This is a genomic window from Bacillus cereus (assembly GCF_025917685.1).
In the GTDB taxonomy this organism is placed as follows: domain Bacteria; phylum Bacillota; class Bacilli; order Bacillales; family Bacillaceae_G; genus Bacillus_A; species Bacillus_A cereus_AT.
Map to the genome: position 1 here is coordinate 802672 of NZ_CP089518.1, position 57671 is coordinate 860342.

Here is a 57671-nt window from a genome sequence, read left to right on the forward strand (position 1 = left end):
AATTTATCAATTCATATTGCAATTGCGTTAAAGAGATGTAGGGATAGTCATTACATTCAAGCACTGCATGTGGAGGAATCTGAACTTATAATAAAGAAAGAATATAAAATTGCGAAACAGATTTTAGGGGATTTAGAGGAAGAGCTGGAATTTCAATTTCCAGAAGAAGAAGTTTTATATGTGACGATGCATTTATTAAGTACTGCTGTTACAGCGAAAGATCGCTATGAAAATGTAGAAGAGCTATTAGGAAAAGAGATATATGCATTCATGCAACATATTCTTTTTAAAGTAGCGGAAGAACGGAATCTTATTTTTTATTATGATGAAGAATTATTATTTGGATTTGGTGTTCATTTAAAAACGTTATTAAACCGTTTGAAATATAAATTAAATACGAGAAATCCTCTTTTGGCAGAAGTGAAAAAGAATTATCCATATGCATTTGAAATTGCAGTTCTCGTTGGAGATATAATTGGTGAATATACAGGTGACTCGATTCCAGAAAGTGAAATTGGTTATATTGCTATTCACTTCGGTGGAGCGATGAGCCGTTTGCAAGAAAAGAATCAAAAGAAAAGATGCTTATTAGTTTGTGCGACTGGCCAAGGGAGTGCACAGCTATTAAAATATAAAATTCTATCACAGTTCCGAGATAAATTAGAGATTGTAGGGATTACAGGCTATTATCAATTGAAGGTAGAAGAACTTTACAAAGATAAAATAGATTGTATTATTAGTACGATTCATATACCGAGTGGTTTGCCTGTGCCAGTTATAAAAGTGAATTCAATATTTGATGATAAAGAGATTAAATCGATTGGTCAGCAGTTATTTACGCATGTGAATACTAGTGTGCAGCAATATATTAAGGAAGATTTAATTTTCTTAAATCGTAGTGCCTCTACAAAAGAAGAGGTTATTCAGTTTTTATGTGAGAAAGCTGTTTTGAAAGGTTATGTACCTGCAAACTTTTATGATTCTGTTATGGAAAGAGAGAATACATCTCCGACAGCGGTTGGAAATTTAGTTGCGATTCCGCATCCGATGCAGTTATTAAGTGAAAAAACATTTTTGATGTTTTGTACACTTAATAAAGCAGTTGACTGGGGAGATAAGAAAGTACAAGTTATTATTTTATTTAGTGTAAAGCGTAATAATAATGAAGATTTACAAAAGCTTTATGATTTTTTATACGATATTATGTCTAGTCAAAATACGATAGAGAAATTAACTCAGGCTGAAATAATTGCAGAATTCCAAGAGATATTATTATCTTTATAAGAAAAGTATATAAAAACTTCCGTTACACAACGGAAGTTTTTTATGTTTAATTGTATGCGTTTTCATAATAAGATAAAAATATAGAAAAAACATAGCTTGGGGGAATTTTAAATGACTGATATGCAAACTCCATTTGCGTTAATTTTACATGGTGGCAACGCGAGAAGCGCGGCACTTGAAGCAATCGCTTTTGCAAGACAAGGAGATTTTGAGAATGCGAATGAAAAGATGGAACTTGCTAGTGAGGAAATATCATCAGCTCATCGTATTCAAACGGATTTAATTCAAGAAGAAGCAAGAGGCAATCATGCAGAAATAAGTTTATTATTAGTGCATGCACAAGATCATTTAATGAATGCAATTACAGTAAAAGAACTTGCTGAGGAATTTATTACTCTTCATAAACGAGTGGAAGAGAAAGTGACAGTATAATATGTACATTTTATTATGTTGTGCAGCAGGTATGTCAACGAGTATGGTTGTAAGGAAAATGCAAGAAGAGGCAAAGAAACAAGGGAAGGATTATAAAATTAAAGCAGTTGATTCGGAACTTGTGAAATTGGAAATTAAAAATGCTGATGTTGTTTTAATTGGGCCACAGGTGAAGTATTTGTTTCCAGCAGTAGAGTTTCTTGCGAAGTCATACAATATACCAGTTGCAATTATAGAACAACGAGATTATGGCATGTGTGATGGTTTGAAAGTACTTAAGCAAGCAGAACAATTAGTTTTAGCGTAATTATATTTTTTTAAATATAAACATTATAATGTTATAACTTTTTAATTTCGCCACATTGAACATAGGGAGGGTTATCGATGAATGGTTTTATGAGTTTTATGGAACAGAAGATTATGCCGACAACGCAAAAGATTGCGGGGCAACGACATTTATTAGCAATTCGAAACGGAGTTATTTCTACGTTACCGTTAACGATTGTCGGATCATTTTTCGTTATCTTTTTAAATTTACCAATTGATGCATATATGGAATGGATTGCACCGTTTCGTCATATTTTAGATATTCCATTCCGATTTACAGTAGGCTTAATGGCGTTATACGCAGCGTTTGGGGTAGGGGCTTCACTCGCGAACTTTTATCAGCTCAATCAATTAAGTGCAGGATTATTATCTGTACTCGCCTTTTTACTAGCATCAGTTGAACCAATTCAAATAACAAAAGCTGTACCAGGTGTTATTGATGCAGGTAGATATATTTCAGTAGGAACATTAAGTGCAACTTCTTTATTCGGAGCAATTGTTACAGCATTAATTGCAGTGGAAATTTATCACTTTATGATTAAGCACAATATCTCGATTAAATTACCAGATAGTGTACCACCAGCAGTTGCAAACTCGTTTGCAGCATTAATTCCAACTCTAGTAGTTATTCTTTTATTCTGGGGTATTCGTTACGGTTTGAAATTTGATGTAAACACAACAATCACATATTTAATCGCACCATTAAAATCAGTATTAGTAGGAAATAATTTATTCGGCGGTTTATTAACAGTATTCTTAATCGTGTTCTTCTGGTCGTTCGGTATACATGGCCCAGCGATTTTAGGACCAATCATTCGTCCGATGTGGGATTCAGCAATTCTTGAAAATATGGAAGTATTCACGGCTACAGGAAATGCACATCAGTTACCAAACTTATTTACAGAGCAATTTATTCAATGGTTCGTATGGATCGGTGGATCAGGCTCAACGTTAGCTTTAGTAATTATGTTTATGTTCTCTAAATCTAAGTTCTTAAAAGAGTTAGGTAGATTATCATTCGTACCAGGATTATTCAATATTAACGAACCAATTATTTTCGGGGCACCAATTGTAATGAACCCGATCTTAATTATTCCATTCGTTATTACACCGTTAGTTACAACGACGGTATCATACTTCGCAGTTGTTTCAGGTATGATTCCGATGATGATGGCGAAGCTGCCGTTTACAATGTTAGCACCAATTGCAGCTATTATTAGTACGGACTGGACAATTATGGCTGGTGTACTTGTACTTGTTAACTTTGTTATCTCATTCGTTATTTACTATCCATTCTTCAAAATGTATGAGAAGCAACAATTAGCAGGAGAGGAGAAAACAGAATGCTCGGAGCAATTATCATCTTAATTACATTCGTGGTCGGACAATGCATTGCACATTATTCAAAATGGGTACAAAGTAAATCGCTATTAGTTTTACTACTTGTGTCGATATTATTTATCGGATGTTCAATGGGAGCTTATGTGGCATTTAGTTTAGAATCACCGTACTTTATCATCGTACCAACGATTTTATGTGCGACATGTTTATCTGCAAAATATAGATTTACAAGCATGGCATTAATACAACGTGTGAAGGAGATGCAAAAGCATGGAGCGTAAATTAGGAATTTCTCTTTATCCAGAGCATTCAACGAAAGAAAAAGATATGGCATATATTTCAGCAGCGGCACGTCACGGTTTTTCAAGAATATTCACTTGTTTACTGTCTGTGAATCGTCCGAAAGAGGAAATTGTAGCAGAATTTAAAGAAATTATTAATCATGCAAAAGAGTACAATATGGAAGTCATTTTAGATGTAGCACCAGCTGTGTTTGATCAGCTTGGTATTAGCTATAGTGATCTATCATTCTTTGCAGAGTTAGGTGCAGATGGTATTCGTTTAGATGTAGGATTTGACGGATTAACAGAAGCGAAAATGACGAACAACCCGTACGGTTTAAAAATTGAGCTAAACGTAAGTAATGATATTGCCTATTTAGAAAATATCCTTTCGCATCAAGCGAATAAAGCGGCTTTAATTGGTTGCCATAATTTTTATCCGCAAAAATTCACTGGTCTTCCGTATGATTATTTCATTCGCTGTAGTGAACGTTTTAAAAAGCATGGTATTCGCAGTGCAGCATTTATTACATCACATGCTGCTAACATTGGTCCATGGGATATTAATGACGGATTATGTACGCTTGAACAACATCGTAATTTACCAATTGAAGTACAAGCGAAACATTTATGGGCGACAGGGCTTATTGATGATGTCATTATCGGAAATGCTTATGCGAGTGAAGAAGAGTTAGAGAAACTAGGAAACTTAAATCGTTACATGTTACAGCTAAAGGTACAATTTGTAGACGAAGCGACTGAAGTAGAGAAGAGAGCGACACTACAAGAATTGCACGTAAGACGCGGCGACATAACGGAGTATATGGTACGTTCTACAGAAGTACGTAAAAAGTATAAAGAAGACGATTTCCCAATTCGAGAAAGTGTACTACAGGAAAGAGGTCAAGTTGTAATTGGTAACAACTCATTCGGTAAGTATAAAGGTGAACTACAAATCATCTTGAAAGAAATGCCGATAGATGAACGGAAAAATATTGTCGGTATAATTGCTGAAGAGGAGTTGTTCTTACTAGATTATGTAGGGGCTTGGACGCAGTTTACTTGTGTGGAATAGGGAAGATAGGAGGGGATGCTAGGGCATCCTCTTTTTTCTGTTAAAATAGTAGTCTATCGTATATAGAATGCAAAGAGATAGATTTAATTTGGACGGGAGAGAAGGAGATGGAAGAGTATATAGATGATTTATTAAGACGGATGGGTGATGAAGAAACAGAGATATGGCATCGTGCGTATGATGAGGCGAAAGAACTAAATGATTTATTAACTTTCCCTTATTTACAGGAGAAGATAATAAAAGTAAAAAAAGTATCTATGAAGAAAGATATTTATTATTTAATGATGAAACTCGCTATCAATACGAAAGAAATCTGTATTGCTGATTATCTTGTAGATCGTTTAGAATGTGAAGAGAGTCCGACGCTATTAAGTGAATTACTTAGTAATATTTATAGATTGCCAGAAGTAAGTAGTACAAATAAAATCATTCCGTATATTTATCATAAAAACGATAGTGTTCGTTTTTGGGCAGTTTCTTCCTTAAAGTTATATAAATCGTTAGAAGCAGAAAGTGCTTTATTAAAGTTGCTGGATACTCAAGAAAATAAAGATGAGATTACAAATATTTGTTATACCTTGCTTGAGATTGGAACAAATCAATCGATTCTTCCGTTAACAAGGCTTTTATATAGGGATAGTGCTTATGTTCGTTCAACCGTTATTGAGGTTTTAGCGAAAATAGGGGGAGCGGATTTACAGATAGTTTATATGGAAGCTTTACAGGATAGAAACGTTATGGTGAAATATGAAGCTGTTCGAGCTATTTATGCGTATGGGGACGAGATGGCGATTAAGCCAATTTGCGAACGTGTAACGAAAGTTGTTTCTAGAAGACGTAAAAATGAAGTAGAGCCTACTGATGAATCAGAGATCGTCATTGCTCTGCGTTTCTTACATAAGTTTGCTGATCATGAAGAAGTTTTAAAGACGTTTGGTAAAGTATATAAAAAACGAGGAAACTTGTTTATGTCAGAGAAAAAATGGATTCGGGATAATATTAGTTACTTTCAAGAGAAAGAAAGAATGCAAGAATCATAAAAAGAGTTAGCCTCAACAATGAGACTAACTCTTTTTTTAATAATTAGTTTAAAATTTTCACTGTAACTGTTTGGCGTCCCCAGTTACTTGATGTACCTTTATCTGGCATTAAAACATCAATTTTATTACCTTTAATAGCTCCACCAGTATCACCAGCGATTGCTACTCCATAACCTTCAACCCATACTTTTGAACCTAATGGAATTACACTTGGATCAACTGCAATTAGTTTCATGTTTGGATTAGCTGTTAAGTTATGACCCATAGCTGATTTCACTTGGTCTCCTGCTTTGTAACCATTTTCAAGTGGATCTGCTGTGTAAGCTGTTGCTACAACGCGTAACTCACGAGAAGAAGATTGTGTGTTTTTCTCAGTTTCTTTTGCAACAGGTTGTTGTGTAGCTGGTTTTTGAGCGTTAGCTGTTTCACGAGCTTTAGCTGCCTCCTGAGCTTCAGCCGCTTCACGAGCCTTAGCCGCTTCACGAGCTTTAGCTGCTGCTTGAGCTTCAGCTGCTTCACGAGCTTCAGCCGCTGCCTGAGCTTCAGCTGCTTCACGAGCTTTAGCCGCTTCTTGAGCTTTAGCTGCTGCTTGAGCTTCAGCCGCTTCTTGAGCTTTAGCTGCTTCACGAGCTTTAGCCACTTCTTGAGCTTTAGCTGCTGCTTGAGCCTCAGCCGCTTCTTGAGCTTTAGCTGCCTCTTGAGCTTTAGCTACTTCCCCGGCTTTAGTTGCTGCTTGAGCTTCAGCTGCCTCTTGAGCTTTAGCTACTTCCCCGGCTTTAGTTGCTGCTTGAGCTTCAGCTGCCTCTTGAGCTTTAACTGCTTCACGAGCTTTAGCCGCTTCTTGAGCTTTAGTTTTTGCTTGAGCTTCAGCTGCCTCTTGAGCTTTAACTGCTTCACGAACTTTAGCAGTATCTTGAACGTTAGTTACTTTTTCAGCTTTAACTACTGGCTGAACTTTAACTGGCGCTTTCCCTGTTAAGTAAGGAACGTGTACATAAGCTGTTTGGCCGTTATATTCAAATTGAATCCAATCATTTTGTACTTGGTGTGTTGTTTCGATTACATCATCTTTTTTCAATTTACCAAGAATCGCTGAATCTGTATTTGCTCCAGCACGTACGTTTAATACGTTTGCTGTTACGTAGTAAGTATCTTTAGTGTAGTCAGCGCTTATGAAAGCTTCTTTACCACTATTTAATTGAACTTTTGACCATCCGTTTTCTGTATGTAAAACGTTAACTTTATATCCATCTAATAACTTTCCGACAACTTTTGATTCAGTAGTTGGGTTTTCTCGTACATTTAGTACATCAGTTGTTACAATCGTTTCTGCTTTAGCAGATGTTGTGAAAATCCCAAGACCAAAAACCGCTGCTGTTGCTATACCCATAAATTTTTTCATAATAGCCTCCATTGCATTTGTTTTTCGTTGACCTCATTATAGCAACCATTATTTTCTTATTTGCGGAAAACACAAAACTACAAAGCATTCGTAATGAGGCGTTAATATTCTGTAATAATTCCATTAATATCCTGATAGCGTTTTCTTTGCGGTTTTCGGGGAGTTATAACATATGATTCATAAAATCAACACTATTTTAATTACTGATAGATTAATAATGTATCATGGATATTACCTAAATGTTTCAGTGGTATTACAAAACAGAGGTATTTAACTGTTTGAATCGCAACATGATTATAAAAATATAATGTTTTTGCGTGTGAAGTCATATATATAGGATGAAATTTAATAAAATAGAGATATAATTGTTACAAAATAAGTTGTAGTATGGAAAAAATTACGCCTTGAATTTGTGTTATTACATATTATTTTTGCAATAATATGATTGCAGGATAGTTGTGATGTGAAATGAAAGTTGCAAGGATAAAAAGGTAATCGCAACATGAAACATATATAATAGAAGAAACATGATTTAAAGGGACGATATTGTTATGAATTAGTTCGCGAATTGCTTCAGAGTTATATAGTAGAAGTTAGAGACGCAGATTTTTAATAAAACAGCGATAAAATTGAATTTGCCTTCAATAAAATAAAAAAACGTAGGAGTGTAAGCTCCTACGTTTTTTATTTACTCATATCGTAAACATTCAATTGGATCAAGTTTTGCAGCTTTGTTAGCTGGTAGTAAACCGAATGCAATACCGATTAGCATTGAAATACCTACTGAAAGAAGTCCAAGTTCTTTTGAGATAACAAGTGGCCATCCAGCAAAGATTGAGACGATCCAAGCGAAGAAAATACCGAGCATGAATCCGATGAAACCACCGAGTCCTGTTAAAATACAAGATTCGATTAAGAATTGCGTTAATACTTTACCGCGTGTTGCACCAAGTGCTTTACGAATACCAATCTCACGTGTACGTTCTGTTACAGATACAAGCATGATGTTCATTACACCGATACCACCAACAAGTAAGGAAATAGCAGCGATACCACCGAATACCATTTTCATCATACCGATTGATTCGTCTAGTTGCTTCGTAAAGTCACCCATATCTTGCGCTTCAAATTTATGCTCAAATTTAGGAGCTTTCATTTCGTTTAAAACAGAAGCAGCTTGTTTTTCTACACTTTTACGTTCTGCTGGCGAAGTTAATATTAATCTTACAGAATCATACTCAGTTACTCCTGAGATTACAGGAGCGTTTTCAAGTGATGTATAACCTTCTGACATAGCCATTCCAAAATCATTTTTCGTTTCATAAACACCGACTACTTTATACGGTTTTCCTTTTATGTCTGTATATAAATTTGATTCCCAACCGTTAAATAATTTGTTGAAAGCTTCTTCATTTAAAATAACAGCAGGGATTGCTTGCTTTAATTCGCTATCGTTTAATTCGCGACCGTGAACTAATTTTATTTTCGCATCCGTCATGAAGGCGCCTGTTCCACCTTTTAAATCAAGAGAGGCATCTTTTGAACCAGAAGATGCTTTTACTTTCATACTCACATCTGGATAAACATCTTTAACACCTGGTACAGTTTGAAGACGTTTTAGCATATCGGCTGTAATTTTGGCGTTGTCTGGTCCATAATCAGGATTTTTGTAGTAAATCGTTACTTCATTATCTTTTCCTTGGCCTAATTCTTCTTTAAACTTTGCATTTGTACCATCACCCATTGAAATGATAGTAATAATGGCACTAATACCGATAATAATTCCTAGCATCGTTAAGATAGAACGCATTTTATGAGCAAAGATAGAGGAAAGGGCCATGCGTATATTTTCACTCGTGTTCAAAATTAACCTCTCCAATCTTGGACGATATTTCCGTCACGAATTACAATTTGACGTGCTGCAGCTTCCCCGATTTCACGGTCATGGGTAATCATAATGATTGTGGAGCCTTGTTTGTTTAATTCGTAAAAGAGGTCCATAATTTGTGTACTCGTTTTCGTATCAAGTGCCCCCGTCGGTTCATCGGCTAAAATGAACTTTGGATTATTTACGATTGCACGTGCGACTGCGACACGCTGTTTTTGTCCACCTGATAATTCGTTCGGTAAGTGAGTAGCACGATCAGCTAAACCTACTTTTGTTAAAGCAGCTAATGAGCGCTCGCGTCTTTCTTTTTTATCAACTCCAGCGTAAATAAGAGGCAATTCAACATTTTGAAGTGCTGTAAGTCTCGGTAATAACATAAAGTTTTGGAATACGAACCCGATCTCTTTATTACGAACGCGTGCAAGTTCTGTCTCAGACATGTTTGAAATATTTTGACCAGCTAGTTCATACGCACCTGTCGTTGGTTTATCTAAGCAACCGATAATGTTCATTAATGTTGATTTACCAGAACCAGATGGTCCCATAATAGAAGTGAATTCTCCTTGGTTCAGTGTTACGTCAATTCCGTGTAAAATTTGAACGGATTCTGCACCATTTTGGAAGGATTTCGTGATGCCTTTTAAGTTAATCATTCCACGACAACCTCCATACCATCTTTTAAGTCTTTTTCAGGTTTAGAGATAATTTGCTCTCCGTTTTTCACTCCAGAAACTTTTGCTTCGCTATCTGTTTCAAATTCAACAGTAACCGCTTGTTCTTTCGCTTTACCATCTTTTACAACGAAGACAACATTTTTGTCACCTTTTTTCACGATGCTGCTTTTCGGAACAATCGTACCAGTTGCTTCGCCTGATTTACTTGTTACGTAAACGTGGAAGCCGTTTTGTAATTCTTCACTATTATCCAATGTGACAGTGAATTGGTAATTAGAAACTGTTTTATTTTCATCCATGCTCTTTAATGGTGTAGAACCGATTTCCGTTACTTTTCCTGTCCAAGTCTTACCAGCGACAGTTTTTGATGAAACAGTTACTTCTTGCCCAACTTTCATACTAGCAAGCTCATATTCAGAAAGTTGACCTTTTACTTTAAATTGACCAGCGTGACGAAGAGTAATTCCGCTCATACCTGTTTTTTCGTCAGCAGTTTTTACGATATCATCAATTACGCCATCAGCAGGACTTGTTACAGAAAGATTGTTTACTTTCTCTTTTGCTGCTTTAATCATTTCATCAGCTTTTTCAACTTCAAACTTTTTCATTTCAATTTGTGATTCTAATTGCCCAACTTCAACTTCTGATGCTTTTAATGCTTCAGCAGGAAGGCCTGCATTTTTATCTTTTTGTAATTTTTGTTTCGCTGCATCAATTTGTTTTTGGAACAATGTTACTTCTTTTTGTGCGATTTTCTTTTGCATTTCTGCTTCTGTTACACCTTGTTTAGCAGTAGGGTCATTGTATTTAAACAGAAGCTGACCTTTTTTCACTTCATCGCCTTTTTTAACAGCTAATTCATATGTTCCTTTTGTTGGATCGAATGAAATAGTTTCAATTCCGTTTGGAATAACTTCGCCACCAAATTTTTGTGCGTTTTCAATTTGTTTTTCCGTAACTTTATAACCGCTATATGCCATTGCTACTTCTGAACTGCCTCCAGCAAATGCAAAGTATGATCCAGCTGCAATTCCAATTGCTACTACACTAGTAATTAACACTTTATTTTTCTTCTTCATCTATTTATCACCTTTTCGTTCGTTTTAGTATCTACATTAAGTATAAAAGAGGTGAAGAATCTGACAAATCGTTTTAGCTTACAATAACCTTACAGTTTTGTAAGGTATGAATATCTAAATGTAAGGTAGAGGTTGTCCTAGTTTAAGCAAATGAATTGACTCGTTGTTTCTTTCTTACAATAATATTATATGAAGGAGAGGAGGAGAGAAGATGGAAGCTTATTTTAGTGCGCAACCATTAAAGCCATTTATTCCGTACTCAAGGCAACATGCCATTATATTATTTATTATGTTGGTAGGGATATTCTTTCTATATCAATATCAAGATTCATTACGTCAAAGTGAGTGGAATATAACGGTTCGATATGCAATTGCATTTCTATTTATAGGAAGTGAGATTGGACTTCATATGTGGGAATGGAAAGCCGGGATTTTTGAGCTAGGCACCTCATTACCATTTGAGTTATGTACGATTAGTTTATTGTTAGCATCGATTATGATTGTAACGAAAAGTTACCGATTATATGAGATTGTGTTTTTTACAGGAATTATTGGTGCATCACAAGCCATTTTAACGCCAAACGTGCAATATGCTTTTCCACATTTTCGCTTTATAGAATTCTTCATTGCACATGTATTACTCATTTGGGCACCACTCTTTATGACATGGGTGGAAGGATATCGTCCGACATTACAATCTATTAAACGCACGATGATATTTTTAAACATATTGATTCCAATTGTTTCGTTTGTGAATTACAAAACGGGCGGTAATTATATGTTTTTAGCTCGTAAGCCAGAAACAGCTTCATTGCTCGATATGTTAGGGCCGCATCCTTACTATATTATTTCATTAGAAATTGCAGCGCTTATGGGATGTTTTATTTTGTATATGCCGTTTGCGAAAAGAGAAGGGCATGCGCATAAAGAATCACTAGGATCATAACCTAGTGATTTTTTATTTTATGAATATTTACAATTCGGAAAATTAAGAATAAAATTAGAGGGTAAATTACATATAGAGAGAAGGGAAAACGTGGTCAAAAAAGTTTTTCTGAATGGGATGGAAGTGACGATTCAATTTATTATTTCGATTTTGGGTATTATTTGTTTAGGGGCACTGCCGAAGTTATTTTATGGATTTGAGCTGCGTGCATCAACGTACATAAAGAGTTTAAAAGAAATATTTGTGAATTTAATGGACATCTCCAATTTTAAATATGTGGGAGATAAATTTTTATTTCCACAGTTGTTTGTCCATTATAAAGAAACGATTGTTATATTTTTAGCTGCTTTTTTCATTTCATTATTTGTAGCATTTTGTATTGTTTATGTGATTATGAGTAGTTCACCGCGTATACAACATCGCATTAAATCATTTCTCATCTTCCTAGAATCCATTCCAGACATTCTTCTTATTTTAGGATCACAAATTTTAGTTATATGGTTTTTTAAACAAACAGGTTTTTTACCTTTTCAAATTGCGGCAATTGGGGGCGAGTCGATTAGAGGATTACCAATATTTTGTTTGAGTATACCGACTACGATTCTGTTTGTAAAAATGTTAGTGCTTCGTTTTGAAAATGAGCTAGAAAAAGATTATGTACTATTTGCTAAGGCGAAAGGGCTGAATCGCTTTCATATTTTAAATCGTCATGTATTACGAAATGTGTTGCTTAGTACACTTTTCTTTGCGAAAACGAATATCTTTTTTATGTTATCTAATTTATATATTATAGAATGGATTTTTAATACGGGTGGTATTTTTATGTTTTTGAAATCGTATGAGGGTATTAGGGTTGAGGTTTTCATCGTTAGTGTACTGCTTATTTATATTCCAATTTTTATTTTATTTAAATTGTTTCATTATCTCATTCCAGCTGCGATGAAGGAGAGGCTATAATATGTGGACGTATATAAAACGTGATAAAAGATTTTGGATAAGCATTGGGTTTCTTCTCATATTAGTTCTTTTGAGCATCGGAAATACGATATGGAATGATGGACAGATTAAAAAAGTTACATTGCAATATGATGCGGCTGGAAATCCAGAAGTACCACCGTTTTCACCTTCATTACAATTTTTACTCGGGACAGATCGGAAAGGATATGACCTTTTACATTTAGTCATTGAAGGCGCGAAGTGGACGATTGGTATATCTATTTTAATTGCAGCACTTAGAATGGTAATAGGTGTGTTTTTCGGTGTTGTACTCGGAACGTATGTAAAAAGAGGGTTTTCTAAGATTGAGGCTTTTTTTGATAGTTTCACAGTTATTCCGACAGTTATGATTGCGTATTTCTTTCTTCAATCTGTGAATCTATTTGGAAGTGGAGAGGAAACAACAACTTTTTTTGAAAGGGCTTCGTTTCAAGTTGTATTACTTGTAATGCTTGTGATGCCAGTTATTGCACTGTATGTTGCGAAGGAAGTTCGTAAATTACAGACGGAAGAATTTATTGATGCTGCCCGCATATTAGGCGGATCAAGAAGACACATAGTTATAAAACATATTTTTCCGCATCTCTATATGACGTTTATACTCGTATTTCTTCAACAATTTACTCAAACTCTTACAATTTTACTTCATTTAGGGCTACTTGAGGTGTTTTTTGGTGGGACGGTCCAGTTTGGTGGACCGATAGGGATAAAAGAAATAGATTCTTACACGCATGAATGGTCCGGTTTAATAGGAGTGTACTTTAGATCCTTAACAGTGCATCCATGGATTCCTCTTGTTCCAATTACATTTTTCGGACTTACCATTTTTTCAGGGAATATGATTGTGAAAAGTATAGAAGAAGCGATGATGAAAGTAAGGTTAGGTGGAGAGATCAAGAAGACAAATGTAGAAGAGGAACAATTTGCTGTGCAGTCAAAAGAAGAGTTGTTTACGTTTAAACATACGATGTGAAAATAGAAAAGAAGCAAGCATAATCAATGCTTGCTTCTTCTTTATTTTGTAGAAACTTCACCTTCAGTTTCTGTTTGCGGAATAAAGTATCCGACTATACCACCAATTATTGCTGGAACAATCCAACCAATACCTAATTCATAAAAAGGAATTGCGTGTACGATATTAGCGATAAAACGTGGTATCATTCCCACATTATCAAGTGCATGAATACAGCTAATAAGGAATGCCGCAATCATCGCTCCGATATAGACAGAAGGTTTACGTTTCGTATATTTATCAATAAAGGATACGAAAATTAAAATGATTGTAATTGGATATAAAATAATTAATACGGGTAATGTAATTTTGATTAATAAACTTAATCCTAAGTTTGAAATAACGAAGCTAAATAAACAAACATATAAAACAAGTTTTTTGTACGATACATTTGTTAGGACTGTTGTGAAATAGTTTGCGAATGCACTTACAACACCGATTGCTGTTGTTAAACAAGCAGCTATAATCGCGATGCTTAATAAAATGTTACCGCTTGTCCCAAAGAATTGATACATAACAGTAGCTAATAGCTGACCACCGTTTTCGAATTGTCCTAAGTTTCCGTTTGAAGCACCGATATAACCGAGTAAGAAGTAAACGATCGTTAAGAATAGGGCTGCAATGCTTCCGCAAATAATTGTATATTTCGCAATCGATTTTTTCTCTTGTATACCGTTTTGGCGAATTGCATTTACAACAATTGTTGATAATACGAGAGCTCCGATTGCATCTAATGTTAAAAAGCCTTCAAGAAATCCTTTGAAAAATGGAATTTCTTTATAGTCACCGATAGGTTCTGTGAATGATCCTGGTGAAAGAATTGCTTTTGTTGCCATAATTGCAATAATTCCAAGTAAAATTGGCGTTAATATTTTTCCGATATGATCTACTAATTTGGATGGATTTAATGATAAGAAGTAGACGACTGTAAAGAAAATAGCACTAAAGACTAACATAGAATACCATTGGTCCGGGAAGAGTGGTGCGATTCCAATTTCGTAAGATACAGTTCCAGTTCGTGGAATAACAAATAGTGGGCCGATTGAAAGATAAATAATGATAGCGAATACTGCTGCGAATTTTGGATGAACACGGCTTGCTAAAGTATTAAAACTACCACCGGCAAGGGCAACAGCGACGATAGCAAGTAAAGATAAACCGACGTCTGTAATAATAAATCCTGTAATGGAAATCCACATATTTTCTCCGGAAGAAAGACCAAGAAGGGGCGGGAAAATCATATTACCAGCACCGAAGAAAACTGCGAATAGTAATAAACTAATCGAAAGTATTTGCGCTGGTTTTAAAGTTGTACGCATATAAAGAAAATCCTCCTAATGAGTATTTTTGTCGAAAATTCAAATAATTTGTCGAGTAACTGTTATTATTTTAAAGGTCTGATGACTAGAAAGCAATAGGGAATTTTAAAAATATTAAAAAATAATGCATTAAATTGAATAAATATACTATTTATATGTTAATTAGGAAGGATTTAACTTATAACGTAAAAAAACACATATCGCTAGGATACGTGTATTAAAAATAAATCTTTCGATCGCGTTCTTCTTTTAAAATTTCAACGGCTTCGCGGAAACGTTGTGAATGGACAATTTCTCGTTCGCGTAAAAAGCGTAAGCTATCATTTATATCGGGATCGTCTGATAAATCAATTAGCCATTGATAAGTCGCTCGGGCTTTTTCTTCAGCTGCAATATCCTCATATAAATCTGCAATAGGGTCTCCTTTTGCTTGAATGTAAGTAGCAGTAAAGGGAACACCACCAGCATTATGATAAAACAACGCACTATCATGATTAGCATATTGTGCATCTAATCCAGCAGCTTTCATTTGTTCAGGTGTTGCATCTTTTGTTAATTTATAAATCATTGTAGCAATCATTTCTAAATGTGCGAACTCTTCTGTACCAATATCGGTTAGTAAGCCAACGACTTTGTCTGGAATTGTATAACGTTGATTTAAGTAACGAAGGGCAGCAGCTAGTTCGCCGTCCGCACCACCATATTGTTCAACTAATAATTTTGCAAGAGCTGGATTACAAGTACTCACTTTAACTGGATATTGTAATTTTTTTTCATAAATCCACATAGTTTCTCTCCTTTATCCCGCTATTTGCTGCCCGTAAACTCCACTTGATTAAAGTTTCATTTTATATTTGCCATGGCCACGGTCCTTGGCTCCATTGCCATGGAGCGTTAGAATAACTATTTCCGAACTGCTGAAGTGGCCCGTATTTTTCTTCAATTTTTTGTTGTAATACTCTTCGTTTATAGGAGAAATCGTTGAATTGATTTATAGCTGCAGTATCGTCGGGATGCGTATCTAAATAGAGGGTAAGTTCAACTAATACAAAGTCTAGTTCTTGTAGTTCTTCAATCCATTTGTAATATTCATCAGGCAATGTTTGTGTCACGTTTTTATTCACCGTCCTTTTTTGTAAGGATTTTCATAAAAATCATAAAAAGCAGGCCATAGAGTTCCTTTTCTTAAAGCTTCTTTTGGTGGGAATTGAGGTAAGTTAGGTGGTTGAAAGCCCATAAATAGGTGTGGGGGAGTTGAGTAATATTTCTTTTCAATTGGAGGGCAAGGATCGTTTGGGCCATGAAAAGGTATGTAGGATTTCATAAATTTATCCATGTTACACGCCTCCTTTATAAATGAAACATTCATCACTACGTATTGTATTCGTACATAATTACAAATTATGACTCATATAGAAAACTAAAAGGGGCAGGGGGAGTGCGGATGGAAAGTGTTACAACATGTATTGTATTAGAATCTAAAAACTTAAAGGAAACATTATATTTTTATGAAGGAATTCTAGGGTTTAAACCGAGCAAGGAGAGGCCACAAATACGTGTAACAGGTGTGTGGTATGATATTGGTTCCACGAGAATTTGTTTTGTTGTAAACAGGGGACTGGGAGAGTATCGAGAAACTGTTACATCATCAGTGAAGGAACTATTGTTAAAAACTACAAATATCGAGCGGTTAAAGAAAAAGTTAGCGTTTTATCAAATATCATTTATAGAAGAGCGCCGCGGTGAAGAAGTTAGAATAATATTTCATGATCCAGATGGTTATACACTCCAATTTATTTCAATAGAGAACATGGGAGAGAGACTTTTATAATGTAATAATCTGAATGGCGAATGAAAAAAATATTGACAAGCCTCTCCAAATATTTTAATGTGATTGTATAAAATTGTGTATATAAAGGGGAGTAACTTATTACAATAAAGTCGTCATTACAGGGAGAAACCCTCGGCTTTATTGGCAACGTTTCGTTGTTAGTGAGACCTTTACCAGCAATGGTAAAGGCCCCCTTCTGTCTTTTTAGGACCCTTACCATATTTGGTAGGGTCCTTTTTGTATACAAAGAGAGGAGATATAAAAATGAAAAAACTTATAAGTAGATTAAGAGTTGTATTTCATGTTCGCCGATTTGTTCCATTTTTATTTGACTTTTTCACTTCAAAAGAGGTTTCAATAAAGAAGAAAATCTTATCTATTGCTTTTTTAGTTGGTTACGTTGCTATGCCACTCGATTTAATTCCAGACTTCTTACCGTTTATCGGTATTTTAGATGATATTGGAATTGTTTTATTCATTTTGAACCGAATTGTAAAGATGGCGCCAGTACAATTGCAAGAAAAGCATAATGTAAATGTAGGATAGGAGCTAAAAGTATGGAGCAAATGATTTTAGATATAATCGAGTATTTAAAGCAGTTTTCTTATTTTGGAGTTGTGTTGGCTTTAACTTTTGAATTTATTCCAGCAGAGGTAGTTTTGCCTCTTGTTGGGTATTGGGTATACGAGGGTGATATGAATTTTTGGCTTGCTGTATTAGCTGGAACAATTGGAGGAACGACAGGACCATTAACGTTATATGCACTCGGTTATTACGGTGGTCGTCCTCTGTTAATAAAATACGGGAAATACTTCTTTATTAAGGAAGAACAAATTCAAAAAGCAGATGATTTCTTTGAGAAATATGGGCCGGTTGTAGCATTTTTAGGACGCTTCATCCCGGGAGTTCGAACACTTATTTCCGTTCCATGTGGTATGGCGAAAATGAATATATGGAAATTTAGCATATATACATTTGTAGCAATGTTCCCGTTAACGACTTTGTATATTTATTTTGGAATGAAATTAGGTCCGCATTGGGCAAAAGCAGGGGCTATTGTTGGGGAGTACATGTTACCTATATTAGTAGTTGTCCTTGTAATTGTGGCTTGTATCTTAATCTGTAAATATATGAAAAAGAGGGACAAAACGGAATCTATTTAAAGATAAAGGCGCATAATTTTTGGTGAATATAGATGAATAATACAGGCAAAGGACTCTTAAGGACATACACATATAAGGAATAAGTAAGAGAGAGGGGAAATTTCTATGGCTTGTGAATGCTCAGGGGCAGCGTTAACTTGTTGTCCAGATAAAAATTTTGTACAAGATAAAGTGTGTAGTCCATGGTCAGGAACTGTAGTTGCTACTGCAATTACAAATGTGCTGTATAACAACAATATTAATCAAAATATGATTGGAACAGGGTTTGTTAGGTATGACGTCGGGCCAGGTCCAATCACGCTGACAGTTTTGGATGCAACAGGAGCTACACTTGATACACAAACATTAAATCCTGGAACGAGTATAGCTTTTACGTACCGTCGTTTCCAGACAATTGAAGTAACTTTACCTGCTGGAACAGCTGGAACATATCAAGGAGAGTTTTGTATAACAACACGTTATCCACTTTCATAATAGAAAAGGAGAGGACTAAGATGTGCAATGCTAACTTATCATGCTGTTCCAGTAAAACACTTGTTCAAGATCAGGTGTGTATAGATTGGGCTGCTACTGGTGCGGTCACTGAAACGGTATATACGAATAATATTACGCAAGACTTGTACGCATCTGGATATGTAAAATATGATGTAGGTGTAAATCCAGTTACAGTAAACTTTCTAGTAGGAGCGACAGTAGTTAATACAATTACTGTACAACCACAAAGTAGTGGATCGTTTACAGTAAGGTATTTTACTACAATTCAAATTGTAACAACAGGGACGGCAACGAGCCAAGGGCAATTATGCCTTACAGTACGTTATCCGATTTCGTAAGGAAAAGCATACCGTAATGGTATGCTTTTTTGTATAGTTTGTAAGTTAGGGTGGTAAAGAATTTTATAAGCAAAATGAGAATTGGCAACAATATTTTCCCTCTATATATTGAGTTGGGTTATTTGGAATATTAATGATTGTAACGGACTGCAATGATTTCCCTGTGTACGACATCGTGTTGCCAGGATAAACAGTAAAGGTATTTGTAACTTGGCCGACAATTTGAACAGTGACTTCTCCTGTACTACTAGTACTATTATATATAGAAATCGTACCGGATATTTTAAGCACGCCATCATCTTCCCAAAGTGGTAATGTACGGAATGGATTTGGATTCTCTTTGGGAGGTAGTGGAATTTCATTGGTTATGAAAAAATTACCGGCAAATTCATTCATAACTAATTCACAGCCTGGTGGTTCTGGTGGATTAGGCGGATTATAGGGAGGACAGATGATAGATAAAGGGGCATAGCAGCCGATATTTTTTTTACAAGCCATTAATAGTTCCTCCCTTCATAGCTACTATTTATTACTATTAAATGTTGTAAAGCGATAGGTTGTGTTAATAAAGTGGCGAAAAATTTCACGAAACATGTTTAATAGGCTTACAGCTCGTAATAAGTTATGAGAGTCTGTAAGACAAAAGGTGGTTGTATAAGATAATACAAGTAATGTGGGATGTCACACAAAATTGACTGTATATTTACAAAAAATAAATAAATTTCATTCTTAGTTTAAACGAAGTTAATATGCGTTCGATACAATAACCATTGTAATTAATTCATTATATGAGGAGGATTCACGTGGAAAGAACTGCTTTACTAAAAGTAAAAGGCCTTATTGGATTATTGATGGTTTTTGTATTAGCTTTTGTATCATTGCCGTGGAATACACCAGTCAAAGCGGAAGAGAAAAAACAAGAAAAGGCACCAAGTGAGAAGAAAATTGTTTTCCCGGTGGTAAGTGATGTACATATTAAAGATAGTGGAACAGATGATACGTTCCGCTGGAAAAGAGCGATTGAACAATTTAATACGCTTGCACCAAAGCAAGACGCGTTTGTCATTGTAGGTGATTTTACTGATTCGGGTTCAGTAAAGCAATATGATCGTTTCATGCAAGTGTATAACGAAAATGCAAGTAAAGATGCGGTACGAATGAATTCTCTAGGTAATCATGATTATTGGAACGGCTTATCTGTAGAGGGAGCGCAGAAGCGTTTTTTAGAAAAGACAGGAATGGAATCAATTTATTATCATAATGTAGTAAAAGGGTATCACTTTATCGTAATGTCACCGGAAGATGGAACAACGCATGGCTATTATTCGGACAAGCAAATTAATTGGTTAAAAGAAGAAATGGCAAAGGCACAAAAAGATGATCCAGAAAAACCGATTTTCGTATTTTTACATCAACATATCAAAGATACAGTATACGGTAGTCAAGAGTGGGGAACGAAAGATAGTGCGAAAATTAATGAGGTATTAAAACAATACCCACAGGTTATTACGTTTTCAGGGCATTCGCATTATCCGTTAGATGATCCAAGATCGATTCACCAAAAAGACTTTACATCAGTTGGCACATCTTCAGTAAGTTATATGGAGGTTGAAGGTGGTAAAGTACAAGGAAATATCCCGCCAGGAGCTAGTACATTAAGCCAAGGTTTATTAGTAGAAGTAGATGATAAAGAAGTAACAATTAATCGCCGTGATTTCCATACAAATTCTTGGACAGGCGAGCCTTGGAAAATTAAATTACCAGCAAAGAAAGACACATTTACACATGTAGAAGATCGTGATAAAGAAAAGCCTTACTTTGCTAAGGATGCAAAGCTTGCTGTATCAAATGTAACAGAAAATGCGGCAACAGTAACATTCCCGCAAGCGTTGGACAACCTTCTTGTTCATTCTTATCGCTTGCAAGCAAAGGATAAACAAACAGGTGAGATTAAAAATAAGCTATTAGCGTTCTCTGAGTTTTATCGTGATCCAGTGCCGAAAGAGCTTACATTTACGCTTGCTGGATTAGATGGCGGGAAAACATATACACTTGAAGTAGTTGCAATTGATTCGTTTGGCAATGAAAGTGCGCAACCGTTAACTGCAGAAATCACAACGAAAAAAGATAATATTGATCCGAATGTGAAAGTACCAAAGGCAGACGTTTTTGATGTGAATTTTTTAGATGGTACATTTAAAGATAACTCACCGTTTGGAACGAAAGGTGATGTGAAAGGCGATGTATCTATTGAATATGATAAAGCTTTGAAAACAAATGCAATGAAATTAAATGGAAAAGCAAATACATTTGGGTACCTTCCATTCTCAGTAGCACAAAAAGAAAAAGTAGCAAATTCATTTACGTTAGAAACTGTATTTTCAATGAATGAAATTCGCGGACAAGGTATTTTGCAAAATACAGAGAGCGGTGGAATTGGTTTTGAGTCTACAGGAAGTGGATATGTAGAATTATGGGCTCATATTGGCGGAAGTTATAAACGTGTTGGCGTTCAATTAGAAGCGAACAAAACGTATCATTTAACAGGAACGTATAACGGAAGTGAAGTAGCAATTTATGTAGATGGTAAAAAAGTAAATAGCCAGCCAGCTCAAGGGAAAGTGTATCACCCGAACGTACCATTTGCATTTGGTGCTGATCCTGATAGCAATGGAAATGGTGGCATTCCGTTAAATGGACAAATTGCGTTAGCAAAATTATATAGTAAAGCATTAAGTTCTTCAGAAGTATTAGCAGCATATAACGAGTTTTCTAATCGTACAAAATTAGAGCAAGTAAATGCGTTATATGAAGAGAGTGGAAAAGTGAAAGAAGTGTTAGCTGGTACTTATGAATTTGGTGAAAAGCCAGGTCAGTATTCACAAGCAGCTTTTAACGAATTACAAAGAAGCTATGACAATGCAAAGAAAGTGTTTGAGAATATAGCAAGTACAGGAGAACAAATTGTTCAAACGTATAATGAATTAAAAACAGCAAACCAAACATTTGTCCAATCAAAGGTAGCAGAAGAACAGCCAAAAACACCGAAAGAAAAATTACAAGTGAATATTGAATCTGCAAAGGCTTTAGTAAAGAAAGCGCAAGATGGAAATGTAACAGACGGTTCTGTTAAATCATTAAGCCAAAAAATCACAGTTGCAGAATCTGTGTTAAAAGATAAAAATGTAAAAGATGAGTATGTGGAATCAATGAATCGTACATTAGAGCACGCTATTTCACTTGTTGAAAAAAGCATCAACAAATAAGGTATAAGAAAAAGAAGCTTATCATGATGGGCTTCTTTTTTGTTATACTAAAAGTAGTATAGAAAAGGGAGCGAATAATTTGGAAGAGAAAAAGCTAAAAAGAATTCTTGAATATGTATGGATCGCGGTTGTGCTCCTTGTAGGATATTATTTATTAAAAGATAAAAGTATTTGGGTTCTATTTTTAATGACTTTCTTATTAGCGGGTTTAGGCACGTTATTTATTAACTTTTTCTTTGATAGTGTAAACGCGTGGAGAAAGAAAAAGAAGGAGACGAAGTAAGGGGATAAGTATGCAAAGGTTGAAGCCTATGTGGGCAGCGGCATATTTTTCAATTTACAATCGTTAACGAAAAAACATAATAAAACATGAAAATAGCTCGCCGTTTTATCGGCGAGCTATTTTGTTATGCTTCTTTCGTCTCATCATTTGTTTTTTCATTAGCTAGATGACTATGTTTTCTAGAGTAGAAGAAATAGACGCATAAACCGATTATAAGCCAGACTGTAAAGCTGATCCATGTCGTTTTAGACAAATTAATCATTAAATATAAACAACAAAGAATAGCGACAACTGGTAGTACAGGTACGAGTGGTGCGCGGAATCCACGTTTTAAATCAGGATGAGTTTTCCGTAAAATAAGTACAGCAAAGCAAACGAAGGTGAAGGCTGTTAACGTACCGATGTTTACTAAATTAGCTAGTAAATGTAAGTCTAAAAGTCCTGCTAATAGAGCTGCAAATACTCCAGTAATCCATGTGTTTAATAAAGGGATTTTTACTTTTTTATTTACGCGTGATAAAGCTTTTGGGAGTAAGCCGTCTCGGCTCATTGCATAAGAAACACGAACTTGTCCATACATAACGACTAAAAGAACGGTTGTCATTCCTGTCATCGCACCAACTGCAAGTAGCCCCGCAATAGTATCTTCACCAACGAAATGTAGTGCAAATGCAACTGGATCAGAAACGTCTAATTGCGTGTAAGGAACCATGCCTGTTAAAACGAAAGATACGATCATGTATAAAACTGTACAAATAAGAAGGGAACCGATAATGCCAATTGGTAAGTCGCGCTGCGGTTTTTTCGTTTCTTCTGCCGCGGTTGCAATTGCATCAAAACCTAAAAAGGCGAAGAAGACAGTGGCAGCGCCAGTAATAATACCGTCGTACCCGAATGGAATGAACGGTGTCCAATTTTCAGGTTTTACATATTTTGCGCCTGCTACGATAAAGGCGATAATAACTGCTAATTTTATAAGGACCATAATATTATTAATGCGTGCGCTTTCGCGTATACCAAAACTTAAAAGACCAGTAATGAGAAGTAAAATACAAACAGCGGGTAAATCAATGAGACCACCTCTTCCTGTACCAGGGGCCGAGGAAATAATGGTGGGAAGGTGTATATTGAACCCTTGAAGCAATGATTGTAAGTATCCAGACCAGCCAACAGCTACCGCTGCAACAGCGAGTAAATATTCGAGCATTAAACACCAACCAACGATAAAGGCGACAACTTCTCCGACAGTCATGTATGCATAAGTGTAAACACTGCCTGAGACTGGTATAGAAGAAGCGAATTCGGCATAACAAAAGGCTACACAAGCACAAGTAAATGCAGCAATAAGGAATGATAGCATAATACCAGGGCCAGAATGTTTTGCCGCTACGATACCTGTTAATACAAAAATCCCTGTCCCAATTACGGCGCCGATTCCTAAAAACGTTAAATCGAGTGCCGTTAATGTTCGATCTAGCTGCCTTGGTGATTCAGTACTAAGTGCTTTTTTTCGTAATAATGACTTCACTTTGAACTCTCCTCCTTTAGTTTTCATCTCCATAACTGCGAATATAGTACGAGCCTATTGGAAAAGAGTATGTAAGTGAATGAAGATACAGTTATGGTATGTAGTTTTTTTAAAATTTCTGGATTAATCTTATTATAATTCAGAATATTTTGTCAAATAAAAATGTGACAAATAAAATGCGAATGAATAGGGGAAACTACTTGCAGAAATAGACGAGGGTTAACGGAGTGATAAAACCATTCATTAAAGTTTCACTTTATAAAGTAGGAGAAGATGCTATGTTATTTTATTTTGAACTTGTCGTCATTTTACTTTGTACGAAATTAGCTGGTGATATTAGTGTGAGACTCGGCCAGCCTTCTGTACTTGGTAAATTAATTGTTGGTATTATTATCGGTCCTGCTGTACTCGGTATTATTAATAGTTCAGAACTTATCGATGAGCTGAGTGAAATTGGTGTTTTACTACTTATGTTTATGGCAGGGCTTGAAACAGATTTAGAAGAGTTAAATCGGAATTTGAAATCTGCATTCGCAGTAGCGATGGGAGGAATTATTTTTCCATTCCTTGGTGGGTATTTAGCAGGACTTGCGTTTGGAATGTTACAGTCGCATGCTATCTTTTTAGGGTTATTACTTTGTGCCACTTCGGTTAGTATTTCTGTTCAAACACTAAGAGATTTAGGAAAAATGAATACGAGAGAAAGTACGACAATTTTAGGGGCAGCTGTATTTGATGATGTAATTGTTGTTATTTTATTAGCATTTGTGATGAGCTTTTTAGGTACACAAGATGTAAATGTAACGCTTGTCATTGCAAAGAAAATTATCTTTTTTGTAAGTATCGTTTTCATCTCTTGGAAAGTTGTTCCATGGATTATGAAAATGCTCGTACCACTTCGCGTAACAGAAGCATTAATTAGTGCAGCTCTTATTATTTGTTTCTCATTTTCGTATTACAGTGAAATGATGGGCATTGCAGGTATTATTGGAGCATTTGCAGCCGGAATTGCCATTTCTCAAACAGAGTATAAGCATGAAGTGGAACATAAAATTGAACCGATTGCTTATGCGATATTTGTACCGGTGTTCTTCGTAAGTATTGGAATGGAAATTACATTTCAAGGTATCGGAAGCCAGCTTTGGTTCATTATCATCATGACGCTTATTGCGATATTCACAAAGTTAATCGGATCAGGTTTAGGCGCAAGACTGACAGGATTCAATCTTCAATCTTCTATTAGTATTGGTGCGGGAATGGTTTCGCGCGGAGAAGTGGCGCTTATCATCGCAGCGAATGGACTTGCGGCGAATTTATTAGCGAAAGAAAATTTCACAGCGATTGTAATTGTTGTTATATTAACAACAATTATTACGCCGCCGCTTTTGAAGAAGTATTTTGTATAGAGAGGAAGGGCTTATCTGACGTAGGTAAGCTCTTTTTTTATTGCAAAAGGCAATGGTCATGTGGCATGAAAGGTTTGGAATTATGGTAAAATCTATGTATGTGATATGACAAGGAGGGGGAAGTGTGAAGATTACAAAGGGGAAAGTTATAGGTGTAATCATACTTATTGCACTATGTATACCATTTACTGCATGGAAAGAGTCAAAAGTGAAAGATTTTCCAGTTTCTATTTTTTCTTCCTATGTAGAAGACGAAAACTTGAAAGACTATAAGTACACTGCTTTTGTGCCTGACCTTGCAATTTGGATACATGGATGGGAAAAACAGCGATCTGAAGGTGAAATAACGTCATATAAAAAAGGGGATCGAACTGTAATCGTTCACCATCCACCTGGTAATGATGCTTTTTATCTATATGATACAAATGATATTAGAGAATATACGCAACCGTAAGAAGTGGAGGTTAAATAGTGAAAGCTTCAACATTACTATTTAAAATTGAAAGTAATATGGATCAATTTTCACCAGCTGAAAAGAAGGTTGCCATGTACATAATGGAGAATGCAGAGATTGTTCCGAACTTAACGACGAAAGAAGTGTCAACGAATGCAGGCGCAAGTGAGGCAAGTGTTGTTCGCTTTTGTAAGTCGATTGGGATTGGGAGCTTTAAAGCATTTAAAATCGCGCTCGTTCGTGAATTAACGATTGCTGATTATAATATTAATGATTTTTCAGTGATGAATACGGAAGATGGACCGTACGATTTGTTTAATAAAGTTACATATGTGAATAAAGCTGCAATTGAGGCGAGCGTTACTGCGATAGATAAAAAGGAACTTGAGAAAGCTGCAGATCGTATTGTAAATGCAGATAAAATTATATTTTACGGAGTAGGCGGATCAGCTACTCCGGCGATGGATGGGGCTTATAAATTTACAAGGCTCGGATTTACAGCGATGATGCTATCTGATTTTCATATGATGTTACCGCTTGTGACGAATTTAAAAGAAGGCGATATATTTGTTGCGATTTCAACTTCTGGGCGGACGAAAGATGTGCTCGAAATGGCACAATATGCGAAGAGACAAGGTGCAACTGTTATCGGAATTACGAAACTTGATCAATCATCACCTTTATATAAAGAAGCGGACATTCGCCTTTGTATGCCTGATGTAGAACAAGATCATCGTATTGCGAGTATTGCTTCGAGAATGACGCAATTGAATATGATTGATGCTTTATATGTGATTACTTTCAATCGAATTGGCAATAAAGTGCTGGATCAATTTATGGAGACAAGAGAAGAAGCAGTGCGATTACGGAAGTTAAAGTAGGAGAAAAGGTGAGGAGACTCATCTTTTTTTATCCCGCATTAACGGGCAGTAAGACCCCCCTCAAAATTCAGCGGAAGCAAAGAAAGTTAGGTGGGGGATCAACTGCCCGTAAACGCCCGATTGGTTCAGCTAATAATCAGTGGGGGATGAACAAAACCCCCACTGATTAAAGTTTCACTTTATTATCTTTGACACAAATATGTCATGTTGTGAAATTTTATTTCATAAAATAAGAAAGAGTTATTGATTTTTAGTTTCTTAAAGTTATAATAAAAGTGTGAAATATAATTTCAAAGAGGGTGGCAATATGTTAGAAAATTTATCGACAGAACACCGTAATGAGAAAACGACGAATCTAGATGAGATGAGTATAAAAGAAGTGTTACAAAGTATGAATGAAGAAGATCGAACGGTTGCGTTAGCAGTTGAAAAAGAGATAGAACAAATTGAAAAGGTAGTACAGACTGTTATTAAATCTTTTGAAAAAGAGGGCCGATTAATTTATATTGGGGCTGGTACGAGTGGCCGTTTAGGTATTTTAGATGCGGTTGAATGTCCACCGACATTTGGAACGGATGATAAAATGGTGCAAGGATTTATAGCAGGTGGATTGAAAGCGTTTACTAAGGCGGTAGAAGGTGCCGAAGATCGCGAAGAGTTAGCAGAAGAAGATTTGAAAAGTATTGGATTAAACGAGAAAGATACAGTGATTGGTATTGCCGCAAGTGGTAGAACCCCTTACGTAATTGGCGGATTGAAATACGCACATAGTGTGGGAGCTAGTACGGCGAGTATTTCTTGTAATAAAAATGCTGAAATAAGTAAATATGCAAAACTAAATGTGGAAGTAGAAACAGGCGCAGAAATTTTAACAGGCTCAACGCGTTTGAAGGCTGGAACAGCGCAAAAATTAGTACTTAATATGATTTCAACAGCGTCAATGATTGGTGTAGGAAAAGTATATAAAAACTTAATGGTAGATGTTCAATCTACGAATGAAAAGTTAGTAGAACGATCAAAACGAATTATTGTGGCAGCAACAGGAGTTAGTTATGAAGTAGCGGCAGAGTGTTATGAAAAAGCAGAACGTAATGTGAAAGCTGCGATTGTTATGGTGTTATTGCGGTGTGAGTATGGGGAAGCACTGGAGAAATTAAAAGAAGCGAAAGGGTTTGTGAAGAAGGCACTATAAAATAATAGGGAGGGGGATTCTATTATGAAGAAAGAAGAGAGAATGGCCAAAGAGATTTCAGAGCAACTTGGGGGAGTAAAAAATATTCGCGGTATTGCTCATTGTATGACGAGACTGCGATTAACGCTTCATGATGGAAGTAAAGTGAATATGGACCTTTTGAAAAAGGTTGAAGGGGTTATGGGCGTTATTGAAGATGAGACGCTTCAAGTTGTTGTTGGACCAGGGACAGTAAATAAAGTAGCAGCTGAAATGGAAGGGTTAACGGGACTGCGAATTGGTGAGGTGGCAGATCATCACCTTGAAGATCTTGGGCAAGAGATGAAGTCAGAAATTAAGAAGAAAAATAATACACCAGTGAAAAACTTTTTAAGAAAAATAGGAAGTATTTTCATTCCATTAATTCCGGGTCTTGTTGCGTCAGGAATTATAAACGGAGTTGCTAACTTTGCGAAAAATGCCGGTGCTGATCCGAATGCTACATGGCTACAAATGTTACTACTCATTGGCGGCGGTATCTTTACATTTTTAGGGATTTTAGTCGGCTGGAATACAGCGAAAGAATTTGGCGGGACACCAGTTCTTGGGGCAATTGCAGGTATTTTAATTTTCAACCCAGCGATGGCGAATGTGAAATTATTTGGTGAAGCAATGGTACCTGGCCGGGGCGGATTGTTTGCAGTTATTTTTGCAGCATGGCTTATGGTTGTAGTGGAAAGACAAGTTCGAAAAGCAGTGCCAAATGCAGTGGATATTATCGTAACACCACTTATTACTGTATTAGTTGTAAGCATAGTAACGATGTTAGCAATTCAGCCAGTTGCTGGTTTCTTATCTGAAGGAATTACAAGCGGAATTAATGCGATTTTAAATATTGGCGGAGCGTTTGCTGGAGCTGTGCTTGCCGGAACATTTTTACCTCTCGTTATGGTCGGATTGCATCACGGTTTAACACCGATTCATATGGAATTTATTAATCAAACGCACGTAACGCCTTTATTACCAGTATTGGCAATGGCGGGTGCTGGGCAAGTAGGAGCAGCGATTGCGATTTTTGTGAAAACAAAAAACAAACGACTTCGTAATGTAATTAAAGGTGCATTACCAGTTGGTTTTTTAGGAATTGGCGAACCATTATTATACGGGGTTACATTACCACTTGGGAAACCGTTTCTTACTGCTTGTCTAGGAGCCGCTGTTGGTGGTGCATTCCAAGCAGTCATGAAAACAGCAGCACTCGGAATCGGTGTATCAGGATTATCATTAATTCCGTTAATTGCTGATAATAAATATTTATTATATTTCCTTGGATTAGTAGTTGCATATACTTTCGGTTTCATCTTTACGTACTTCTTCGGCTTTAAAGAAGAAATGGCAGAAAATATATAGAAAAAGAGAAAGGGGATTCCTTTCTCTTTTTCTATTAATAGAGAGGGAGATTTATATGATAGGAGTTTCAATTTATCTTTCAAAAGAGAGAGTAGAGAAACAAGAAGAGTGGTTGAAAGTAGCGAAGGAAAACGGATTTTCATCTATTTTCACATCACTTCATATTCCAGAAGATGATCCAAATACGTATAAAGAGTTAATTCAAATACTTGGGAAACAAGCTCTCGAAAATGAAATGGAGTTAATGGTTGATGTCTCTCCGAAATCGTTACATCATTTAGGAATATCGTATGAAAATGTGGAAGAGTTAGTAGAGTGGGGTATTACTGGTTTACGAATGGATTATGGCATCACGCCGAAAGAAATTGCACGCGTATCCCATAAGATGAAAGTAGCTTTAAATGCGAGTACGATTACAGAATCATTTTGGAAAGAGTTACTTACGGAAAATATACGAGTAGATCGTGTAGAAGCGTGGCATAATTTTTATCCGCGTCCAGAAACAGGACTAGCAAAGTCATTTTTACAAAAACAAAATAAGTATTTACATGAGTGCGGAATAAAAACGATGGCATTTATTCCGGGAGATGGTGAAAAACGTGGTCCGTTATATGAAGGGTTACCGACGTTAGAAAAACACCGCTATATGCGGCCGCTTGAAGCGTATTTAGAACTTGTGCAAGAGTGTGACGTCGATAAAGTGCTAATTGGGGATATAAGCGGGAGCATAGAAAGTGTACAAGAAATCGCAATTGCGAGTAATGGGATTATTCCAGTGCGATATCAATCATTTATAAATGATAGCGACACTATACAACTGTTAGAACGAGTGCATACGAACCGGCTTGATCCAGCTCGTGATGTCATTCGCTCTGTAGAATCGCGTGAAGAAAATAAAGTTGTATTACAACCGATGAATACAATGTCAAGAAAGAAAGGCAGCATTACAATTGATAATGAATTGTACGGTAGATATGCTGGAGAAATGCAAATTGTTATAAGTGGTTTGCCTGAAGATGGGAAAGTGAATGTTGTTGGAATGGTTGTAGAAGAGGACGTGTCTTTATTGCCGTATATTGATGCTGGAAAAAAGTTTCAATTTTTTCTGTATGATAGAGTAAAAGCTTGAATTAGCGCTATTTTGTAAAAGACATTATTCGTAAAACGGATAATGTTTTTTGTTTTCTTTAAAAAAAGCATTTGACGAATGAAAAGAAATACCGTATTGTTTTGTCTTGTGAATAAATGTTCACCATAACAAAACAAAAAGGAGAGTTCAAAATGAATCAACATATTGGGAATTTAATTATTCGTATCGTGTTAGGAGTTACGTTCTTTGCACACGGTTTAGCAAAGTTTCAATCAGGTATAGATAACGTAGCAGGATGGTTTACAAGCATCGGTTTACCAGGTGGTCTTGCGTATGGCGTAGCAACTGTTGAATTAGTCGGTGGTATATTATTAATTATCGGTTTAGGTGTACGATATGTAGGATTGTTATTCGCTCTTATTTTAGCTGGAGCTATCGTAAAGGTAAATGGAGCAGCAGGATTATTAGGAGATGGAAAGAATCCAGGGTATGAATTAGATCTTGCGTTATTATCAATGGGTGCGTACTTATTCGTTGTAAAAGCAGAAGGATATGTAGATCGTTTCTTAAAAGAGAAAGTAATGAAAACGAAGTAAATTTTATTTATAAATTGTTGACTTAAAGAGTTATTGTAACTATAATAGTTACAATAACTGGATTAAGAATAAAATAATTTGAATATTTTTTTACACAAGATGTAACTAATCCAGTTACATCTTGTGTAAAAAATAAATAAACGAGGGAGGAAGTACTATGCTTAAATCAAATTTAGAAATTATTCAAGGCACGTATGAAGGATCAGCTTCTTCGAATGCAAAACATTTAGCAGAAGCCCTCTCTGAAAAAGTAGAATGGACAGAGGCAAAAGGTTTCCCGTACGGCGGAACGTATATAGGTACAGAGGCTATAATGGAAAATGTATTTAGTCGTTTAGGATCAGAATGGGATGATTATAAAGCGAGTGTAAATACGTATCATGAAGTAAACGGAAAAGATGTAATTATTGCTGAAGGTGTTTATTCAGGAGTTTATAAAGAAACGGGAAAATTGTTTGAAGCAGAATTTGTTCATATATGGCAGCTTGAAAATGGAAAAATCATAAAATTTAAGCAATATGTGGATAGTTATATTGTGCGAGAAGCGATGAAGGTTTAAAATGGAATAAGGAAACAAATGGAATCGGCTGTGCGCAGGCGATTCCATTTGTTTATGTGATTATTAGGGGAATGGGGAATACATAATATGAAAAAATGGATTATAGGGACAATTACAATGATTGTAATTGCGATAGGAGCTGTATTCGGTGTTACGAAACTTCTTAATTATATAGAAAAAGAGGAGAAGAGTCTGAAAGCACAAAATGTAACGGGGCAACAAGGGAAGAAAGAAAAGGAAGAGAAGCAACAAGCTAGTGAAGATGAAATTATTTCTACCATGCATAGGATGGTACATCAAAAAGTGAAATCCTCTGAAAAATGGGGATTTATTGAAATGACAAATAAGGAAATTCGTAGTGCGAAGGAAGCAGTAGAAAGCAGTACAAATTTTAAAAATAAATCAAAGTTACTTGCTACTTTGGAGCGCTGGGAGAAAGGGGATTTTTCACAAACGGTTGAGGAGCATAACTTTTTGTGGGAAATTCAAGGTGGTGATACTGGAAAGGCAACAGAACGTTTATCGCCAGAAGAAGAAAAGAAGTATGTGAAAGAAATGAAAGGTAAATAAAAACATCGCCACTTTGGTGGCGATGTTTTTCATTAAGAATGCTTTCGCACTAAAGCTCCAGTTGGCTGCGAAGCAACGGTTTTAAAATGAGAAAATAAATAACATCCTGTCACGACGATAATTGTCCCGAAAATTTGAATCCATGTTAGTTTTTCTCCAAGGAAAATAAATGCTAAAATAGCTGTAAAAATTGGATTGAAATTTAGAAAAATGCCCGATGCAGTAGCTCCTAATTTCTGTACACCAATGTTCCAAAATACCATACAAAGGACCGTTGAAATCAATCCTGTATATAAAAGTGATGTTATGAAGGAAGAATTAATATTGGAAACAGTGAAGCTACCTATGTTAAATGGAAGCAATAAAATGACGCCAAAAATGCCAGAATATAACGTCGCCATTAGTGGTGTAACTGTTTTTGTCGCCCATTTACTACAAACAGAATAAATGCCCCAAATACAAACTGCTGCAATCATCCATAAATCGCCGCTATTAAAATGTAGTGAAAATAAAAGAGCGAAATTTCCTTTCAAAAGAACAAGGATGACCCCGGAAAATGAAAGAATCATAGAAAGAATTTGAAGTGTATTTACTTTTTCTTTTAGAAATAACACAGAAAATAATGCAATCGAAATAGCGTTCAATGTAGAAATAAGACCTACATTCGTTGCGGATGTTTTTTCTAGTGCTAAAAATTGAAAAATGTTAAAAAGAACGACTCCTGAAATTCCCATAAGTATTAACGGAAGTATTGCAGAGCGTGGTGGAATGATTTTCTTCTCTTTAAACCATACCATTGGTAATAAACAAATGATCGCAATTATCCATCTTAAACTTGTCAGTGTCATTGGAGACGCATGATCGACGAGTGATTTCCCAACGACGAAATTCCCTCCCCATAATAAGCTTGTTAATAATAGTAAAAAGACATAAAAATAAGGCACACTAAAAACCCCTTTGTTGAAATAAGAATGAACTGTAAATAATTTTAGCATTTTTCTTTATTATCTAATATATTCTTTTGTATAATGATAAAAACTCGATAAAATGTTTCGTTAGAAATCTTATTTACAGAAAAACATTCAGTTTTATATAAGTTATGAGATGTTTCTTCGAATAATCGTCGGTAAGAAAAAAGGGGGAATTTTGATGGAGTCATCTGTTATTAAGGTGTTAGATGATTTGGATATACAAATTTTAGATATACTGCAAAAGGAGTCGCAAGTAAGTAATGCGGAACTTGCACGCCGCGTTAATTTATCACCAGCTGCGATGCATGCACGAATAAAAAGATTAGATGGGGAAGGATTTATTGATAAGCAAGTCGCAATTTTAAACCAAGAAAAGCTAGGTTTTGATTTACTTTGCTTTATTTTTATGAGCACGAATATTCATCAGTATGAAAAGCTTGAAGTGTTAGAACGAGAATTAGAATCTATGCCTGAAGTGTTAGAATGTCACTGTTTAACAGGAGAGTATGATTATTTATTAAAAGTTGCGAATCGTGATCGTAAGGAACTGGAGCATTTTATTAGAAAGCTGAATAAGCTTGGTATTACACGGATACAGACGAGTTTAGCACTTCGCGAAATTAAATATTCGACGGTATTACCGATACGAAATGAAGAACCAAGCACGAAATAGAGTGCTTGGTTCTTGTTTGTGTAAAATTCAGAAAAATAATTGACGAGGAGAAAAGAGGATTGTATTATTATATAAAATTACGAATTAATATTCATTTGTTTTTATAAATATTAATGTGCTGGGTAAGGGGATATAATATGAAAATTTGTAATGCAGTTACAAGTGATGTGAAAGAGATTTATAACTTAATTGAAGTGTACGCGAAAGAGGGAGTTGTTTTGCCACGTTCTCTCTTGTCTCTTTATCAATATTTACAATGTTTATATGTCATGAAAGAAGAAGAGAATGTTATTGGAGTTGCTGGTTTACACGTATTAGGAGAGGATCTTGCAGAAGTACGATCGTTAGTAGTTTCGCATACATATGCAGGAAAAGGGATAGGACGTAAGTTAGTGAATCATGTAATGAATGAGGCGGCAAAGATAAAAGTGAACAGGGTAATCTCTTTAACATATGAAACGGAATTTTTTCAAAAGTGCGGGTTTGATTTTGTGAATAGAGAAGCATTACCAGAAAAAGTGTGGATTGATTGTAGACATTGTCCAAAAGTTGATTATTGTGATGAGGTGGCGATGATACGGTATGTTGGGTGAAATTTTTAGAGAGAAAAAAGGCCCACTATTATTTAAGAAATAGTGGGTATCTATATTTTAGTAAGGAAAGAGATGTTGTTAAGAATTTGAATTCGTTTGTCTCACTGCAAAATTAAAAATGGGATTTTTAAGCTCATAGTTATAAGTAGAACCATCGACAAGTCCTACAACTTTATCGCTATCATAAAGGTCGAGCATAAATTGTGCCATTTGTTTTGCAGTGTGGAATTTTGGTACAACATTATCGTATTGGAATTCATCAATATCAAATGAGCGTTTTGCGAACTCTGTTTCAGTTGCAGCAGGAGCTAAAACTTTTGCTTTTAATTTTGCACCTTGTTCTTTCAGTTCGTGAGATAATCCTTCTGTAAATGCACTTACATAGAATTTTGTAGCGCAATACGTAACAGCATCAGCCACAATCGTATATCCACCGCCCGATGAAACGTTAATAAGCTGTGTTCCATCAACCATTGAATAATCTCGAACGAAAAGGGAAGAGAGTATTGTTAGTGCTTCTATATTTACATGCAACATCGTTTCTATTTTATTTAAATTTTGTTCGGCAATTGAGGCGAAATTTCCAAAACCTGCGTTGTTAATCCACGTTTCAATTTGAAAAGTTTGTAGGCTTTCATAAAGTTTATAAACATTTTCAGTGACGGATAAATCAGTTCTTCGAATGACAACATCCAAATCTGGATGCATTTCGTTAATTTTTAATTTTAATCCGTCTAATTCTTCTTGTCTTCGAGCTACAAGTATTACATTTTTTCCGCGAGATGCAAAGGCTAAAGCTGCTTCATAGCCAATTCCGGAACTAGCACCAGTAATAACAGTATATTTCATATAAAATCCCCCTAAGTTCAAATTAATTTAGTATGGTTAGATTGTATTTGTTAGAGTATACTCTAAGTCAAATGTTTTTTATAAAGCAGTCAAATATATGATGGTAAATGGCAAGTGGAGGGAGTATGAGTATGTACACAATTAGTGAGGTAGCTAAATTATTAGGAGTGAGCACACATACATTACGTTATTATGAAAAAGAGAACATATTAATTGCAAATCGCGATACAAATGGGAATCGAATGTATGAAGAATCACATATAAAGTGGTTGCAGTTTGTAATGAAGTTAAAACAAACGCAAATGCCGATAGCGAAAATAAGGGAATACGCTAGATTATATACAGAAGGAGAGCACACAACGGAAGCTCGTTTACAACTTTTAGAAGATCATAAAAAATCTATTCAAACTCAAAGAGAAAACTTAGTAATTACAGAGAAGATGCTTGAAAATAAAATTATCGCATACAAGGACTCGTTAGAAAGTAAATAGCGTACAAAATATTTCGTTCTTTGTTGCATGTTGAAAAGGGAGTACAGGTCTTTGTTTTGGAGTTTATCTATGAGTATTTTATTATAATGTGCCGATAAATTAAAAAAGAGCAGTTAGCTAAAAGCAACTGCTCGATTCAAAGGGATCTCCAAGGGGGAATGGAGAAAATATTTTGTTACTACCATTATTAACAGATTATTGAGAAATATACATATGGATTTAAGAAATTTAAAATATTATTTGGTTAATAGAATCCGGGTGTTGACACTTTATCAATTGGTCATGTAGAATATTTATGAATGACATTCAGTCATTTCTATGTGAAAGGGTGTAGATAAGCAACTTTTATATGCAGTTAGCTTAATAACGGAACAAATATAAGGATAAATGAGGATGATATTGGTTTTTTAAATAGTAGTTAGCGTGAGATTATATTTTTTAACTAAAAATGACTGACGGTCAGTCAGTAGATAATAGAAGGTGAGAGATATGAAAAATAAAGCTTGGTTATATGTCATATTAACATGTATCTTTGAAATATTTTGGGTGTTCGGTTTTAATACAGCTCATACTTGGTGGCATTGGGTCATTATTGTAGGAGTTATCGCTGTTGATTTTCACTTCCTTTCTAAAGCGTGTGAACATCTTGCGACAGGGACAGTATATGCGGTGTTTGCTGGGGCTGGTACTGTAGGTACTTTCCTAATGGATGTATTCCTTTTCGGCGGCAGTTTCAGTGTAGGAAAACTATTCTTTATCGTGATGGTCGTAGCGGGCGTGATCGGTTTAAAACTGGCTGATAATAAAGAGGAAACTGTGGAAGAAACTATGGAAGGAGCTGCTTAAAAATGGGTTGGTTTTTCGTGTTTTGTGCTGCAATTAGTGAAATAGTCGGTGTGATAGGCCTTAAAATGTATAGTAAAGATAAGACGTTGACAAATGGAGCGATTTATATAGGTGGATTTGCAACTTCCTTCGCATTCTTATATACGTCTTTCTTGTTCTTACAAGTAAGTGTGGCTTATGCGGTTTGGATTGGTATTGGAACAGCAGGCGCAGTTTTATTAAATATGTTTCTGTTTGGTGAATCGAAAAGTAAGGCACGTTTGATTAGTGTAGCTCTTATCGTATGTGGAGTTACGGGATTAAAGGCTCTTTCATAAGAAATTGATATTAAAGTTGAATCTCCTAACGATTTGTTGGGAGATTTTTATTATGAAAAGTGCACTATGATTGACAGTACAGCTAGTTATTTTATAAAATGAGTGACAGTCATTCAATACGCGTGTGAAAGGGTTTAGATGATGAATAAAAAAGAAAAAATTGTCTATGCAGCTATTGAAGTGTTTCAGGAAAAGGGCGTTGAAAAAACGAAGATTTCTGATATCGTGAAATTGGCTGGCATTGCACAAGGAACTTTCTATTTATATTTTCCTTCTAAGTTATCTGTTATGCCTGCAATAGCAGAAGTGATGGTTGAGAAGATGATACTTGCAGTGAAAGAAAAAGTACAGAACGATGCACCTTTTTCAAGTAAAGTTGAGCAAGTGATAGATGCGGTATTTAACTTTATAGCTGAATATCGTGAAATACAAGCATTAATGTATGCGGGTCTTGCATCTACTGAACATATAAAAGAATGGGAAGCTGTATATGAGCCTCTTTATATATGGCTAAGCGAATTTTTAAGCGAGGCAAAAGAAGCTGGTGAAATTCGTGATTCGGTTCACGCAGAGCGAACAGCGAAGTTATTTATCGCTCTTGTTGAATCAGCAGCGGAACAAGTTTATTTATATGATCATAAAGATGATGAGCAAGTCGAGCTACAAAAGGCAGAAGTACTAGATTTTTTAACACATGCACTACATATAAAGAAATAGTGAGATGAACCTGTCTGAAAAGGTAGGTTCATTTTTGAGGAAAACTGAATGATAGTCATTCACCTAATGCGTATGTGTGTGTGGAAGGATACAGTGAAATTCTAACGAGTAGGGGGCATCTCTACTCATGATTAGCCCACAAATAGAAGGATAAAGAAAAAGCTTTTTGGGTATTATTTTTTGATAGGAATTTACGGGAAGAGGTGTTAAAAAGTGAAGAAACCGATAAAAGAACAAAAGATGGTATTGGTCATTCTTTTGAGTAATATATTTATCGCTTTTTTAGGGATTGGATTAATCATTCCGGTTATGCCATCCTTTATGAATGATATGGGTTTAACAGGGAAGACGATGGGTTATCTCGTTGCAGTTTTTGCAATGGCTCAGCTTATTACTTCACCTATTACGGGGCGCTGGGTCGACCTTTACGGTAGGAAGAAAATGATAATCATTGGATTATTTATTTTTGGTGTTTCAGAGCTTCTTTTCGGATTAGGAACAGATGTATGGATGCTCTATGCAGCGAGGGTGTTAGGCGGAATTAGTGCTGCGTTTATTATGCCTGGTGTTACGGCATATGTTGCGGATATTACATCTATTCAGGAACGTCCAAAGGCGATGGGGTACTTATCTGCGGCAATCAGCACTGGATTTATTATAGGGCCTGGAATCGGCGGGTTTATTGCAGAATACGGTATACGTGTACCTTTCTTTGTGGCGGCAGTGATTGCTTTTGTCGCATGCGTGATTTCTATATTTATTTTGAAAGAGCCGTTAACGAAAGAAGAACTTGCAGAGATTTCTGCTAATACGAAAGAATCCAGTTTTATTGGAGATTTAAAGAAATCATTAAATCCAATGTATGCAATCGCATTTATTATCGTATTTGTACTCGCATTTGGATTATCGGCATATGAAACGGTATTTAGTCTGTTTTCTGATCATAAGTTTGGTTTCGCGCCGAAAGATATTGCTGCAATTATTACAATTAGCTCAATTTTTGGGGTAGTTGTGCAAGTATTTATGTTTGGCAAATTGGTTGACATGTTCGGTGAGAAAGTATTAATTCAAATATGTTTAATTGTAGGTGCAGTTTTAGCGTTCGTTTCAACTGTAGTCTTTAATTATTGGATTGTACTTCTCGTTACTTGCTTTATTTTCTTAGCATTTGATTTACTTCGTCCAGCTTTAACGACGTTTTTATCAAAAGCAGCTGGAAAAGAGCAAGGATTCGTTGCTGGTATGAACTCAACGTATACGAGTTTAGGAAATATCGCAGGACCAGCGATGGGTGGAATATTATTTGATATAAATATTCATTATCCATATGCTTTCTCAGGAGTTGTTTTAATAGTTGGTCTCGGCATTACATTTATGTGGAGAGAGAAACAGCTAGCTGAAAGTTTTGCGAAGTAATAAAACCCCTTACGACGGTAAGGGGTTTTTGTTTTATAAACTTAATCCAAACCGCTTTAATTCAATAAAAATTCCCTCTAATTGCTTTCCTTTATCCGTTAAAGTGTACTCTACACGAGGCGGAACTTCTGGATATACTTTTCTCGTTATAATCCCTTGTGCCTCCAATTCTTTTAGTCGAAGTGATAATGTTTTCGGACTAATACCGTCCATTGATTTTTGTAAATCGCTAAAGCGTAATGTTCCTTCGATAAGAAGGTCGCGAATAATTAAAAACGTCCATTTTGTACTAATTACGTCAAGCGTTTTAGCGATAGGACAAGGTATGCCTGGTAAACCTTTCGTTAATACAACTGGATCTATATTGGTCATGAAAATAGCCTCCATAAAAAAATCGAATGAATTTGCTTTATAGTATCACAAAACTATACTTTTGGTAACTATATGAAAAAAATATCACTACTTCCATAAAGGAAGTTAATGCATATACAATAGCAATACGAAATACAAAGGGTTTGTATGAGGAGGTGGTGATTTCCATGAGTATAAAAAAGTTGTTTGGGTTCTTTAGTTTTTTTGTCATTTGTATTGTGCTTGTAGCATGTAGCGTGGAACAAAAAACTGAAATCCAGTTATTAAAAGAAATGCCGAAGCCAAAAGCAATGACAATTGATCCTTCACTAAATAAAAAGGAAGCGACAGAAATTGTGCATGCAGCGCAGCGTTTTTATGCATTTTGGGATACAGGTAAAGAGGAACTTATTCCGCAGACTGTTACTGAAAATTTTTTCGATAACACACTGCCGAAAGGGCGACCACAAGGCACTGAAGGATTAAAATTTGCGGCGCAAAATTTTCGTAAAGTCGTTCCCGATATACATTGTGAGATTGAAGATTTATTAGTTGCTGGTGATAAAGTCACAGCTCGTCTTTCTTTTACAGGAACTCATAATGATAAGAAAATCAATTTTTTTGCAATTGATATTTTACATGTGAAAGACGGCAAGATAACGGAAGATTGGCATTTAGAAGATAATCTTACGCTGAAACAACAACTTGGGTTAATAGCTGAAGAGTAAATTATATAGGGGAGAGAAAAGTGATGAAAAATATATTTATTATAAATGGACATGAAAAATACGGTACGAAAGAAGGACGATTAAATAGAACGTTAGTTGATTATATGGTAACGGTATTAAGTGAGAATCATCATGTGAAAACAACAACGATTCAAGATGGCTACAATATTAAAGAAGAACAAGATAAGTTTTTATGGGCCGATGTTGTGATTTATCAAACACCGATTTATTGGTTTAGTGTACCGGGCTTATTTAAAACGTATATGGATGAAGTATATGAATACGGTTTGTTCTTTAAAGGTGCAGATGAATACGGAACAGGTGGTTTACTAAAAGAGAAGCAGTATATGTTTTCTACAACTTGGAACGCACCTGAAAAAGCATTCGGAGATAAGACGAAGTTCTTTGAAGGAGAAAGTTTAGAATCAGCACTTAGTCATTTACATCGCGTGCAGAAGTTTCTTGGTATGAGTCCGTTAAAGAGTTTTGCTTGTTATGATGTGGTGAAGAATCCGGATATTGAGCAATATTTATTGAACTTGAAAGATCACTTAGATGGAGTAATTAAATAATAGTTTGTATCTGTATGTGGAGAAGGTACTACTAAGGATGTAGTACCTTCTCTTTCATGAAATACGTTGAAAATCTTTACTTATACAGGACTGTTTTAGTTTTTTTGATTTTATCAAATATTTAATATCAGAGATGTTATCATATGAAAGCTGAATATGATAATAGTTAATATACTCAAATAATGCAAAAACATAAACAAATAGTGCGAATGATAGCCCAGCTAAAGGTAATTGCGGAGACCAAATTGCAAAATCAATAGTAAACATAATAAGTCCTGCGATAATCAATCCGATATTTATTCTTTTTAGTACTTTTAAATATTGAATCATCCTAATAGGCGTAACAGATGTTTTCTCTTTTTTTAGTCGTTTCCACTTTACGTACCAGTACATTGTTCCTTGTAATAAGATAAATTCTAAAAGAAGAAGTGAGACCCAAAAAGAATATAGGGAATATAAATGTAACGTAGGATAAGCATAATTAAGTAAGTAACTTGTGAAAATAAAAGTAATGACTGAAAATAACTCACCTGTGTATAGATAGGAAAGTCTTTTTTCTAGGGTGCGTTTCATTGTTCGTCTCCTTTTATAAAAACTCAAACTTTAATACGTGGACGGCTGTATCCATAACTTCGCAAAATTTGCCCAACCGAATGAATCAATTGTTACATTTTTTAAAGAAGAAGGGTATGTTTTTCTTTTTAAAACGTGATAGTTAAATAAAATGATGTGTTCTGCTTGTAAAAATTCTTCGATCTCATACACCAGCTTATAGCGCTTCTCTTTATTTTCTTCTAATAAAAAAGTATCTAGCAAACAATTAATTTGTTTTTCATAGTGAGGGTCCATGAACCGATTTATGAAGCAACTTTTATTTTTAAATACATTTAAGAATGCAATTTCATGATCGGCAGCAAATACTTCTCCCATTAAAATAATATCGGCATATTTATTAATAGAACGATCCATATAATCTGAAACGAGAAATGGGTGAAGTTCTACTTGTATACCTAAACTTTTGCAACGTTCTTTTAGGAAGTTTGCATCATTTGCACTATCTTTAAATGCGAAGAAATAAATATGAACGGTTTCTCCATTATATGTACTCTGTTTTAAATACTCTTTCGCTTTTTCTAAGGAATAGGATCTTTTAGGAACTTGTCGGCTTCTCTCAGGGAAGAAGCTTGATGCAGCAATTGTTCGTCTGCCTTCTATGTTACGAAGTATCGTTTCAACGTCATATATTTCTCGCCAAGCTTTACGAAAGTAAATGTCGTGATGAGGACCAGGTTTTGTAAAGTTGAAGCTAGCATAAATACAACCTATTTCTTCTATTTGTATATCATGCCTTTCATCTTCTTCTTCATTTGGTAGTTCATAATCAGCATCTATTTGCACATGATCAGGAATACCCCAAAATTCAATACGGTCTAATAACGCGCGCTCTTTAAAATAATGGGTGAACGCTTCGAGTACGATATTGTCTTCAGAGTAATGAGCAAGTTTGAAAGGTCCAGTACCTATATAATGATGATTTTGAATACTCGCATCACGCGGCAAAATTGCTAGTTGCATGGAACTTACATAATGTAAGAAAAATAAATTTGGTTTTGCTAAATGGAATCGAATTTGCAGTGGTGATGGTGTTTCAATTTGAACAATTTCTTCTGTTAACCATTCGAAAGGGGATTGAACTTGCTTTAGTCTTTCAAATGAAAATTGTACATCTTTAGAAGTTAAAATAGTTTCGTTATGAAAATGTATATCTTTTCGTAAATAGAACGTCCACGTAAGCCCGTCTTCACTTAATTCCCACGTATGCGCAATATGTGGTTCCATTTTTCCCTTAACATTGTTATAAACGACTAATGTATCAAAAATTTGACTCGTAAGATGGCTCTCTGTAGTTACAGCTACAAAAGCGGGATCTAATGGGAATATCTTTCTTGATATAGGAATCTTTAATATGTCATACATATCATTTGAAGGCTCATAACCAAAATGCTGATGAAGTTTACCTTCAATGTTCTTGTGAAGTGCAGGAGGCAGGGGTTCTTTTAAAAGAAGAAAAACATCCTTTAATTTTTCTTGCGCTAACAGTTCATCTGTATAGGATTCAAGCGCTTCTACGAAACTATGTACAAATATAATTTCCGTTTTATTTCCGCGACCTCGCCCTGGTGTCCACTTAATTAATTGCTCCTCATTCATTTTCTTTAATAAAATCTTCACGTTTTTCGTACTGCAATATAAAACATCTGCTAATTCTTGTAAGCTATTTTGGATATGTTGTTGATCTTGTGCGTGTAGTCTTAGTCTAATGTAATAGTCCATAATTTTCATATGTATACACTTCCTTCTATGATAAAAGGGGAAACTCTTTAGAATATTCTAACCTTTTTCTTCCTCTTTTTCAAAGTAAAATGAATAAGCATAAGGGGGGGGAAACAATGGGATTTTGGAGTATGCATCGAAATATAAAAATTAGAATTATAACTTCGTTTTTAACACGTACTGTGTCCACGATGATTTTTCCATTTATGGCGATTTATTTTTCAATAAAGTTAGGTAGTGCAATTGCTGGTGCGTTACTACTTATTAATGTCATAGCTTCATTAGTAATTGGTTTATACGGTGGATATGTTGGGGACCGACTTGGACGTAAAAAGGTAATGATTATCGGTCAAAGTATACAAGTCATTTCCATTGCTTGTATGGGAGTTGCGAATTCAGATTATGTAGATTCACCGTGGTTAACATTTATCTTTATGTTAGTGAATAGTTTAGGGTCTGGACTTATGAATCCTGCGACAGAGGCGATGTTAATTGATGTGAGTACACCTGAAAATCGAAAAGTGATGTACAGCATAAACTACTGGGCGATTAACTTATCCATTGCAATTGGAGCGATATTTGGTGGATTACTATTTGAAAACTATAGATTACAACTGTTTATCGTATTAACAGTGGTTGCGGTTATTACTTTATATGTGATGGCTGTATATATAGAAGAAGTGTATGTAGCACGAAAAACAGCAGAAAAGAAAAATATATTAAAAGATATGGCAGAAAGTTATAAAGTTGTGATGAAAGATAGAGCGTTTTTAATTTTTTGTGCAGCAAGTATATGTACATTATCTTTAGAGTTTCAAATTAATAATTATTTAGGAGTACGTTTGCAGAAGGAATTTGAAACGGTACACTTTTTCTTCGGTAATGGTGTTACGTTTGATTTAACAGGTATTCGCATGCTGAGCTGGATTTCAGCAGAGAATACAATTTTAGTTGTGTTATGTTCAGCTCTTCTTATTAAAATGCTGAAACGCTTCAACGATTTGAAAATTTTATATGTAGGTTTATTCATTTATACAATTGGATTTACAATACTCGGAACGAGCAATAGCTTATGGATTTTATTAATTGCAGGGCTTTTCCAAACGGTAGGCGAGATGATGTATGTGCCGGTTCGTCAATCTATAATGGCGGACATGGTACCAAATGAGGCAAGAGGTTCATATATGGCAATCAATGGAATGGTCTTTCAATTGGCGAAAATGAACGGTGCATTAGGAGTTATGTTAGGTTCGTTTATTGCATCTTGGGGCATGAGTGCTCTGTACTTTATCGTTGGTATGAGCAGTATTTTATTATTTATGAAGGCGATAGGGAAAGAAAAGTATGAGGATGAAAGGGAGGTTTCTCAGATTGGATGAAACTATATAAAAAGCGAGCCAGTTATACTGGGACTCGCTTTTTATATAATTTTAAAAATCGATCAACTTCAGCTAAATCTAGGTCGGCATTAGGGTTTGTTAATAAATTGTTCAGTTCACCTACTTCTGAGAAAGCGATACAGAGTAAAAACATCTTACTCAAAAAATATTTTGAATAAGATGTTTTTAACTATTTAAGCAGATATTTTACTAAAAGGGATTAATATACTACCTACAAACATTTCATATGTAATTTTCGTTCATGTGTTTTTGCTATTTAATTCTTATTTACAGCTAGCTGATTTGCAGTGTTTTTTTGAATTTTTGTTACAGAATAAATAGCAGAAATAAGGGCTAAAACAACCATAATACCACCAATCCATGTATTGGTAGTAACAGGATAATGATTTACTAGTATTCCCCCTAGTCCAGAACCTAAGGCAACTCCCAGATGTAGGAATGAGGTGTTTAATCCTAATTGAATATCAGAGGAATCAGGAGCAGCTTGTACGAGATAACTTTGTACAGACGGACTAAGCATCCATACTAACGCCCCCCAGAACAATACATCAATAAATAAACTAATTAATGAATTTGTAGCAAGTGGAAGTAAAAATATAGAGATTGCTAATAAAACAAGAGCTATTGGAATTGTTTTCGCTCCTCCAAATTTATCAGATGTCCATCCTCCGATCCAACCACCTGTTATACTAGCTATACCAAATATGAGTAATACTAGACTAATCATATTTACAGACAATCCCATTGTGGCTTGTAAAAACGGAGTGAAATATGTATAGACTGTAAAATGACCTGTTAACTCCAAAACTGATATAAGCTGTATCATTATAATTTTGGGGCTTTTTAGTGTTGCTAATTGCTCAAGTAAAGGGACAGGCGGCTGAGGTTGCACTGTCGGTAAAAATTTGATAATACCTAAAGTAGCTATAATACTAAGGAGTGCAACTAATACAAATGTCATTCTCCATCCAAAATTCTCTCCTATTAAAGTTCCTAGAGGTACTCCAAAAACCAAAGAAGCACTTAGACCCATGAAAATAAGACCTATAGCACGACCTCTTAAATTAGGTGAAACAGTACTTGCTGCCAGTGTAATAGATAAAACAACAACAATTGAACAGCTTGCGGCAAGAATTATTCTTGCTACTAATAACATTGCAAAGTTGGTGCTTAATATGGATAAAACATTACCTAAAAAGAAAATAGACATGGAAATAATTAATAGTTTCCGTCGTTCTATTTTGGCGGTCAATGCAATTAAAATGGGAGAGCCAAAAGCGAAAACTAAAGAAAAAATAGAAATTAACTGACCAACCGCCCCTACTGAAACATGTAGATCTTGAGCAATCATATCTAATATACCTGCAATGACTAACTCCACTGTCCCAGCTACAAATGTAGCTAGAGCTAAAATGAAAATTCCTTTGTTCATCATGAATTCCTCCTAATATATAAATGAATTACAATGGAATAGTAACACTTATAGTTCACTCTAATGCAAATAGTATTTTGAAAATACTATCTGCGTAATTGCAGCGTCTAAATAGGAGCGCATGATTTGAAAGTAGCATTTGGCTACGTTCAGAATGGAAGTGAAATTCCTAATATATTAATATAATTTTAAAGAAAGTTTTACTATTTGTTTAAAAATTTGACTGAACCAATCGAAATAGGAACAAGATAACTTATGAAGGAATTTATGAATCTTTGGAGACAAAGGATTTCTATAAGCCTATAGAGGTAGAAAGGTTTTAACTAACTATAAAAACAGTGGAAATAGTCCATTCAATAGTAGTTAATACGGATTTATTATTTTTATAAAAGTGGAATCATGATATAATTTCCATATGGAAAAATATGAAAAAAAACTATCGATTCAAAGCATCTCTTCAATTACTGGTCTTAGTTCTTATACACTTCGTTATTATGAAAAGATTGGTCTTTTATGCACTGTGAATAGAGATGAAAATGGATATCGGTGTTACACAGAAACTGATATTTCATGTATTGATTTTCTGGTGAAGTTACGTAAAACTAAGATGTCTATCGATGATATGAAAAAGTTTGTAGAACTAAGAAGACAAGGTGAATCTACAATAAGTGAACGAAGAGAGCTATTAGAGGCTCATCAAAAAAAAGTGCTTCAGCAAATTAAAGAGCTTGAGATTGATTTCACAAAGATTAATGAAAAAGTTGACTACTATAAAAAAATGGAGGGTGAAAAATAAATTTAAAAAAGATCCTCTTGTATGAGACCTAATATAAGAAGGTCTTTTTTTTTGCATAATAATTTCTTATTACATGGTTTATAACTATAAATTATTTCCTTATTGCCTTAGAGGGTACTCTAATCGGTATACTTTTACTGTATATGATATATGGAGGAGGATGACGTATGAAATATAGAACAATTGGATCTTTACGTGTTTCAGCTCTGGGGCTAGGTTGTATGGGAATGTCAGAATACTATGGTTATCAAAATGAAGAGAAATCAATTGAAACTCTTAATCATGCTTTAAATCTTGGCGTGAATTTTTTTGATTCAGCAGATCAATATGGGTTAGGAAAAAATGAAGAATTAATAGGGCGCGTTTTGAAAGAGTCGAGGCAGAATATTCATATCGCTACTAAATTCGGTTTTGTCAGAAATGAATCTGGGGCAGTACTGGGGATAAACGGAAGTCCTGAATATGTAAAAAAAGCTTGTGAATCCAGCTTGAAACGTTTGGGAACAGACTATATTGATCTTTATTATTTGCATCGAGTAGATCCTAGTGTTCCCATCGAAGAGACTGTTGGTGCTATGAAGCGATTAGTAGATGAGGGGAAAGTTCGGCATATTGGGCTTTCAGAGGCTTCCGCTCAAACAATTATGCGTGCGCAAAAAGTGCATCCTATAGCAGCGCTACAAACAGAATACTCACTATGGAGTAGGGATATAGAAGAAGGAATTTTACCACTTTGCCGTGAGCTAAATATTGCGATAGTCCCTTATAGTCCTTTAGGACGTGGATTTTTATCTGGGAAAATTAAATCTATTAATACTCTAGTAGAAAATGATTATAGAAGGAATACACCGCGTTTCCAAGATGAGAATTTTAATCATAATCGTTCGCTGGTAAATAAATTAGAAGATTTAGCCCACCAATTAAATGTTAGTACTTCGCAACTTGCTTTAGCATGGTTATTAGCTAATGGAGAAGATATTATTCCAATACCTGGAACGAAGAAAGCTCAATATTTAGAAGAGAATATGGCCGCAATAGATATTGAATTGACTAAGGATATCAAAGATTTTATAGAGAAAGTCATCCCAAGGGATGTAGTGATAGGAGAGCGCTATCCTATAAGTTCTATGAAATTATTAGACGAGTGAAAGAAGTGAAGAAAGTCGGAAATTCGGAAAAATATGTATGTTTTAAGCGTTACACAATTTTTAGTCATGTCTGCATTTAGCTATTTATGAAGGCAATAAGTCAAGAGAAGTACGACGAAGAAGAAGATATTCCTCATAGCGGATAAAAACTATATGAAAAGCGAACCAGCTATACTGGGACTCACTTTTCATATGGCCTCTAAAACGGATCAACTTCAGCTAAGTCAGGATTGGCATTCGGGCTTGTTAAAAGATTTTTTAGTTCACCTACTTCTGAGAGAGCGACGAGGATATAACCACTAATAAGGACGATGAGTCCGATGACACGTAATGTTTGCAATTTAATGTCGCGGCTATTTTCTTCTGAGTTGTTTTGGGGCGTTGAAGGTGGATTGTTATTCATAATATGGCTCCCATCTTTTTTATTTATCCCGCTATTTGCGGGCAGTAAGACTCCCACCACAAATTTCGGCGAATGCGAGGAAATTAGGTGGGAGATAATTGCCCGTAAATGCCTTCACTTTATATGTGCGAAATCAATATTTAACGTATGGATAGGAATTATATAGTCATTTTCACTATATGAGAACTGCCTATGAAGAGTGAATAGAAATTTTAGGACAAAAAAAGAGGCTGTGATGTGCAGCCTCTTTTCTCGTTAAAATGAAGAAATCCGTTTCTTCGTTTTTGGTACAATAATAAATTTGATCCAGAGTAACCCGATAATCAGAATGATAAGGCTATGTAAAAATTGTACGGTAGCAATGAGTATAACACTTGAAAATACAATGAGTTGAATGCTTAGTAATATAAAGATTAAGCGAAGAAATTGATTCATTCGTTTTTCAGTATCAATTGGATATAATGCTACAATAATATTTCCCGAAAAATATTTCCACAGGGAACGTAGCTGCATAGAAATCATATATAGGACGATATATGCGATGGCGCCTTTTACGTATATGTTTGGTATAAAATATAAGGCGAAGGCACCAATCAATCCTAAGCGAATATATATACCGAAATAATCATTCCCACGTAAAAACGCTAGTGTATGTAAATAGAAGAAAGTTGCTCGTTTTTTATGTAATAAAGGTTCAATCCAATTTGTAAGCCATTTTCTTTTATTTACTTGCTTATTCAGTTGCGGAACATCGGTGAAAATGCTAGCAAATTGATAAAAACGAACGTCCATTTTTTCTTCTTGCTCGATTATGTAATCCCACGGTATTCGTTTTGTAGGCTGTTTTTTCGTATATAGAAGCAGGAAAGCAAGTAGTAAGAGTAATCCGCCCAATATGAGAACATTTGCTGAGTAAAACAGCATGTAAATGATTAGGGCGTTACAAGTAATACGAATAATGAACCATATGTTTCTTTCATAACTATCACGCCACATCCAATGTATGTACATATTCCAAGCTTTCGTAATCATTAAAACGATAAAGATTGTACATAAGAAAGATACCGTTACTTGTAATGATTGCAGGGCAAGTGGAACGAGAATCAGGAACGTAAATAATAATGGAAAAAGCTGAATGATGTAATTATATAGAAGAGATTTTTTAAAATAAGATGTTAATTTCTCTTCTAATGCAAGCAAATAGACAGCATCAGGTTTTTGAATAAATGTACGGATCGGGCATCTTGTTATAATGAATGTCAGTACAATGGTGATGAGTAGTAAAGATATTCCTTTAGAAGGAGATGTTTTTAGAAACTGAGCATAGTAGTATGCGCCAACGCATGAAATAAAGATAAAGCTATATAGTAAACCGTTAATCATACGTGCAAAGTATGTAATGATATTTTGCATATGTTGTTGGAAGCGACTGCTCCATAGTGATTCGATTGACATGTTTTTCACCTCTTTGTTCTATTATATATGTTTTATAAAAGAAAAAACGAGCAAATTGCGTTATGCAACTTGCTCGTTTTTCTTTTCGTTATTTTTTTTCTGATCACGATTCATTAATGGATAGAAAGCAAATCCGATTACGAACAAACCAATTCCGAGAAGGAATGTTTTTATATCGGATGCGCCGGTTTTAATAACCCATAGTGCGTAGCAAAGTGCGATCACTGCGACTATACCATCTGTAATTCTTGCCCGCATTTCATTTTTATATGTTTCACCAGTTGCGACTAGTTTTAACTGGAAGATTGGTGAAACGAGATATGGAATGAGGTAGGCCAGTGTTGATACGGTAATAACGAATGTATAAGCTTCCGCAATTGTTCCTGATAGTGTTGAGAATAAGAACACTTGCGACATAATGTTTGTTAGTCGTAATGAGTAAATTGGGCTTCCTTTTTTATTTGTTTTTGTGAAGAAGGAAGGGAAGAAACCTTCTTTTGCTGCTTGATAAGGTACTTCTGAGCTTAATAAAATCCAGCCTAATATTGAACCGAATAGGGAAGTAAGAGCAAGTAATGCCATAAGTTTCCCACCACCGTGACCCATTGCAGCGTTTAATGCATCTGCTAATGGACGTTCAGAAGCTTGTAATTTATCAACGTGAAGTACACCCATTGTTAAAATTGTAATTCCTAAATAAATTGCAACTGTTATTAATAAACCGGCAACAGTCGCACGTTTTACCGTTTTGGGAGAAGTAGCTCGGTTTGATAAAAGAACGGCGGATTCAATCCCAATAAATGCCCAAAGCGTTGTAAGAGCCGCTAAATTCACTTGTGAAAGGAGACCGTGTGATACGCCTTCTTTATCGATCATCGGTGTGTACCATTGTCCAAACTTTGAAGCTTCGAACGCAAATAACGTAACGACAATGAATAGAAGGAATCCAGTTACTTTCGTTGTTGTTGCTAAGAAGTTTAGTTTCCCAGCTCCGCTTACACCGTTTGTTAATATTAAATGAGTTCCCCAAAGTAAGACGGAACAAATAGTAAATGTAATGAGCTTTCCAACTTCTATATCGAACGAGCCGATTGAAAACAATAGTCGCGTATCTTTCATAATCGGGAAGAAGAGTGATAAATATCCCGCGAAAGATGTAATGATGGCAACGTTACTTGCCCAGTTTGCAACCCAATATCCCCATACCATGCTGAAACCAGCCATTTTCTTTCTTTTTGGTGTTGAGAATAAAGCATATGCATGACTTTGTGGTCCTGTCGTTAAATCAGGACGACGAATTGCTAAATTACCGAAAACAAGAGCTAGCATTAAAACACCAAACCCTGTTGTTAACCAAGCTAAAGTGACACCGAGAGGGCTAGCTGTTTGTGCTAACGTACTTGGCACCATGAAAATACCAGCGCCAACCATGTTACCGACAACGAAAGCTGTTAGTACCCAAAAGCCCCATTTTTTTTGTTGCATAGAAAATACCTCCAAAGTTAGTATAACCAAGTCAAGCGAGGAGATATGTATGTCTTCCTGATAAGGAAGAGAAGGTCCAAACAAAACAAAAAAAGCACGTAATTTGCCGCTACATGCTTTCTATCTTATAAGAAACCCACGACATACCTCTCGATAGCTCTCCACAAACGAAACGTTTGTGACAGTTCTGCACTTATTAAATGCAGACCCAGCAAGCGTGCATGGTGGACACGACTTACTTCGGCAATCATTCCTTTCTCATTCCTTCATCAATGCCACTACATCTCCTGAAATGATACTCTTAATGACTGCAACCTCTACCTCACCGAGATACGAATGAGGATTTAAATATTAAATTAACGTATTTAAGAGTAACAAATGTATTTTTATACGTCAATGGATATGGTAATAATCAGATTATAGAGAAGAGTTCGTTATTGAGGGATTGGAGGGTTTGAGACGGATTCATTGAATAAATTCCAATAGGGAATTTACTTTTAATGGGAATGGGGATTATTTAAATGATACGTGCTTATAGTAGCAAAAAGGATAGAATCGGTATGTTAAATTTAATAAAAAGTCTGGGGACAGAAGAAGAGATAGGTTCTTTAGATGATATTGTATCGAATTCCACGCATTTTCTTTTATATAACCAAAATGGGATTGAAGGATTCGCGTATTCATCCTTTTATACAAATAGTAATGGAGAGTCTATTGGTCAAATAAGTGTATATGTGGAACCTGGTTCTCGTTTGAAAGGTATTGGTTCTGCCTTATATGAGGAAATAGAGGAATGTATTTCTGAAATGAAACCGAATTTTGTGTGTACCTATATGAAAGTTGAATCAGAAAATTGTATTTGTTTTGCTAAGAAAATGGGATTTGAAAGATGGTGGGGATCGCTTGAATTGATATATAAGGGAGGGAGTTTTCCTGAAACCGATCTCAAATTTATTAAGTATGAAGATAAATTTTTTAACCAGTTTGTAACAATGGTACAGGAATGTTATTACGAATTGCATGAAAGGAATGATATGAAGCCTTATCTTGCTCCAGAAGATAGTATAAAAAAATACAAATTGAACAATGAAAGTAATGTGTATGTGGTTTTTAAAAATGAACAGTTGGTTGCATCAGTTACAGTAGGGGAAGGGACAATAGAGAATTTAATGGTTGCACAAAGTCAGCAAGGAAATGGATATGGACGTAACGCCTTGCAATTTGGGATGAACAAGTTGTTAGAAGTTGGGTACGAAGATATTAGACTCTGTTATATAGAAGGAAATGAAAGTGCTGAGAGGTTATACAAATCTGTAGGGTTTAAGCCGCTTCATAATACGCAGGTGTATCAGAAATTTAAAAAGCAGCTGACCTAAATATTAGATCAGCTGCTGAATATAAGATTAAACTAAGTTTAATACAGTTACTTTTTCACGTGTCATAGACTCAAGGCTCTTACGAATACCTTGTGCGCCCATACCTGAACCTTTTACACCGATGAATGGGAAGTGGTCAGGTCCGCGCTCTGTGCGTCCGTTAATTTGAACAGAACCAGTTTCGATTTTGTTAGCAATTGCAAATGCTTTGTTAATGTCTTTTGTGAAGACACTTGCTTGCAAGCCGAACTCTGATTTGTTAGCAATTTCAATTGCTTGCTCATCTGAAGAAACACGGATGATTGGAAGGATTGGGCCAAATGGCTCTTCCCAAGCAACTTTCATTTCTTCTGTTACGTGGTCGATTAATGTTGGGTAAATTAGGTTACGCTCACGTTTGTTACCGATAACGATTGTAGCACCTTTTTTAACAGCGTCGTCAACTAAACCTTGAACGAAGTCAGCAGATTTATCGTCGATTAATGGAACGATTGTGCTGTCTTGTTCTGGAGATCCAACTGATAGTTCAGCTACTTGCGCTTTTACTAAGTCAACAAGCTCGTCCGCTACGTTTTCGTGTACAAGTACACGTTTAATAGCTGTACAACGTTGACCAGAGTAAGAGAATGCACCGCTTACGATATGGTTTGCAGCATCTTGTAAGTCAGCATCTTCACGAACGATACCAGGGTCTTTACCACCAAGTTCTAGTACAAGTGGAATCATTGCAGCTTTTTTCGCTAAATGTTTACCTGTGTTTGTACCACCTGTGAACGATACCATATTGATACCTTCGTGTTCTACTAAGTAGTCACCAATTACAGAACCGCGTCCTGTAGCTACATTTACAAGACCTTTTGGAAGGCCAGCTTTATGAAGTGCTTCAACCATTTTAATACCGCTAATTGCACCTTGAGTTGCTGGTTTGAAAATAACAGCGTTACCCATAATTAATGCTGGTGCAAGTTTTGCAGCAGATAAGTTTACTGGGTAGTTAAATGGTGCGATTGCTAATACAACACCAAGTGGTGCGCGTTGGATGATCGCAAGTTTAGATTTCGTTCCACCAGGGAAGCTATCACCCATCATGCTTTCTCCGTGTATATGTAAAGCTTCTTCGATAGTATAACGAATGAAGTCAGCTGTACGAACAACTTCTTTCTTCGCATCTTTATATCCTTTACCGACTTCTTTCATAATGATATCGGCAATTTCATCTTGCATATTTACGAGCTCATCAGCCCATTTATATAAATATTTTGCGCGATCTTGTAGAGAAGCTTCAGCCCATGATTTTTGAGCTTCTTTTGCAGACGCAATTGCTTCATCTACTTCTCCGCGAGTAATTGCTTGTACTTGACCAATTACTTCGTGTAAGTATGGAGATGGAATTTCGATTGTTTGACCTGAAGAGCTTTCTCTCCATTCTCCGTTTAAATAAAATTTGTACGTATTGCTAGTTGTCATGATTAGTCCTCCTAAAATAGCAACTTGTAAGAGTGAGTATAAGGTGATTGTAGGGGGTTTGATAACATTTTTCAAATGAAATGTTTGTGAAAACGATTTCTTATTCTTTTTTTATTTTGTATGCCCTTTCTTACAGAAGATTCTCTTATTTCAAACTGAATTATAAAGTAGAATGCATCACTTTCATTTTTTGTGATAAAAGATTATTTTATTCTAAAGCGAAAAAACAATTGACAGAATACTCAATAAAGTTGTAAGATTATAAATGGAAAATAAATGAAGGGGGTGTGCGTAATGATTGTAATCGTAAATGTAATGGGCTTAGCTGTATTAAACGGCGGAAAACATTCATATTATTACGCAACCCGTGCGGATATATAGGACTTTTTTGTCTTATGAGAAGCGTACGTTGCGTATATCGTAACGTACGCTTCTATGCATTTTTGTGCATATCGTCAAGCGACGGTATGCTTTTTTTTGTCCAATTTGCTTGTTTCCATACTTTGTATGGTTACTATAAAACTGAAATTTGGAAGGTGGAAAAATGTGATGAGATTGTATGGGTTACGAAATGTAAATGTGATGGGTTTGGATAGCGGATAAAGAAATGAGGGTTAAACGAAAACGAGAAGGGAGAGGTTACATTGTTTTCAGTATTACTAAAGTTAAGATGGTTTTTTAAAGAGCATTGGAAGAGATATAGCATCGCGATTGGTGCGCTTTTAATTGTAAATATAGTTGAAGTCATTCCCCCAAAAGTACTAGGGGTTACGATTGATAATATAAAAACAGGAACGTTAACGAATGCAGCAATTATGGAGTCTATTCTTATTTTAATAGGAGTTACGATAGTTGGATATGCTCTTACTTTTGTTTGGCAACATCAATTGTTTGGAGGTGCGTTTGTACTTGAGAAGACGATGCGCTCGAAATTTATGGGGCATTTGCTCAAGATGACACCGACGTTTTATCAAAAAAATCGTACTGGCGATTTAATGGCGAGAGCAACAAACGATTTAAAAGCAATCGCTATGACAGCTGGTTTCGGTATATTAACGCTTGTAGATTCTAGTTTATATATGCTTACAATCGTTTTTATGATGGGATTTACAATAAGTTGGGAGCTTACATTAGCGGCCCTTATACCGCTTCCGATTATGGCATATGCGATGAATATATATGGAAAGAAATTGCATGAAAGATTTACAGTTGCGCAAGATGCGTTCGGTGATATGAACGATAAAGTACTTGAATCAATTGCTGGTGTGCGCGTGATTCGTGCATACGTACAAGAGAACGCAGATCAGGAAAGATTTCATCATTTAGGAGATGACGTCTACGAAAAAAATATGAAAGTAGCAAGAATCGATGCGTTATTCCAACCAACTGTGAAAATGCTTGTTGGCCTTAGTTATTTAATTGGTTTAGTTTACGGTGCATACCTCGTATTTCAATCAAAGGTAACACTTGGTGAGCTCGTTTCTTTTAACGTGTATTTAGGGATGATGATTTGGCCGATGTTTGCAATTGGTGAATTAATTAATGTTATGCAAAGAGGAAATGCGTCGCTCGACCGTGTGAATGAAACGTTAGCGTATGAACCAGATGTAAAGAATCCGAAAAATCCAAAGCTTGTACAAGAGCCTGATTACATTCAATTTGATAACGTTACTTTTTCATATCCTTCATCAAATGAAACAAATTTGAAAAATGTTTCGTTTACATTAAAACAAGGGGAGACGCTTGGGATTGTTGGGAAAACAGGAAGCGGAAAAACGACGCTCGTACGTCAACTTCTTCGTCAATATCCACTTGGAGATGGGGATATTGCAGTCTCTGATGTGACGTTAGATAACATAACGAATGAAAATGTACTCGGGTGGATTGGGTATGTACCTCAGGAACATATTTTGTTCTCGAAAACAGCGAGGGAAAATATTTTATTCGGAAACCGAGAAGCGACGGAAGAAGAACTCGAGAAAGCGATTGAAATCGCAGCGTTTACAAAGGATTTAGAGTTTTTACCAGAAGGGTTAGAAACGCTCGTTGGAGAGAAGGGTGTTTCTTTATCAGGAGGGCAAAAACAAAGGATTTCAATTGCGCGAGCTGTAATTCAAAATCCAGAAATTTTAATTTTGGACGATTCTTTATCAGCTGTTGATGCTCGTACGGAAGCAGCGATTATTGAAAATATAAGAACAGAAAGAAGCGGAAAAACGACGATTATTACGACGCACCGTTTATCAGCCGTACAACATGCGGATTGGATTCTCGTTATGGATGAAGGTGAAGTAATGGAAGAGGGTACGCATAATCAGCTTATTAAAAGTGGAGGCTGGTATGCAGAGCAGTTCGAAAGACAACAAGGTGAAAATGAAAGTGCGGATAGTGGGGTGAAAATATGAGTGTTTCAAAACGATTGTTTCAATACGCGATGAAAGTAAAAGGGCCGATTTTTGCAGCAATGGCGATGCTATTTGTTTTCGTTATCGCAGAACTCGCGGGTCCTTTCGTCGCAAAAACGATGATTGATGAGCATATCGTTGGAATAGAGAGACCTTGGTATGAAACAGAAAAGAGTGAGGATGCTGTTTCATATAATGGCGCCTTGTATAAGCGAAGTGATCGCTTTGAGGAAGGTGAGAAAAAAGGGAAAGAGGTTCGGGTTATTCAAGTTGGTTTTCAGTACTATTTTGTACCAAATAAAATAACGCTTGAAGGAACTCGTTCTGTTAAGGGTGATGTGCTTACAGTACAAAGTGGTAAGGCAGTGCAGGTTTATAAAGCGAAAGCCTTAACGAAAGAGGAAGTATTTGCGTTTTATAAACCAGAAATAAATCGATTATTACTACTCGGCGGTGGATATTTCGCTTTATTAGTAGTTGTATCATTATTTGCATACGGAAAGCAGTTTTTCTTACAGAAGGCAGCAAACAAAATTATTCAAATTATGAGGGAAGATGTCTTTTCCCATATTCAAACGTTGCCGATTCGTTATTTCGATCATTTACCAGCAGGGAAAATTGTATCGCGTGTCACGAATGATACGGAAGCGATTCGTGATTTATATGTAACGGTGCTTGCGACATTCGTCTCTAGTATCATTTATATTATCGGGATATTCGCTGCGCTATTTTTACTCGATGTAAAATTGGCGACGTTATGTTTACTTATCATCCCAATTTTAATCGTTTGGGCAATTCTTTATAGAAAGTATGCGTCTGTATACAATCATAAAATGCGTTCACGTTTATCTGATATTAACGGAACAGTGAATGAATCGATTCAAGGGATGCCAATTATTCAAGCGTTCCGTCAAGAGCGTGAAACGAAAAAAGAGTTTGAAGAATTAAATGGCGATTATTTTAAGTATCAAAATAAAATTTTAAATTTAAATGCAGCAACTTCGCATAACTTAGTGTCTGTATTAAGAAATATCGCTTTTACAGGTGTGATTTGGTATTTCGGTGGTGCTTCATTAAGTGCTTCAGGCGTCATTTCGCTGGGGATACTGTATGCGTTCGTGGATTATTTAACACGATTGTTCTCACCAATTACAAATATGGTTAATCAGCTTGCTAATTTAGAACAATCGCGCGTTGCATCAGAGCGTGTTTTTGAATTGTTAGAGGAAAAAGGGGAAGCGGTAGAAGAAGAACGTATGCCTCGCTTACAAGGAAATGTGAAGTTTGATAATGTGTCGTTTTCTTATAA

Annotated in this window: 60 protein-coding genes, 1 pseudogene and 1 riboswitch (2 of these 62 only partly in view); of the genes and pseudogenes, 41 read left to right on the plus strand and 20 right to left on the minus strand. The window is 35.6% G+C overall.

Going from position 1 to position 57671, the window contains the following annotated elements; genetic code table 11:
* The 7 genes from LUS72_RS04075 to LUS72_RS04105 all read left to right on the plus strand — a co-directional run.
* Positions 1–1284, plus strand: partial view of a BglG family transcription antiterminator gene (locus LUS72_RS04075; RefSeq protein ID WP_097831289.1) — the 3' portion only. 657 nt of this gene lie to the left of the window's left edge; only the last 1284 of its 1941 coding nucleotides appear in the window; its start codon lies beyond the left edge, outside the window; its stop codon occupies positions 1282–1284.
* A 111-nt stretch (positions 1285–1395) separates the two neighbouring features.
* On the plus strand, positions 1396–1716 hold the full coding sequence (locus LUS72_RS04080; RefSeq protein WP_097831288.1) for a PTS lactose/cellobiose transporter subunit IIA: 321 nt from the start codon (positions 1396–1398) through the stop codon (positions 1714–1716).
* A 1-nt stretch (position 1717) separates the two neighbouring features.
* The gene (locus LUS72_RS04085; protein ID WP_097831287.1) at positions 1718–2023 is read left to right on the plus strand and encodes a PTS sugar transporter subunit IIB; all 306 of its coding nucleotides are present in this window, start codon (positions 1718–1720) and stop codon (positions 2021–2023) included.
* 77 nt (positions 2024–2100) lie between these two features.
* Complete coding sequence (locus tag LUS72_RS04090; RefSeq protein ID WP_071747814.1) at positions 2101–3411, plus strand: PTS sugar transporter subunit IIC; 1311 nt, start codon at positions 2101–2103, stop codon at positions 3409–3411.
* Positions 3387–3665 carry a hypothetical protein gene (locus tag LUS72_RS04095; protein WP_097831286.1) on the plus strand — a complete coding sequence of 93 codons (279 nt, stop codon included), beginning with the start codon at positions 3387–3389 and terminating at the stop codon, positions 3663–3665. Before LUS72_RS04090 ends, LUS72_RS04095 begins: the two co-directional genes overlap by 25 nt.
* The gene (locus LUS72_RS04100) at positions 3655–4740 is read left to right on the plus strand and encodes a DUF871 domain-containing protein (protein ID WP_097831285.1); all 1086 of its coding nucleotides are present in this window, start codon (positions 3655–3657) and stop codon (positions 4738–4740) included. The genes LUS72_RS04095 and LUS72_RS04100 overlap by 11 nt, the downstream gene beginning before the upstream one ends.
* A gap of 107 nt (positions 4741–4847) precedes the next feature.
* Positions 4848–5780: a HEAT repeat domain-containing protein gene (locus LUS72_RS04105; RefSeq protein ID WP_097831284.1), complete on the plus strand. Its 933-nt coding sequence runs from the start codon at positions 4848–4850 to the stop codon at positions 5778–5780.
* Positions 5781–5823: 43 nt separating this feature from the next.
* On the opposite strand, the pseudogene entC reads toward LUS72_RS04105, so the two are convergent.
* From entC to LUS72_RS04125, 4 genes and pseudogenes are all read right to left on the minus strand, one after another.
* Positions 5824–7306: pseudogene (gene entC / locus LUS72_RS04110) on the minus strand (cell wall-binding protein EntC).
* Positions 7307–7870: 564 nt separating this feature from the next.
* Positions 7871–9022, minus strand: a complete 1152-nt coding sequence (locus LUS72_RS04115; protein WP_420720170.1) for an ABC transporter permease — start codon at positions 9020–9022, stop codon at positions 7871–7873.
* Between the two features lie 26 nt (positions 9023–9048).
* Positions 9049–9723 carry an ABC transporter ATP-binding protein gene (locus LUS72_RS04120; protein ID WP_000609098.1) on the minus strand — a complete coding sequence of 225 codons (675 nt, stop codon included), beginning with the start codon at positions 9721–9723 and terminating at the stop codon, positions 9049–9051.
* Positions 9720–10823: an efflux RND transporter periplasmic adaptor subunit gene (locus LUS72_RS04125; protein WP_097831281.1), complete on the minus strand. Its 1104-nt coding sequence runs from the start codon at positions 10821–10823 to the stop codon at positions 9720–9722. Before LUS72_RS04125 ends, LUS72_RS04120 begins: the two co-directional genes overlap by 4 nt.
* Positions 10824–11034: 211 nt before the next feature.
* Between LUS72_RS04125 and LUS72_RS04130 the strand changes: the two genes are divergently transcribed.
* The 3 genes from LUS72_RS04130 (at position 11035) to LUS72_RS04140 (ending at position 13738) form a co-directional block, all read left to right on the plus strand.
* The gene (locus LUS72_RS04130; protein WP_097831280.1) at positions 11035–11769 is read left to right on the plus strand and encodes a YwaF family protein; all 735 of its coding nucleotides are present in this window, start codon (positions 11035–11037) and stop codon (positions 11767–11769) included.
* A gap of 90 nt (positions 11770–11859) precedes the next feature.
* Positions 11860–12726, plus strand: coding sequence for an ABC transporter permease subunit (locus LUS72_RS04135; protein ID WP_141533574.1), 867 nt, complete (start codon positions 11860–11862; stop codon positions 12724–12726).
* Position 12727: 1 nt separating this feature from the next.
* On the plus strand, positions 12728–13738 hold the full coding sequence (locus tag LUS72_RS04140; protein ID WP_097831279.1) for an ABC transporter permease: 1011 nt from the start codon (positions 12728–12730) through the stop codon (positions 13736–13738).
* A gap of 41 nt (positions 13739–13779) precedes the next feature.
* Here LUS72_RS04140 and brnQ2 read toward each other — a convergent pair whose 3' ends face one another.
* The 4 genes from brnQ2 to LUS72_RS04160 all read right to left on the minus strand — a co-directional run bounded on the left by brnQ2 (position 13780) and on the right by LUS72_RS04160 (position 16432).
* A complete protein-coding gene (gene brnQ2 / locus LUS72_RS04145) occupies positions 13780–15096 on the minus strand; it encodes a branched-chain amino acid transport system II carrier protein BrnQ2 (RefSeq protein WP_097831278.1) in 1317 nt (438 codons plus the stop codon).
* A 217-nt stretch (positions 15097–15313) separates the two neighbouring features.
* Positions 15314–15883 (minus strand): spore coat protein CotJC, encoded by a 570-nt coding sequence (cotJC, locus tag LUS72_RS04150; RefSeq protein ID WP_002170510.1) that lies wholly within the window; start codon positions 15881–15883, stop codon positions 15314–15316.
* Positions 15884–15944: 61 nt separating this feature from the next.
* Positions 15945–16208, minus strand: coding sequence for a spore coat protein CotJB (locus LUS72_RS04155; RefSeq protein ID WP_000194953.1), 264 nt, complete (start codon positions 16206–16208; stop codon positions 15945–15947).
* An 8-nt stretch (positions 16209–16216) separates the two neighbouring features.
* Positions 16217–16432: a spore coat associated protein CotJA gene (locus LUS72_RS04160; RefSeq protein WP_097831277.1), complete on the minus strand. Its 216-nt coding sequence runs from the start codon at positions 16430–16432 to the stop codon at positions 16217–16219.
* A gap of 108 nt (positions 16433–16540) precedes the next feature.
* Here LUS72_RS04160 and LUS72_RS04165 point away from each other — a divergent pair, with 108 nt between their 5' ends.
* From LUS72_RS04165 to LUS72_RS04185, 5 genes are all read left to right on the plus strand, one after another.
* Positions 16541–16927, plus strand: a complete 387-nt coding sequence (locus LUS72_RS04165) for a VOC family protein (RefSeq protein WP_097831276.1) — start codon at positions 16541–16543, stop codon at positions 16925–16927.
* 264 nt (positions 16928–17191) lie between these two features.
* Positions 17192–17473 (plus strand): YkvA family protein, encoded by a 282-nt coding sequence (locus LUS72_RS04170; protein WP_000733844.1) that lies wholly within the window; start codon positions 17192–17194, stop codon positions 17471–17473.
* A gap of 11 nt (positions 17474–17484) precedes the next feature.
* Entirely contained in the window at positions 17485–18090 is a 606-nt protein-coding gene (locus LUS72_RS04175) for a DedA family protein (protein ID WP_097831275.1), read from the plus strand.
* Between the two features lie 105 nt (positions 18091–18195).
* A complete protein-coding gene (locus LUS72_RS04180; RefSeq protein WP_016093264.1) occupies positions 18196–18564 on the plus strand; it encodes a DUF3992 domain-containing protein in 369 nt (122 codons plus the stop codon).
* A 20-nt stretch (positions 18565–18584) separates the two neighbouring features.
* The gene (locus LUS72_RS04185) at positions 18585–18923 is read left to right on the plus strand and encodes a DUF3992 domain-containing protein (protein ID WP_097831274.1); all 339 of its coding nucleotides are present in this window, start codon (positions 18585–18587) and stop codon (positions 18921–18923) included.
* Between the two features lie 63 nt (positions 18924–18986).
* Here LUS72_RS04185 and LUS72_RS04190 read toward each other — a convergent pair whose 3' ends face one another.
* Entirely contained in the window at positions 18987–19421 is a 435-nt protein-coding gene (locus LUS72_RS04190; protein ID WP_097831273.1) for an S-Ena type endospore appendage, read from the minus strand.
* A 305-nt stretch (positions 19422–19726) separates the two neighbouring features.
* On the opposite strand from LUS72_RS04190, the gene LUS72_RS04195 reads away from it, so the two are divergent.
* Both LUS72_RS04195 and LUS72_RS04200 read left to right on the plus strand, forming a co-directional pair.
* Positions 19727–22189 (plus strand): LamG-like jellyroll fold domain-containing protein, encoded by a 2463-nt coding sequence (locus tag LUS72_RS04195; protein ID WP_264448616.1) that lies wholly within the window; start codon positions 19727–19729, stop codon positions 22187–22189.
* A gap of 79 nt (positions 22190–22268) precedes the next feature.
* Entirely contained in the window at positions 22269–22472 is a 204-nt protein-coding gene (locus tag LUS72_RS04200) for a hypothetical protein (RefSeq protein WP_000391508.1), read from the plus strand.
* A 124-nt stretch (positions 22473–22596) separates the two neighbouring features.
* Here LUS72_RS04200 and LUS72_RS04205 read toward each other — a convergent pair whose 3' ends face one another.
* Positions 22597–24000: a branched-chain amino acid transporter BcaP gene (locus tag LUS72_RS04205; protein ID WP_097831271.1), complete on the minus strand. Its 1404-nt coding sequence runs from the start codon at positions 23998–24000 to the stop codon at positions 22597–22599.
* A gap of 278 nt (positions 24001–24278) precedes the next feature.
* On the opposite strand from LUS72_RS04205, the gene LUS72_RS04210 reads away from it, so the two are divergent.
* The 9 genes from LUS72_RS04210 (at position 24279) to LUS72_RS04250 (ending at position 32137) form a co-directional block, all read left to right on the plus strand.
* Positions 24279–25406, plus strand: coding sequence for a cation:proton antiporter (locus LUS72_RS04210; protein WP_000899803.1), 1128 nt, complete (start codon positions 24279–24281; stop codon positions 25404–25406).
* 124 nt (positions 25407–25530) lie between these two features.
* Positions 25531–25860: an outer surface protein gene (locus LUS72_RS04215; protein ID WP_097831270.1), complete on the plus strand. Its 330-nt coding sequence runs from the start codon at positions 25531–25533 to the stop codon at positions 25858–25860.
* Between the two features lie 17 nt (positions 25861–25877).
* A complete protein-coding gene (locus tag LUS72_RS04220; RefSeq protein WP_097831269.1) occupies positions 25878–26741 on the plus strand; it encodes a MurR/RpiR family transcriptional regulator in 864 nt (287 codons plus the stop codon).
* Positions 26742–27048: 307 nt separating this feature from the next.
* Positions 27049–27933, plus strand: a complete 885-nt coding sequence (murQ, locus tag LUS72_RS04225; RefSeq protein ID WP_097831268.1) for an N-acetylmuramic acid 6-phosphate etherase — start codon at positions 27049–27051, stop codon at positions 27931–27933.
* Between the two features lie 24 nt (positions 27934–27957).
* The gene (locus LUS72_RS04230) at positions 27958–29322 is read left to right on the plus strand and encodes a PTS transporter subunit EIIC (protein ID WP_097831267.1); all 1365 of its coding nucleotides are present in this window, start codon (positions 27958–27960) and stop codon (positions 29320–29322) included.
* A 55-nt stretch (positions 29323–29377) separates the two neighbouring features.
* Positions 29378–30451, plus strand: coding sequence for a DUF871 domain-containing protein (locus LUS72_RS04235; protein ID WP_264448617.1), 1074 nt, complete (start codon positions 29378–29380; stop codon positions 30449–30451).
* A gap of 152 nt (positions 30452–30603) precedes the next feature.
* Complete coding sequence (locus tag LUS72_RS04240; protein WP_001071547.1) at positions 30604–31008, plus strand: DoxX family protein; 405 nt, start codon at positions 30604–30606, stop codon at positions 31006–31008.
* A gap of 157 nt (positions 31009–31165) precedes the next feature.
* Complete coding sequence (locus LUS72_RS04245; RefSeq protein WP_097831265.1) at positions 31166–31567, plus strand: nuclear transport factor 2 family protein; 402 nt, start codon at positions 31166–31168, stop codon at positions 31565–31567.
* 87 nt (positions 31568–31654) lie between these two features.
* Positions 31655–32137 (plus strand): PRK06770 family protein, encoded by a 483-nt coding sequence (locus tag LUS72_RS04250; protein ID WP_097831264.1) that lies wholly within the window; start codon positions 31655–31657, stop codon positions 32135–32137.
* 32 nt (positions 32138–32169) lie between these two features.
* Here the strand turns inward: LUS72_RS04250 and LUS72_RS04255 are convergent, their stop codons facing one another.
* On the minus strand, positions 32170–33081 hold the full coding sequence (locus LUS72_RS04255) for a DMT family transporter (RefSeq protein WP_097831263.1): 912 nt from the start codon (positions 33079–33081) through the stop codon (positions 32170–32172).
* Positions 33082–33286: 205 nt separating this feature from the next.
* Here LUS72_RS04255 and LUS72_RS04260 point away from each other — a divergent pair, with 205 nt between their 5' ends.
* Positions 33287–33781 (plus strand): Lrp/AsnC family transcriptional regulator, encoded by a 495-nt coding sequence (locus LUS72_RS04260; RefSeq protein WP_002170527.1) that lies wholly within the window; start codon positions 33287–33289, stop codon positions 33779–33781.
* 137 nt (positions 33782–33918) lie between these two features.
* Positions 33919–34374, plus strand: coding sequence for an N-acetyltransferase (locus LUS72_RS04265; RefSeq protein WP_097831262.1), 456 nt, complete (start codon positions 33919–33921; stop codon positions 34372–34374).
* A 78-nt stretch (positions 34375–34452) separates the two neighbouring features.
* Here LUS72_RS04265 and LUS72_RS04270 read toward each other — a convergent pair whose 3' ends face one another.
* A complete protein-coding gene (locus LUS72_RS04270) occupies positions 34453–35223 on the minus strand; it encodes an SDR family NAD(P)-dependent oxidoreductase (RefSeq protein WP_097831261.1) in 771 nt (256 codons plus the stop codon).
* A gap of 131 nt (positions 35224–35354) precedes the next feature.
* Between LUS72_RS04270 and LUS72_RS04275 the strand changes: the two genes are divergently transcribed.
* The 5 genes from LUS72_RS04275 (at position 35355) to LUS72_RS04295 (ending at position 39010) form a co-directional block, all read left to right on the plus strand.
* Positions 35355–35714, plus strand: a complete 360-nt coding sequence (locus tag LUS72_RS04275; protein WP_097831260.1) for a MerR family transcriptional regulator — start codon at positions 35355–35357, stop codon at positions 35712–35714.
* Between the two features lie 489 nt (positions 35715–36203).
* Positions 36204–36560 (plus strand): DMT family transporter, encoded by a 357-nt coding sequence (locus LUS72_RS04280; protein ID WP_071747843.1) that lies wholly within the window; start codon positions 36204–36206, stop codon positions 36558–36560.
* Positions 36561–36562: 2 nt separating this feature from the next.
* Positions 36563–36877: a DMT family transporter gene (locus LUS72_RS04285; RefSeq protein WP_097809534.1), complete on the plus strand. Its 315-nt coding sequence runs from the start codon at positions 36563–36565 to the stop codon at positions 36875–36877.
* A 138-nt stretch (positions 36878–37015) separates the two neighbouring features.
* Entirely contained in the window at positions 37016–37594 is a 579-nt protein-coding gene (locus LUS72_RS04290; RefSeq protein WP_071747845.1) for a TetR/AcrR family transcriptional regulator, read from the plus strand.
* Positions 37595–37807: 213 nt separating this feature from the next.
* Positions 37808–39010, plus strand: coding sequence for an MFS transporter (locus LUS72_RS04295; RefSeq protein ID WP_097831259.1), 1203 nt, complete (start codon positions 37808–37810; stop codon positions 39008–39010).
* Positions 39011–39043: 33 nt separating this feature from the next.
* On the opposite strand, the gene LUS72_RS04300 is transcribed toward LUS72_RS04295, so the two are convergent.
* Positions 39044–39382, minus strand: coding sequence for a winged helix-turn-helix transcriptional regulator (locus tag LUS72_RS04300; protein ID WP_000181684.1), 339 nt, complete (start codon positions 39380–39382; stop codon positions 39044–39046).
* A 167-nt stretch (positions 39383–39549) separates the two neighbouring features.
* Here LUS72_RS04300 and LUS72_RS04305 point away from each other — a divergent pair, with 167 nt between their 5' ends.
* Together LUS72_RS04305 and LUS72_RS04310 are read left to right on the plus strand one after the other, a co-directional pair.
* Positions 39550–40089, plus strand: coding sequence for an ester cyclase (locus tag LUS72_RS04305; RefSeq protein WP_097831258.1), 540 nt, complete (start codon positions 39550–39552; stop codon positions 40087–40089).
* A gap of 23 nt (positions 40090–40112) precedes the next feature.
* The gene (locus LUS72_RS04310; RefSeq protein WP_097831337.1) at positions 40113–40661 is read left to right on the plus strand and encodes an NAD(P)H-dependent oxidoreductase; all 549 of its coding nucleotides are present in this window, start codon (positions 40113–40115) and stop codon (positions 40659–40661) included.
* Positions 40662–40715: 54 nt separating this feature from the next.
* Here the strand turns inward: LUS72_RS04310 and LUS72_RS04315 are convergent, their stop codons facing one another.
* Both LUS72_RS04315 and LUS72_RS04320 read right to left on the minus strand, forming a co-directional pair.
* A complete protein-coding gene (locus LUS72_RS04315) occupies positions 40716–41234 on the minus strand; it encodes a general stress protein (RefSeq protein WP_097831257.1) in 519 nt (172 codons plus the stop codon).
* Positions 41235–41264: 30 nt separating this feature from the next.
* The gene (locus LUS72_RS04320; RefSeq protein WP_097831256.1) at positions 41265–43004 is read right to left on the minus strand and encodes an SgrR family transcriptional regulator; all 1740 of its coding nucleotides are present in this window, start codon (positions 43002–43004) and stop codon (positions 41265–41267) included.
* A gap of 107 nt (positions 43005–43111) precedes the next feature.
* On the opposite strand from LUS72_RS04320, the gene LUS72_RS04325 reads away from it, so the two are divergent.
* The gene (locus LUS72_RS04325) at positions 43112–44374 is read left to right on the plus strand and encodes an MDR family MFS transporter (RefSeq protein ID WP_097831255.1); all 1263 of its coding nucleotides are present in this window, start codon (positions 43112–43114) and stop codon (positions 44372–44374) included.
* A gap of 277 nt (positions 44375–44651) precedes the next feature.
* Here the strand turns inward: LUS72_RS04325 and LUS72_RS04330 are convergent, their stop codons facing one another.
* Positions 44652–45827 (minus strand): MFS transporter, encoded by a 1176-nt coding sequence (locus tag LUS72_RS04330; protein ID WP_097831253.1) that lies wholly within the window; start codon positions 45825–45827, stop codon positions 44652–44654.
* 415 nt (positions 45828–46242) lie between these two features.
* Here LUS72_RS04330 and LUS72_RS04335 point away from each other — a divergent pair, with 415 nt between their 5' ends.
* Both LUS72_RS04335 and LUS72_RS04340 read left to right on the plus strand, forming a co-directional pair.
* Complete coding sequence (locus tag LUS72_RS04335) at positions 46243–46623, plus strand: MerR family transcriptional regulator (RefSeq protein ID WP_097831252.1); 381 nt, start codon at positions 46243–46245, stop codon at positions 46621–46623.
* 167 nt (positions 46624–46790) lie between these two features.
* Positions 46791–47771 carry an aldo/keto reductase gene (locus tag LUS72_RS04340; RefSeq protein ID WP_097831251.1) on the plus strand — a complete coding sequence of 327 codons (981 nt, stop codon included), beginning with the start codon at positions 46791–46793 and terminating at the stop codon, positions 47769–47771.
* Positions 47772–47970: 199 nt separating this feature from the next.
* On the opposite strand, the gene LUS72_RS04345 is transcribed toward LUS72_RS04340, so the two are convergent.
* The 3 genes from LUS72_RS04345 to LUS72_RS04355 all read right to left on the minus strand — a co-directional run bounded on the left by LUS72_RS04345 (position 47971) and on the right by LUS72_RS04355 (position 51114).
* Positions 47971–48174, minus strand: coding sequence for a hypothetical protein (locus LUS72_RS04345; protein ID WP_097831250.1), 204 nt, complete (start codon positions 48172–48174; stop codon positions 47971–47973).
* Positions 48175–48429: 255 nt separating this feature from the next.
* Entirely contained in the window at positions 48430–49629 is a 1200-nt protein-coding gene (locus LUS72_RS04350) for an ABC transporter permease (RefSeq protein ID WP_097831249.1), read from the minus strand.
* Between the two features lie 60 nt (positions 49630–49689).
* Positions 49690–51114 carry an amino acid permease gene (locus LUS72_RS04355; RefSeq protein WP_097831248.1) on the minus strand — a complete coding sequence of 475 codons (1425 nt, stop codon included), beginning with the start codon at positions 51112–51114 and terminating at the stop codon, positions 49690–49692.
* 146 nt (positions 51115–51260) lie between these two features.
* A riboswitch (Lysine riboswitch) is annotated at positions 51261–51442 on the minus strand.
* A gap of 193 nt (positions 51443–51635) precedes the next feature.
* Here LUS72_RS04355 and LUS72_RS04360 point away from each other — a divergent pair.
* Entirely contained in the window at positions 51636–52490 is an 855-nt protein-coding gene (locus LUS72_RS04360) for a GNAT family N-acetyltransferase (RefSeq protein ID WP_097831247.1), read from the plus strand.
* A gap of 27 nt (positions 52491–52517) precedes the next feature.
* On the opposite strand, the gene gapN is transcribed toward LUS72_RS04360, so the two are convergent.
* A complete protein-coding gene (gapN, locus tag LUS72_RS04365; RefSeq protein WP_098362014.1) occupies positions 52518–53957 on the minus strand; it encodes an NADP-dependent glyceraldehyde-3-phosphate dehydrogenase in 1440 nt (479 codons plus the stop codon).
* A 644-nt stretch (positions 53958–54601) separates the two neighbouring features.
* Between gapN and LUS72_RS04370 the strand changes: the two genes are divergently transcribed.
* Entirely contained in the window at positions 54602–56362 is a 1761-nt protein-coding gene (locus LUS72_RS04370) for an ABC transporter ATP-binding protein (RefSeq protein WP_097831245.1), read from the plus strand.
* Positions 56359–57671, plus strand: partial view of an ABC transporter ATP-binding protein gene (locus LUS72_RS04375; protein ID WP_097831244.1) — the 5' portion only. The gene runs 688 nt beyond the window's last position; the window shows 1313 of its 2001 coding nt (coding positions 1–1313); the start codon lies at positions 56359–56361; its stop codon lies off the right edge, out of view. The genes LUS72_RS04370 and LUS72_RS04375 overlap by 4 nt, the downstream gene beginning before the upstream one ends.

Bases quoted from the DNA above. Each gene is read 5' to 3' on its own strand.
- LUS72_RS04080 (WP_097831288.1), top strand. From the start codon at position 1,396: ATGACTGATATGCAAACTCCATTTGCGTTAATTTTACATGGTGGCAAC.
- LUS72_RS04085 (WP_097831287.1), top strand. From the start codon at position 1,718: ATGTACATTTTATTATGTTGTGCAGCAGGTATGTCAACGAGTATGGTT.
- LUS72_RS04090 (WP_071747814.1), top strand. From the start codon at position 2,101: ATGAATGGTTTTATGAGTTTTATGGAACAGAAGATTATGCCGACAACG.
- LUS72_RS04095 (WP_097831286.1), top strand. From the start codon at position 3,387: ATGCTCGGAGCAATTATCATCTTAATTACATTCGTGGTCGGACAATGC.
- LUS72_RS04100 (WP_097831285.1), top strand. From the start codon at position 3,655: ATGGAGCGTAAATTAGGAATTTCTCTTTATCCAGAGCATTCAACGAAA.
- LUS72_RS04105 (WP_097831284.1), top strand. From the start codon at position 4,848: ATGGAAGAGTATATAGATGATTTATTAAGACGGATGGGTGATGAAGAA.
- LUS72_RS04115 (WP_420720170.1), bottom strand. From the start codon at position 9,022: ATGGCCCTTTCCTCTATCTTTGCTCATAAAATGCGTTCTATCTTAACG.
- LUS72_RS04120 (WP_000609098.1), bottom strand. From the start codon at position 9,723: ATGATTAACTTAAAAGGCATCACGAAATCCTTCCAAAATGGTGCAGAA.
- LUS72_RS04125 (WP_097831281.1), bottom strand. From the start codon at position 10,823: ATGAAGAAGAAAAATAAAGTGTTAATTACTAGTGTAGTAGCAATTGGA.
- LUS72_RS04130 (WP_097831280.1), top strand. From the start codon at position 11,035: ATGGAAGCTTATTTTAGTGCGCAACCATTAAAGCCATTTATTCCGTAC.
- LUS72_RS04140 (WP_097831279.1), top strand. From the start codon at position 12,728: ATGTGGACGTATATAAAACGTGATAAAAGATTTTGGATAAGCATTGGG.
- brnQ2 (WP_097831278.1), bottom strand. From the start codon at position 15,096: ATGCGTACAACTTTAAAACCAGCGCAAATACTTTCGATTAGTTTATTA.
- cotJC (WP_002170510.1), bottom strand. From the start codon at position 15,883: ATGTGGATTTATGAAAAAAAATTACAATATCCAGTTAAAGTGAGTACT.
- LUS72_RS04160 (WP_097831277.1), bottom strand. From the start codon at position 16,432: ATGGATAAATTTATGAAATCCTACATACCTTTTCATGGCCCAAACGAT.
- LUS72_RS04165 (WP_097831276.1), top strand. From the start codon at position 16,541: ATGGAAAGTGTTACAACATGTATTGTATTAGAATCTAAAAACTTAAAG.
- LUS72_RS04170 (WP_000733844.1), top strand. From the start codon at position 17,192: ATGAAAAAACTTATAAGTAGATTAAGAGTTGTATTTCATGTTCGCCGA.
- LUS72_RS04175 (WP_097831275.1), top strand. From the start codon at position 17,485: ATGGAGCAAATGATTTTAGATATAATCGAGTATTTAAAGCAGTTTTCT.
- LUS72_RS04180 (WP_016093264.1), top strand. From the start codon at position 18,196: ATGGCTTGTGAATGCTCAGGGGCAGCGTTAACTTGTTGTCCAGATAAA.
- LUS72_RS04185 (WP_097831274.1), top strand. From the start codon at position 18,585: ATGTGCAATGCTAACTTATCATGCTGTTCCAGTAAAACACTTGTTCAA.
- LUS72_RS04190 (WP_097831273.1), bottom strand. From the start codon at position 19,421: ATGGCTTGTAAAAAAAATATCGGCTGCTATGCCCCTTTATCTATCATC.
- LUS72_RS04210 (WP_000899803.1), top strand. From the start codon at position 24,279: ATGTTATTTTATTTTGAACTTGTCGTCATTTTACTTTGTACGAAATTA.
- murQ (WP_097831268.1), top strand. From the start codon at position 27,049: ATGTTAGAAAATTTATCGACAGAACACCGTAATGAGAAAACGACGAAT.
- LUS72_RS04230 (WP_097831267.1), top strand. From the start codon at position 27,958: ATGAAGAAAGAAGAGAGAATGGCCAAAGAGATTTCAGAGCAACTTGGG.
- LUS72_RS04235 (WP_264448617.1), top strand. From the start codon at position 29,378: ATGATAGGAGTTTCAATTTATCTTTCAAAAGAGAGAGTAGAGAAACAA.
- LUS72_RS04240 (WP_001071547.1), top strand. From the start codon at position 30,604: ATGAATCAACATATTGGGAATTTAATTATTCGTATCGTGTTAGGAGTT.
- LUS72_RS04245 (WP_097831265.1), top strand. From the start codon at position 31,166: ATGCTTAAATCAAATTTAGAAATTATTCAAGGCACGTATGAAGGATCA.
- LUS72_RS04250 (WP_097831264.1), top strand. From the start codon at position 31,655: ATGAAAAAATGGATTATAGGGACAATTACAATGATTGTAATTGCGATA.
- LUS72_RS04260 (WP_002170527.1), top strand. From the start codon at position 33,287: ATGGAGTCATCTGTTATTAAGGTGTTAGATGATTTGGATATACAAATT.
- LUS72_RS04265 (WP_097831262.1), top strand. From the start codon at position 33,919: ATGAAAATTTGTAATGCAGTTACAAGTGATGTGAAAGAGATTTATAAC.
- LUS72_RS04270 (WP_097831261.1), bottom strand. From the start codon at position 35,223: ATGAAATATACTGTTATTACTGGTGCTAGTTCCGGAATTGGCTATGAA.
- LUS72_RS04275 (WP_097831260.1), top strand. From the start codon at position 35,355: ATGTACACAATTAGTGAGGTAGCTAAATTATTAGGAGTGAGCACACAT.
- LUS72_RS04280 (WP_071747843.1), top strand. From the start codon at position 36,204: ATGAAAAATAAAGCTTGGTTATATGTCATATTAACATGTATCTTTGAA.
- LUS72_RS04285 (WP_097809534.1), top strand. From the start codon at position 36,563: ATGGGTTGGTTTTTCGTGTTTTGTGCTGCAATTAGTGAAATAGTCGGT.
- LUS72_RS04290 (WP_071747845.1), top strand. From the start codon at position 37,016: ATGATGAATAAAAAAGAAAAAATTGTCTATGCAGCTATTGAAGTGTTT.
- LUS72_RS04300 (WP_000181684.1), bottom strand. From the start codon at position 39,382: ATGACCAATATAGATCCAGTTGTATTAACGAAAGGTTTACCAGGCATA.
- LUS72_RS04305 (WP_097831258.1), top strand. From the start codon at position 39,550: ATGAGTATAAAAAAGTTGTTTGGGTTCTTTAGTTTTTTTGTCATTTGT.
- LUS72_RS04310 (WP_097831337.1), top strand. From the start codon at position 40,113: ATGAAAAATATATTTATTATAAATGGACATGAAAAATACGGTACGAAA.
- LUS72_RS04315 (WP_097831257.1), bottom strand. From the start codon at position 41,234: ATGAAACGCACCCTAGAAAAAAGACTTTCCTATCTATACACAGGTGAG.
- LUS72_RS04320 (WP_097831256.1), bottom strand. From the start codon at position 43,004: ATGAAAATTATGGACTATTACATTAGACTAAGACTACACGCACAAGAT.
- LUS72_RS04325 (WP_097831255.1), top strand. From the start codon at position 43,112: ATGGGATTTTGGAGTATGCATCGAAATATAAAAATTAGAATTATAACT.
- LUS72_RS04330 (WP_097831253.1), bottom strand. From the start codon at position 45,827: ATGAACAAAGGAATTTTCATTTTAGCTCTAGCTACATTTGTAGCTGGG.
- LUS72_RS04335 (WP_097831252.1), top strand. From the start codon at position 46,243: ATGGAAAAATATGAAAAAAAACTATCGATTCAAAGCATCTCTTCAATT.
- LUS72_RS04340 (WP_097831251.1), top strand. From the start codon at position 46,791: ATGAAATATAGAACAATTGGATCTTTACGTGTTTCAGCTCTGGGGCTA.
- LUS72_RS04345 (WP_097831250.1), bottom strand. From the start codon at position 48,174: ATGAATAACAATCCACCTTCAACGCCCCAAAACAACTCAGAAGAAAAT.
- LUS72_RS04350 (WP_097831249.1), bottom strand. From the start codon at position 49,629: ATGTCAATCGAATCACTATGGAGCAGTCGCTTCCAACAACATATGCAA.
- LUS72_RS04355 (WP_097831248.1), bottom strand. From the start codon at position 51,114: ATGCAACAAAAAAAATGGGGCTTTTGGGTACTAACAGCTTTCGTTGTC.
- LUS72_RS04360 (WP_097831247.1), top strand. From the start codon at position 51,636: ATGATACGTGCTTATAGTAGCAAAAAGGATAGAATCGGTATGTTAAAT.
- gapN (WP_098362014.1), bottom strand. From the start codon at position 53,957: ATGACAACTAGCAATACGTACAAATTTTATTTAAACGGAGAATGGAGA.